Source organism: Bacillus sp. FSL L8-0152 (assembly GCF_038006365.1).
Classification (GTDB): Bacteria; Bacillota; Bacilli; order Bacillales; family Bacillaceae_G; genus Bacillus_A; species Bacillus_A cereus.
Genome location: NZ_JBBOVB010000001.1, coordinates 878,358 through 936,028, shown reverse-complemented (window position 1 = coordinate 936,028; position 57,671 = coordinate 878,358). Strand labels below are relative to the sequence as shown.

The window sequence follows — 57,671 nt, the reverse complement described above, 5'->3', positions numbered from 1 at the left end:
GTGTATGTTCCTGGTTCTAATTTCTGAGAAATTACTTTACCAGTTTTATCTGTTCGTAACGTATCTACTTTCTTGCTGTCTTTATACACTTCGAATTCTGCATCTGATAATACTTTCGTTTTATCTTCCGCATCTACTTTCACGATTTCGAATTGACCCGTTACTTTTTCATTCGTAACTTCTTGTTTTACTACTTCGTTCGCTACAACGTTCACTTCTACTGTCACTTCTAGCGCTTTATAACCTTCTGGCGCTTTCGTTTCCTCTAACGTGTACTTTCCTGGCACTAAGTTTTCGAATTTCACAACACCGTCTTTATTCGTTGTTTTCGCTTCTCCAACTACTTGACCAGCTTCATTTTTTAGTTTAAATTCTGCACCTGCTAGAACTTTTCCACTCTCTGCATCCTTTTTGATTACTTGTAAGCTTCCTAGTTCTTTTGCGTTTTCTATTTGTACTTCTACTACTTTGTCTGCTTCCACAACGACTTCAATTTCTTCTTTTAGCAATTTATATCCTTGTGGTGCTTTCGTTTCTTTTAATGTGTACTTTCCTGGTTCTAATTTCTGTGAAACTACTTTACCAGTTTTATCTGTTCGTAACGTATCTACTTTTTTACCATCTTTATATACTTCGAATTCTGCATCTGATAATACTTTCGTTTTATCTTCCGCATCTACTTTCACAATTTCAAATTGACCTGTTACTTTTTCGGGGATCTTTTTATTCACTACATCTACAGTCACTACTTTATTAGCCTCTACATCAACAGAAACTGAACTAGATGATAATTCATATCCTTTCGGTGCTTCTACTTCTTTTAATGTATAGCTTCCAACTGGAAGTTGTTTCGATAAGGCTTCACCTTTATCATCTGTAACAATTGTTTCCACAACTTTTCCATCTTTATCGATAACATCAAATTTTGCACCTGGTAGAAGTTGACCAGATTCACTATCTTTTTTCAATAATTTAAATTGGCCATTCTCTACTTTTTTCGTATTCTTCATAACAAGTTCAATTACGTTTGTATTATCAATTGTTACTTTGACTGGTGTATCAACTTTTATATATCCTTCTGGTGCATTTATTTCTTTTACAAAATAGTCACCAAGTGGTAAATCTTTAACTTCCGCAATACCCTTTTCGTTTGTTGTAACAGTAGCCACAACGTTATTATCTTTGTCTATAACATCAAATTTTGCGTCTTTTAAAACAATGTTTTTATCATTTTCATCAACTTTTTTAATTTGTAAATGTCCTTTTTCGGCTGCTGGTTTATTCCATTTTGGCCAGTTAAATTTAAAGTTATGAACCTCAAAACCATCTCTTTGGTGTAATCCTCCAACATAGGCTTGTCCATTAATAGAACCACCTTTTGTTTCTACAACTGCATTAGGGGCAAACACACTACCTACTACACCATAACCTTTAGTTGTTATCTTTGTAGCATTAGGAAATACCCAAATTACTTTACTAGCTAACTCAGTAAAAGATGAATTAGGGTCGTATGCTTGAGATGTATTAATTAAATCCGTCGCCATCCCAGTATTTCTTGTATCATACAAAATTGCACCGCCACCAAAACTCACTTCTTCTGCATCTGAATAAATAACAATAAAGTCTTTATTCTCTACATTCGGAAGAAAAACGTCTTTTACATCAAATGCTTTCTTTCCCGTCTGGCCTGAAGAGACATAAATATTAGGGTTGTTTACATCTTCACCGATTCCAAAGCTCATATTAGGTTTTGGCTTATCAGTGTATAGTTTACTTGCATCCCCAATTACACCATCAACGTCTTTTCTAAATTCTTTAAACTTAGCATCAATCTCCGCTTGCTCTTTATAAGAGATACGGTCATATGACGTTTTCATTGCTCCATCTGGGTCACCGTCTTTTGTCATCGCCACTGTTCCATCTTGAATAATTACCTGTCCTGCTCCCGCTTTCGTAAATTGACCGCCTAGTAATAATGATGGATATCCTTCATCTACCCAAGTTGCTCCAGCTAAGTTATTTGCTCCAGTTGCAGCCGCTACGACTGTATAACTTGATGCGTTCATATTTTTCTGAACAGCCATCGCACCTTCAATATCCGCACTCGTTGCACTATGATCTCCAAAAATGATGGCGTTGTAATAAGATACATCACCTAAACCTTTTAATTCTGTTGTAGCTGCCTCTGCTTTTAATGGTAAATGGATTAAAAAATTCATACATATTAGTAATACAACTATTAAACTACTACTTAACTTTTTAATTTTTTGATTAAATGATTTCCTCAAGAAATTCATTCCCCCTTTTAAACTTCCTAAAACCACAAAAAGAAGCACATTTCATATGTACCAGGTCTTACTCACATTAACTTAAAATAATCCATTTAAATAAAACAAAGAAACACTACAACTACTTAATAAGATTGCTACAATTCATTTTTGAAATAATACGTGAACTAAACTGTCATGCGGAAATACTTTTACGTATGGGAGCCCAATAAAATTAATCTGAAGAATATTTCATGTGGTGTAACTGTTTTGGCAACATCATCCACTTTACATTAGTTTTCTAAAGGATTCAAGTGAATTGTATAGATTTCATACACAATTCATTTTTTAAAACGCTTTCACTATTTTTAATAAGATAAACAAAAAAACGTAGCCAAAAAGCTACGTTTTTCTGTCATCGTTTCGGTGTATTTTTATGATTCTTCAAAAACGGAAGCGGGAATTGCTTACGGAAATGCTCTTTAATCATGTATTCTACACCGTTCTCACTATTTGAACGTGTAATCCAATCTGCTGCTTGCTTTAACTCTACAGGCGCGTTCCCCATCGCTACACCAAGTCCCACGTTTTCAATAACCTCTAAATCTTCCATACTATCTCCAATCGCAACCATTTCATTTAGCGAAATATTTAAATGCTCTCCAAGCAATTGTAATCCGCGTAACTTTGATACATTTTGCGGCAAGATTTCTATTCGTTTTGAATCACATTCAACATACTCTACATCTTGGAATGCTTTTCTTAATGTATTTAGCCCGCGTTCTTTTTCACCTTTACTTTGGAAAAGAACATCAATTTTTGGCGCCGCTACCGGATGGTCACGAAGCGCGTCACCTAACGAATCTACAAATTGAACTGGATAAAATAACGGATCTGCGCTTGATAATACAGTGCGCGCAATTAAGTTTGGTGTATTTCTCTCACGATTTCCTATCGAAAACCGTTCATGAGAAATACGTACGTTACAATCAAAGTGCTCTAACACTTGCACAATGTTAAAAGTCTTCTCTTCAGATAATCTTCTTTGAACGTATGGCTTATCTAACGTTGCTGAAACGAAAGCACCACCATGTGTCACTAATATAGAATCTAATTTTAACGCCTTTGCTACTTTATGAGCGGATTGAAAATTACGGCTCGTAAATAACGTAACGTATACATCTTTTCTTTTCACAAATTCAATTGTTTCTCTTAATCCTTTTGCAATTTTTCCATTGTTGTATAGTAGTGTCCCATCTATATTAAGAGCTAGTAAGCGATAAATCATGTCGCACTCCCCCTCTTCGCTGTTGTACTCTATCCATAATTTATGAAATAAATGTAGCAAATAGAACGAGTTAGAATTACTACTGAAAATTTGGTTTACTATATACATATACACTTAGTAAAGGAGATAGTACAATGCAGGCACCTCCTTCTTTTTATGAAGGCGATACGTTAGAAGTCGCAAAAAAATTACTCGGGCAAAAACTTGTTCATATTGTAGACGGAATAAAGCGAAGCGGAATCATTGTAGAAGTAGAAGCATATAAAGGCCCAGATGATAAGGCCGCACATAGTTACGGCGGCAGACGGACAGATCGCACAGAAGTTATGTTTGGCGCACCAGGGCATGCTTACGTATATTTAATTTACGGTATGTACCATTGTTTTAACGTTATTACAGCACCAGTTGGCACCCCGCAAGGTGTTCTCATTCGAGCCCTTGAGCCAGTAGACGGTATTGAAGAAATAAAACTAGCGCGCTACAACAAAACAGACATTACAAAAGCGCAATATAAAAACTTAACAAGCGGTCCTGGCAAACTATGCCGTGCACTCGGAATTACTTTAAAAGAACGAGACTTATCATTACAAAGTGACACATTGCATATTGAACTGGTCCCAAAAGATGAACATATATCATCACAATATAAAATAGCAGCAGGACCTCGTATTAATATCGACTATGCAGAAGAAGCTGTACATTATCCGTGGCGTTTTTATTATGAGGGGCATCCGTTTGTTTCAAAGAAGTAAGCAATATCAACGATTTTTCAAATATATCTATCATAACTTACAATATATCAACGGTTCGACAAGAAATATCGATTTATCGACAAATAATAACATTACGAATAAAAGAAGACTGTTCCAAAATGGAACAGTCTTTCCCTCTTACTCTGCACCTTCCGCAGTTGCAATATTATCCTCTAAGTTTTCTCTTGATAATTCAGCCGCCATAAAATCAGCTGTTTCTGGAAGTGCTAAATGCATATGAGCTTTTTGACAAATTTGGATCGTACAGTTTTCTATAACATAGTCGAAAACATGTCCACCTCCGCTTCTTTCATCATCAATATAATGTAAGTGGAATCCAGCTACACCAATACCTTGCGCATAATCTGGTGTCCAAAATCCAGCAAGCGTACCTTCTGTATTTTCAAATGAAAAGATTGGTTGTGATTTCGTCACTTCAACAAGCGGTGTATACGGTTTTTCTTGTCTTGGAACAGTTCTCGTCCTTACTTCACGGAACGTACCGTCCATTCGAATACCGTAAAATAAGTTTTTACTTGGCATTAATTCATGTAATAATGCTTCAACTTCTTCACGATTCATCGGATGCTCTACCGTATAACTCATTTCTTTTTCAAAAAACGTTACAGTCGCAAATGGCGTTGTTTCTTCTGGCTCTACTTTTTCTGCTGAACCGTCTGAACGTAAATGATAAAATTCATTATCAAATGCAATCATTTCACCATCTAATTGATCAAATGTGCCGATGCCGAAATCACCATGTTTTTTCAAATCTTCAAAGCTAATCACACCATCATATATACCATCTAATAGCGCAAGCATTGTAGATGTTTGATATACTTCATTACTCATTTTCGTTTTTTTTGCATCAATATCAATTAATTGCGCAACAGTCATCTCAAATCTGCCTCCATTAGTTTAATTGGTTTGGTAATAATTTTTCGCTTAATTTAATGTTGTCACGATAGTCAATTGGAATATCAATAATGACAGGACCATCTGCTGCTAATGCTTCTTTTAATACCCCTTCTAATTCATCAGGCGTGTTAACACGAAGACCTAACGCTCCGAAACTTTCCGCATATTTCACAAGATCAACATCACCAAACTCTGTAGCTGATGTTCTACCGTATTTCATCATTTGTTGGAATGCAACCATATCATATGTGCCGTCTCTCCAAACAAGATGGACGATTGGAGAATTTAAACGTACCGCCGTTTCTAACTCCATCGCTGAGAATAAGAAACCACCGTCACCTGATACGGAAACTACTTTTTTACCTGGTTCTACTAAAGTAGCTGCGATTGCCCAAGGAAGTGCAACACCTAACGTTTGCATACCGTTACTAAATAATAATCTACGTGGTTCATAAGAACGGAAACATCTCGCCATCCAAATAGAATGGGAACCGATGTCACATGTAACAGTTGTATCGTCACTAATTAAAGAACGAAGTGTACGAATCACTTGAAGTGGATGCGTAACACCCTCCGAAGCACGGTTCGGAACTTCTGCTTGTTCTGATAATTTCGCGCGTAATCGTTCTAATACCGCTTCTGATTTCGTACTTAATACAAGTTTCGGTAATTTCTCCGCGATGCTATTTACCGTTAAGGCAATATCACCAATTAATTCACGCTCTGGTTGGTAATCATGGTCGATATCTGCTTGATGGTCGTCAAGATGAATAATCGTTCTGTCGCCAAGTTTATTCCAGAATTTTGGATCATACTCGATTGGATCATAACCGATAGAAATAACAAGGTCTGCTTCTTCTAGTAAAATATCACCTGGTTGGTTACGGAATAATCCAACGCGGCCGAAGAAATGATCTTCTAACTCACGTGAAATCGCACCAGCTGCTTGATATGTTTCAACAACAGGAAGTTCTGTATCCGCAATTAATTTACGAACAGCTTTCGTCACTTCATTTGTGCTCGCTCTCATACCAAGTAGAATAACTGGTAATTTCGCTGATTTTATTTTTTCTACTACATATGTAATATCATGTGTGGGAGCGATTCCAAGCTGTGGCTTAGAAAGCGCACCGATAGACTCTACAGTTGTTTCCGCAGTCATAACGTCTTGCGGAAGACTTACTAAAGTAGCTCCCGGATTTGTGGAAGTCGCACTTCGAAATGCATTACTAAGTGCTTCTGGCACATTATCAGGATGCTCTACTTCTACGCTATATTTTGTGATTGGTTCGAATAGTGCAGCATTATCCATAGATTGATGCGTACGTTTTAATCGATCCGTACGCGGTACTGCACCAGCTAAAGCAACAACGGGATCACTCTCCGCATTCGCAGTAACAAGACCTGTCGCTAAATTTGATGTCCCTGGCCCTGAAGTTACAAGACATACGCCCGGTTTCCCTGTTAATCTACCAATAGCAGCTGCCATAAATGCTGCATTTTGTTCATGACGACAAACGATTAACTCTGGTCCTCTTTCTTGCAATACATCAAATACAGAGTCAATCTTTGCTCCTGGAATACCGAAAACATGTGTAACACCTTGTTTAATTAAACAATCAACAACAAGATCTGCTCCTTTTGTTTTTGTCTTCACGTCGTTTGCTTTTACACCTGTACTCAAAACTAATCATCCGATACGATAAACTTAACTAAATCTATACAATTCAATCAAATTTACACGAGTTAGTGCTTCATCGTGTTCTCGCAACCCCGAAGGGACGAGGGGTATAACACTCCACACGAGGCAGTATCGTTACCTCCTATTATCAAGCATTTATTTTACCCATCTTGATAAATTTATCGACGCATTTACATCCCTATCGTGATGGCTATTGCATGAAGCACAACGCCACTCACGTATTTTTAAACTCCACTGTCCTTCTGGTTGAACTGAATGGTCGTATTTTACGCCGCAACATGAACAAATCTTGCTTGAAGCGAACCATTTATCAGCTTTTGCATACGCAATGCCGTACTTCTCACACTTGTATGATAAACATTGAAAGAAGAAGTTTAATTTTTGAAATGAAAATGCTTTCGATAGTTTTTTGTTTTTTAACAGGTTTGAGATAGGTAAGTCTTCCACAACAATCCTCATTGGTTTGGTTTTCACCAATTTAGCTGTTGCTTGATGGATATGGTTATTTCGGATATTCGTAATTTTCCTAGATAATCGCAGGTGCTCCGCTTTCGCTTTTTCATATCCGGTAGATTGAATTTTTACACCTTTTTTAAATCTCCTAGACATATCTCTTTGTGCTGACTTTTTCCTTTTCAAAAGTTTTTTAACCTTGGCATCTTTGTTTATATTTCGTTCTTTCATACCATTAGAAGCTACAAAAAGCTCTTTTAAACCAACATCCACACCAATCGACTCATCGGTTAGTTCTTGTGATTCAAAGTCTTCTTGGAACCCTACACTAATCCACCAGTGACGACCGTCAAAGGTAACTCTTGGGTTGGATGGTTTTTTATTTCTTGGTAGTTGTTGGCTTGTTTTCACTTCTCCAATAGACTGAATATGAACTACTTTCTTTCCTATAACCAGTCTTTCATAATTGGCATAAAATCCTTGAATTAAATCTTTTTTGGATTTATAAGAAGTGTGAGAACCATTTTTGTACTTTTTGAACGAATTTTTTCTCGCCGTATCAAAATCTTTTGAAGCCTGTTTAGGAACTTGTGCATTAATGTCTTTTAACCACTCATATCTCTTTCGCTTCTTAATCTTTGTAAATCGTTTCTGTAAAGCTAACTGTGAAACAGATTTTCCAAATAGCTTATAGTATCTATCACTCATTCTTTTACAATAGTTATAAGCGAATCTTGCAGCTCCAGCATGGTTTCTAAGCACTTTTTCTTGTTCAGGCGTTGGAATCAGTCTGACTTTCTTCGCTAATATCATCAGAATGTAACTCCTTTAATGAAAGATTTGTTCTTCTGAATCGTAGCGTGTTCCACTAGCATTCTCCTGAGACCAATCGGATGCAAACCTGTTAATTCTGATACTTGACTAACTCGTAAAAATTTCATTATTATTCTTACCTCATTGAATCTACCATAGCACATACGTTCGATAGATTCAATGAGGTTTGATAGATTTAATTAAATGTATCTCGTTCAACTAAGGGCGCAATTCCTTAGCCAGTTCTCTTATGAACTTCTCATGTTTTCACATGAGCGCAGACTATATGTTTATCTCTTTAGAGATAGAGGATTTTTCCACCACCATAGGCTTGTGATGTACTCTCGTCAGTTATACGAGATAGTCGTTGAACGTTCATCCTATCCATTTTGACTTAGATGATTCGAGGCGGAAGACCCATTGTTCTAATGTTTAGGATTTAACCTTGCATCATCTGATTGATTTTTTCTGCTTTCGCGACATTCACGCTCGCTATTTCTAGCCACGTTGTAGTTCAATCAGCTTTAGGGATTGCCCGCAGTTAACCCTCACTACTAGCCAATTACTTGACTAGCAGGGCTTACTGATATATTTAATTAACTTTCGTTATAATTAGTTAAATAAATCGTAACAGTTAGTTACCCTTTATTTCATAATGTGTGTAATAAAGATTTTAATTTCACCTAGTTAATTAATGTGGTGAAGTATCATTTATCATTATATTACAAATTCATTATTTTTCCAACAATATGAATTCGACATTATTTTGACAAGATTTAAAGAATACGCTTACAACCTTTTGTTTATCTTAAAATAACATTTTTATATCTCTTCTAAAAATGCACAAAAATACTTCCACCTATTCACATTATTAACAAATTTATAGTACCTTGCAAAGAACAATAGTAAGTGATATATTTGTAAATAATGTAATACCCATTATTTGGAATGTCATTCACAATTAGTATATCTCCTTTCAAAAAGTAGATATAAATTGAGTGTGCTGTTTAGAAAAAAGATAGGATTTTCAGCCATAATTCATCATTTTATAAAGGAAAGTGATTGTTATGAACAAAAATGAATTTTTAGAGCAACTTAGTTCTTCCCTACGGAATATGCCTAATTTAGAAAAGGAGGATATTATCTCGGAGTACGAAACTCATTTTATTAGTGGTAAACAAGATGGAATATCTGAAGAGGAAATTTCTAAAAAGCTAGGAAACCCTAAAACCATTGCTAAAGAACTTACTGTTTCCTATGCAATAAGCAATGCTGACAGTAAACGAAACTTCAAAAATATGATAATTGCACTTTTTTCTGTTATGAGCTTAAGTGTTTTAAACTTTGCCTTTATCTTTATCGCCTTTTTCGTACTACTCTTTTTATTACCGATTCTTCTAGCACTTATCATTGCTACACCATTATTAATTATTTCACCTATCTTATTAATAGGATTAGGATTCTTTAAAGGGTTTCATCAAATCAGTTATTCCGATGTTTATAATGTATTTATAGCTTTTTGCATCGGCTTACTAATATCCGTCATATCTTATCAAATGATAAAACATATATACTCACTTTTAGTTAAGTATTTAAAATGGAATTTAGCTATTTTACAAAGATACTAATCAATGTAAAAGGAGATTACTATGAAAAAGTATATTTTATACCTACTCACGTTACTTACAATTTTATTTCTATCAGCTTGTTCAAACAGTGCACAACCTAAGGAAGAAAACGATGTACAATCTATTAACGATGTTGCTATTAAAGTTCCAGAAAATATATTTAGTTCCTCAAAGAAAAACGAAACTATTAATGAAGACGAAATGAAGCAAAATATAAAAACTTATTTAGATTATAGCGGAGAGTTATACGAAAACATCGTTCCACTTTCGTCAGCCATGTCTGACGAGAAGGTTACTGAGTCCGACCGGGATAAATTACAAAAACTAATAGATTTAGCTCAACAAAACGATGCGAACTTCCATCATTTTATTAGTAACAATACGATTCCTGCTGATTACAAACAGCCTTCGAAGGAAATTCATAATTATATTTCAGCATCTACAGCACTTTCAGTAGAATTAGATCAGGAAATAGAAAAATTCGCTCAAGATGGTAACTTATTCAAAACTGATTTCTCTTTTACAAAGCGCTTTGAGAAAGTTAATGGTAGGAAGCAAAAAGAAATTGAAGAGTTTTTGAAGGAAAAGAACATTAAAACTGAGTATTTCAGTAAGTGATAATACATGTTAGATTATACATCCCTCTTTAAAACAGCCCAACATATGGGAATTTTAAAGACGCTTTATTATGTGTAAGGATGCACTTCATCCGTTTCCCATAAAAAAAGGCCTCCTTAAAGGAGGCCCAAGTAAAAACAACAAACGCAAAATAACAACAAATAATGGACGATAAAATCACTATATTGACAAAGTATAGGATTTTTATCAATTGGAGTAACTCAACCCTAAATTACTCTTTTAACAATGCAATACTAATAACTTATTACAGCAATTTTTTACCGTGTCTTAAAATAATTGACTGTCTTTCAAATAATTCTATTTATATTGATTGTTATTAATTAGTATATACTTGAATACGACTATACATCCTAATAAAAGGAAATATATTAAGCTGTTAGTCCTCGCGAGTTTATTTTGCCTTTAATGTAACTATACTATATTCTTCCATTTATATCACCGAACATTCCTCTCGTATTCACGCATTTTTCTTGCGTGAATACCGCAACTTAATAAAGAGCTACATTAAAAATTTATAGTTGGAATAAACCATAGTTCTTTCGCCTTTTGTACTGCTTCCATTCTTGATGAAACTTGTAACTTATGAAATATGTCGGTCAATTTATATTCTACCGATCTTTGACTTAAGTTTAATATTTCGGCAAGCTCTCTATTTGTTTTTCCTTTACCAACTTCAACTAGAATCATCTTCTCTTCATCATTTAAAGAAATTATATTTTTCATTTCGCCTTCTACATTTATATTAGATGCATTTTCTACTATCCTTAACTGTCTTACAAGTTGATGAGAAAGAACTACTTCTTTTTTCACTGCATGGCGGATTGCGTTTACCACTTCTTTCTCAGAAGAAGTTTTACTTAATACACCAAGTACTCCGTTATCTATTAATAAATTATAATGTGCAAGCACATCAAATCCTGTAAAAATAAGAATAGCTGCTTCTGGTTGCACACTAAGTATATATTTAGAAAGCTCTAAACCATTTATTTTTGGCATTTGTAAATCTATTAAATATACATCATACTGTTTATTATGCATAACTTCTCTTATTTCTTCACTATCATGGAAAACATCAGCCTCTATATCATCATATCTTTCAATTAATGCTTTAGTCCCTAGGCCAACTGCAACGTGATCATCTACAACAAGAACAGAAATCATTTTTTCATCCCTTCCACATCTAAAGATTGAATCAATTAATCAATTTTCATACTAACTTTAATCTTTAATCCATTATTCACCTTTGAATCTATTGACATTTCTCCACCTAAACTATGAATTCTAGCTACAATCCCGGATAAACCTAAACTACTATAAGAATGATTTAACTCGTCTAAATCTATCCCCATTCCTATCCCATCATCATCATAAGTTAAATTCAAATATCCATTTTGCTCATATAATCGAATTGTAACTTTAGAAGCTTTTGAATGCTTTAGTGCATTATTTAATAACTCCTGAATAATTCTATAAATTGCTTGTTCATATTCTACATTAGGTAGAATAATATTATCTTGAATTTCATAATAGAAGAAAAATGTAGCTTTAAGATTTACTTGTTTAAATAAATCTAATAATGCTTTTTTCAAACCTAATTCATATAGAAATGGAGGACGTAAGTTATTACATGTTTCACGAATGACATAAATATGATCTAAGACATCTTCATATACTTCGTTAATTATTTTTTTCATATCGACATCTGGAATATCTTTATGATATTCCTCTAATTTCCTAGACAAGCGTATTTGGTCTTGTAATACACCATCATGAATATCACTCGCCAAATTTGTCCGCTCTTTTTCAGACAAATTAAATAGTAACTTTGAAAGCCAAATTGGAGGCTGTTTCGGTTCATTTATCGTTTGCAACTGATTCACTAATTCTTCCACTTGATATGAGCATTCTAATAATAAATCAGCATAACTACACAATGTCTCTAACCATCCAATTTCTTGAATGTTCAAACCTCTCCTATTATTAGATTTACATAACAATATAATCATTGTTTTTGCTGAAATGGACAAAACAAACACAAAATGATCTTCTAATTGTATAATGGAACCAACAGTATATGTCTCTAACTGATATCCATTCAATTGCTTTAGCACATCTTCAGAAACATTTCCATCCCCAATAATTTGGAGCGAATTATCCCCTTTACTCACTTCAATACAGCATATTTCTTCTATTCTTAATACATCATTGATTTCTCTCTTTACGCTAACAATTAAGTTTGAAAACTTATATTCATTTTTTGCCTGATGTAAAAATCTATGTAAACTAAACTGATAATTTTTCTGAGAATGATATAATTTTTTCCTTAATTTAAAATCCAAATAATCCTTTATAAAGCAAGAAAGCATTAACGAAACAAACAAGATACCAGCAAATCGAATAACATCTAATATGTTATCGCTAGTATTGTGGAAAATTAAAATCCCTAGTATAACGATGAAACCCGTTAGACATATCGACAGTAAAGCATAATATTGAACTCTATGAATAACAAAATTATAATCAAATATTTTCCCTTCAATAATCATATAAAAAATACAAATTGGAACCAATAAAAAAAAGATCGCTGTCGTCTCGACACTTATTATTTCTTTGTAATTTATCAAATTAGGAATTAAAAATAAGAATATAAATGGCATGGCTGATATGATTGTGCTCATAATAATAACTCTTATAAACTTAAAATAATAACTTTTTCTACTTTTAAAATAAAATCTAAACAATACATATACTGTTAATAAAAACAAAACAGAACTTAACAATATAATATAACTCGTCGATAAATCATTATATTTTAAATAAATAAAAATGGTTAAACAAACTAAAATAAACGCTATTATATTTATGTAGATTAATTTTGTTTTTGTTATAAACCTTATCTTCAAGTTTTTCGTAAACATGTCCATAAATTTTATAAAAAAGACAACTGAGTACGTTAAAGAAATAGCAACTACAATATACGCTATTGAATCTTTTCGTAACCCCGCCATAATACTAATGTAACTCATTCCTAAACAATGCAGAAAATAGATTAAATCTTTCGTTCCTGCATTCAAGTATGGAGCACGTATTAAAATATATGTAGCCACAAAAAAACACGTTAGATAAAACACAGTTGGTAAAAAAAGATGATAAACCAATTGCTTATCGTACGGATTATACTCTACTTTATATTCTTCTATTGTTCCCCCTTTCTTCATTGTAATTTTCTTTACCCTTTCAGTAGCACCATATAATGAAATATTAGAGTTATCATCAGGGAGAATCCCATCTATTTTTTCAATAATATCCCCGACTGCTAGATCTTGTTCTGCTGCCCAGCTATTTTTCACAATATTATTAATCACCAAATGATTTTCTTGATGCTCTATCTCAATCCCTATCCTAGGATATAACATAATTTCGATTGCAAAATAACTAAATAAACTAAGCGATAGTAACGTTACAATCAATTGATATTCATACTTAAATACTCGAATCACTTTTGTACAAAACTCCTTTTTAACTACAGCAATAACTCCATTTTCTACATTTTGTCATCATAAATTAAAGCATACACATTTCATTTAACGGTTATAAGCACAAAAAATATAGTTATCCTCTAATATAGAATAACTTTCACATTATCATTCACATTTGTTAGATAGAATTTATCATTCATTCAATAAATCTCTACTTTGTTAGTTGTAATACTAATATTATTTATCCTAATTTCAGACTCATTTATAAGTAAAATTCCTAATAGCTGAGAATTTTGATAAAAAATCACTTTCCATCATCACATGTACCAACTTTTTTAATGATATTTCATATTTAAAGTGATATAACTCGATACAACGCCTCACAGTTCACCTTCCTCCTTGTCCTAATATGTAATTTTAAAGAAAAACCTTAGTTAATACTAATGAAAGTTTATTCATATTTCATCAAAAATTGATTACGCTTTACCGAACATGAATTATTCGGATATATAATATAAAACGTACAGTTCCCCTTATTCCAAATATAAGCCTTTTTCTACAACAAAAAAGACGCTCCTAAACTAGGAGCGTCTTCCACTATTAAGCTTGTTGTTGCGCGCTATATAATTCTTCAAGTGGCTTCATGATAATTTTGTTAACGTCACCGATTACAACGTTTAGGCGTTGCTCAGTTTCCATTAATTTTGTAATTTTAGCATCTTGTTGAATGCGAGCTACAACTTCTTGTGCTTGTTGGTTGTCTTCTTCAGTGATTTCTTGGCCTTGCATCATTTTTTGTTGTAGGCTAAGTTGCATTGTACGGAACTCATCGAATAAATTCTTTGAAGCTGTGTCAGCTTGAACTGCTGCGTAGCTCTCTTTTAAAGTTTTGAAGTCTTCGTTTTCAGCGATTGCTTTTTGTAATTCATATGCAACATCATGAATGTTCTTTGTCATTTTATTTTTCCTCCTTTAGAAGGCTAGCGCTTTTCATACGCACTGCCTTTTCAGTGCATTTACATACGCACCTCTTCTTACCATATCAAACTATGCAAGAGATGTGAAGAAATTTCACTTTTATTTCTATGTACTCACCTTATTATCTAAGAAACAATAGTAACAATCCTTGCATGAGACCGATCATTCCACCTAATAATGCTCCTAAATACGTAATCATTTTCAATTCGTTTTTCGTAATAGACAGAACTAAGTCTTCTAATCTTTCTGTTGAGAATGTAGACACTTCTTGCTGAACAATTTCCGCAAGGTGTAGATTATTTAGTATACTCTCTACGTTTTCTGTTCCCCACTTCAAGCCTTTCTTTACTGCACTCGGAACCACTTTTTCAATAATTGTTTCTCGAACCGGCTCACATACTTGCTGAACAGATTGATTTAAAAACTTACTCACTGTTTCCTCTACTTTAACTGCTGACAGCACGGAGCTTACAATCATTTCTTTCTCTACAAATGCTTCTAATTCTTTTACATCTCTTCCTTTTAACTTTTCCCACTCTTTTTGCAGTACGTCAGTTAAAAGCTGCTTTGTACCATCTTGACCTAAAAACTTAATAACTTCTGGCTGCACACGATCCACTACACTTACATTTCCTAAAAACATTCCGACTAAGTTAAGTAGCGTTCCGCGAGAAGCAAAGAAATCATCAATCATTTTTGAAAGACGTGCTTTCCCTTCTTCACTTTCAAAAAAGCTAATTCCTCGCTCTAAAATAAACGCCGAGACATTCGGAATCGCATTCTCTACTTTTTCATTTACAGAATGAGGTAAAGCCTGTTCCCATGTATATGTATAATACTCTGCTAAAAATGCATGAATTTTTTCTTTAATAACATGTTCGATTTTTCGAGTCGCTTCTTCTTCTACATGCGCTACATTCCATTTTTCTAACATATGTCGCAGTGATTGTTCATTCGTAATTACTTTATCCACTTCCACTTGCGCCCAGTGAATTAAACCTTTTTGAAACTCTTCATTTGTTAGCTTTTTTCCAATTCCTTCTGGTGTTAACAAATGTTCTACAACCATATTTCCTAATTGAACAGCAAGTTCATCACGACGCTTCGGAATTAACCCTGGTGTAAATGGAACTTGAAACTTTCCGATATAAATAGGACGATGAGGACGAAATAACATTTTTATCGCTAAATGATTCGTATATCCCCCAATAATTGCTCCGAGTCCTGTCGTCGTTAACATATTTAACCATATATTCATTACAATCAACCTTTCACTTCTCCAAAACTATAGCATATCATCATACGGACAAAAGTATAATGGTATAAAAACGTATTTGCAATATATAGCTTCGCCTATTATGCAAATAGTAGTAAAGGAGTGATTTCGTTGGTTCTCGGTCTTTTAGCTTCTAAACTTCATTACGAACAAACGTATTACACCGAAATCGCTAAACGCGCTCGGCTTTATCATAATGTCGTTGCCCAGTTTACGCCATTTTGTATTGATTCTAAAACAGACCTTATTTCTGGTCTTATTTACGATACAGATACAGGAAAATGGAAAGAGCAAACATTCCCTATTCCTTCTTATATATATGATCGTTATTCTTTTCACGAGGAAACAGACTTTGAAAAAGCAAAATCAATTATTCACTCTTTGCACAATCGTCCTTCCACTACCTTTTTAAATAACACACTTATTAATTTAAGTGAACTACATGATTTATTTCTCACTAATAAAAAACTGTCTCCTTATATACCAAAATTTGAAATTGCAACGATACAAAACATTTTCAAACTGTTGTTAAAAACTAAAGATATTATTATACGCCCCACTAATATACATTCTAAGGATAACTTATATCGAATTGCTTACAAAAATAAAACGTTTCATATCGATACAGTAAATGAAAAATACCATACTTCTATTACAAACAAACGGACAGACGAATTTATATCTTGGTGTAAATCTAACATACGTTCATCCCGTTACATAGCACACACTATGCTACAACCACCAAATCAATTAACATATCCACTCCACATTCGAACCATTTTGCAAAAAAACAAAGAACAAACTTGGACTGTTATCGGTCAATTTATACAAAAAAGCTCCTTTCCTAATCAACTTTTACCCTCAGCAACGGCCGATGATTCATTACATTCATTTTCAAAAATTAAATACGTACTATCTAGTACGGGTGTGCAACTATTGCAAGATGCTTTACACGACATTGTAAATGAAGTATTCCAAACACTAGATCAGTCTTATTCTTCGTTATTTGAACTAGAACTTTCCACAATTATGGATCAAAAAGGCGCAATTTGGCTTATGTATGTCAACACGATTCCCCCTTACGAACAATACATTCGTCATAGTGATTCATTAGCTGAAAAGATATTTCACGGACCACTTAAATTCAGTCGCTTTACACCATAATGAAAGGAGGTAAACCTATTTTGAAAGAACATATATATACATTAAACATTTCAGATGAACATCCAAATAGTATTACTTTACCTTACGTTTTTTCTATTACGCCACCTATTACATCCCTCTCCTTCGGTATACGTCACATTGCAAGTGAAGAGGTGAAAATTCATTATTCCTTTACTCGCGAAATTATTATCGGAAAACATATTGCCGAAAAACTTTTACTACCTCAATCCACTACTATTCATGCATTCACACAAAACCAAACAATTATTTTCGGACCATTAATCGGCATTTTTACAACTGGCTTTAACGATGATTCTTCTAACCCTTTAGGAAATCGTTCAATTGCTCTCAGTGAGTTGTTAACACCACCATTCTCATTACGACCGTTCGTATTCGTCTTTGGCGTTCAACATATAAACTGGGAAGAAGAAACGATTGAAGGATATTTCTTTCAAGAGAAACAATGGATAAAGAAAAAAGTCCCTTTACCAAATGTCATTTACGATCGATTACCGAATCGACAAGCAGAAAATTACAAACCGATCGTCAGAGCAAAAAGAAAGTTAGAACATGACTACTCTATCCCATGGTTTAACCCAGGTTTTTTTAATAAATGGGAAGTTCATCAACTTCTTATGAAAGACGAATCAATTAGACCCTTATTACCAAACACAGAAGCATTTCAGCATTTTGAACAAGTAGAACGGTTTCTTGGCACGTATAAATCTGTGTACATGAAACCAATACACGGGAGCTTTGGTAGAAATATTCATCAAATATTTTATTCTCAAACAGAGAATTGCTACTACTGTCGTTATCGCGAAAATGAAAAAAATAAACTGAGAAAGTATCAATCATTAGAAACTCTTCTAAACCACGTATTAAAAGGACATGATTTAAAAAAGTTTATCATACAGCAAGGTATTTCATTACTTCGCTTCGATGGGCAACCTGTTGATTTCCGCATTCATACAAATAAAAACCATTTCGGTAATTGGATAGTTAGTGCAATCGTCGCCAAAATCGCCGGCAAAGGCAGTTTAACAACGCACGTAAATAGCGGCGGTGATACAAAATTGCTACAAGAGCTTTTTCCAGATTCAACGAAACAAGTTCAAATTGAAAATAAATTAAAACATACTGCCTTACAAATAAGTTACGCGCTCGATGAACAAGTAACCGGAAATATTGGAGAAATCGGTTTTGATATCGGTTTAGACACAAAGGAAAATCCGTGGCTCTTTGAAGCTAACTCTAAACCTGGGCGAACTGTATTCCAAGATGAAAAATTAAAAGAACAAAGTGAAATGACGCGCCAATTATTTTACGAATATGCCGTCTACTTAACTGAACACTCTTTACGTGATACAAAAGAAAAAATGTCTCAAATAAAATCAGGGACTTCATCAAACACCGAACATATCCCTTCTCCTATGATTCACTCACAAATACAAAAACAAAAACTTCCACCTAGATAATAAGGTGGAAGTTTTCTATTTACACAAGTTTCACTACAACCTCAGTTTCCACGTTACATACTCCGCAATAAAAAATATGATTGCAATATTCATTTGAATTATTATGCGTTAAACCATCTACTTCACTTAATAATTCTTGATCCATATAGGCACTATAATCGTCTATGTAATCTACAGACTTCCCATAATCTTGGAGTATACTTTGGCAATTTTGACAAGAATATGTTTGTGATTCTAATGCGTTGCAAAGCGGGCAAATCCCCATCATGATTCCTCCATACGTTATCGTTTAAAGCCTCTCTTTTTTAGATTGAAGAGAGCACCTACCCATGCATAGGAGCGGTCACTCCATCCCTACTTAAAAATAGAACTATGAAGTCGCTACCGATTTCATTTCAATAAATCATAAATAAGAAGCTAATAATTAGCCTACAAGTAGCAGGCTACAATGAGAAAATTATATTTAATATCCTCCTTAGTTTGGCCTGTTTTCTTAAAAATACAACGATTACTCTTATTTCATAATTTACGAAATCAATACGTTTTTTGACAAAATTTACAAATTATTATTTTGTATATCTTTCTAGGTAACATCCATACTATGAGTACAAACTTAATTACCGATGGATTAGCGCCAACCGGGGCGATAATCTGGTTCAACTCCAGCTAGTCCAACCAAAAAAAATTTTTATAACTCTAAGGAGGATATATTCCTATGGCAAACCAAAATTCTTCAAATCAATTAGTAGTACCAGGTGCAACAGCTGCAATCGATCAAATGAAGTACGAAATCGCTCAAGAATTTGGTGTACAATTAGGAGCAGATTCTACGGCTCGCGCTAACGGTTCAGTTGGTGGAGAAATTACAAAACGTCTAGTTGCAATGGCTGAGCAAAGCCTTGGCGGATTCCACAAATAAATATATATGGCAAAAAGGTCTCAAGGCATATGCCTTGAGACCTTCCTTAATTTATTGCAACATTTGTAAAAACTTCTTCGTACGTTCTTCTTTTGGATTTGTAAATACTTCTTCTGGTGTACCTTGTTCGACAACGACACCACCATCCATGAAAATAACACGGTTGGCAATTTGATGTGCAAAACGCATTTCGTGCGTTACAATAACCATCGTCATGCCTTCTTTAGCAAGTTCTTTCATTACTTTCAAAACTTCTTGAACGAGTTCAGGATCAAGCGCTGAAGTCGGCTCATCAAATAGTAACACTTCTGGCTCCATCGCAAGCGCACGCGCAATTCCAACGCGCTGTTGTTGTCCACCTGATAATTGGAATGGATATAAATCCACTTTATCTGCTAAACCAACTTTTTCAAGGAAATAGTTTGCTTTTTTCTTTGCTTCTTCTTTCCCTACTTTTTTCACTGTAATGAGCCCTTCCATTACATTCTGAAGTGCTGTTAAATGAGGGAATAAGTTATGGTGCTGGAAGACCATACCTGTTTGTGTACGAAGATTTACAATATCTTTCTTCGATACTTTTTGAGCGAAATTAAGCTCTTTATTACCGATGCTAATATTACCAGCATCCGGTGTTTCTAGTACGTTGAGACAACGCAAGAATGTCGTTTTACCAGATCCAGACGGCCCAATAATAACAACAACCTCGCCCTTCTCAACTGATAAATCTATATGCTTTAGTACGGTATTATCTCCGAAACTTTTTTGTAAGTGCTGAATTGAAATCATAAAAACAAAAACTCCTTTTGTAAAAGGATTATTTTAACGTATAGCGTTCTGAACGCTTTTCTAACATCTGTTGTACGATTGATAATAAGAAACAAATAACCCAATAAATAAGACCTGCTTCGAAATAAACAATTAAAAACTCATAGTTCATTGCCGCAATTTCCTGCGCTTTTCGGAACATTTCTGTTACTAAAATTAACGATGCTAATGAAGTATCCTTCACTAAGCTAATAAATGTATTCGAAAGCGGCGGGATTGATACGCGCGTTGCTTGTGGTAAAATAACACGTTTTAACGCTTGCGGGTATGTCATCCCAATTGTGTAAGCTGCTTCCCACTGCCCTTTCGGAATGGAAAGGATAGAAGCACGAATAATTTCCGATGCATATGCACCGACATTTAATGAAAATCCAACAACTGCTGCTGTATATGGCTCAACTTCAATATTAAGAGTTGGAAGTCCATAGAAAATAATAAATAATTGTACAAGAAGTGGCGTTCCGCGAATGATAGATACATAGATACGAGCAATCCATTGTAAAATACGACTACCAGAAATACGTGCGAGCGCTGTTAACGTTGCCAGTATAATCCCGATAATAAATGTAATAAGCGTTAATGGAATTGTTGTAAAAACAGCTTCCTTCAGCATAGGCATGAAGGAAGTCTGCATAATATCTATCCAAGTAGACAATCGATCTGAAACCAATGCACTACTTAGATACATTTTCACCGAACCATTTTTTCGTTATTTTGTCATACGTACCGTCTTTTTTCATATCTTCTAACGCTTTATCTACTTCTTGTACAAGCTTATCGCTACCTTTACGGAATAAGAATCCACTTTCTGAAGCTTCTTTTTCAGTATCTACAATTTTAATTTTCGCATCTTTTTTCGTTTCTAAATAATTTAATACTGATAACTTATCATTAATTGTAAAATCAACGCGTCCTGAAGCTAATAATTCTGCTGCTTGACTAAATCCTTCTACACCAATAATTTCCGCACCATTTTTCTTAGCGATATCTGCATAGTTACTCGTTAAAGATTGTGCTCCTTTTAATCCTTTTACATCAGCAAATGTAGCAGGCTTATCTTTATCTTTTGCAATAACTAATGCCGCTGAAGATGAAACGTATGGCTTAGAGAAATCGTATTTCTTTTGACGATCTTCACGAATACCAACTTCGTTTGCAACCATATCGAAACGTTTTGCATCAAGACCAGCAAGTAAGCTATCCCATTGTGTTTCTTTAAATACAGGCTTTACACCTAAACGTTTTGCAACTTCTTCCGATAATTCAACGTCAAATCCAGTTAATTTATTGCTTGAATCGTGGAACGTAAATGGTGGATATGTACCTTCTGTACCAATTACAAGTTCACCGCTTTGTTTAATCTTTTGTAACGCATCTTGACTAGCTGTATCTTTTTTCTCTTCTTTACCGCAGCCGGCTACAATCCCGATCGCTAATGTAGTTACTGCAAGCACTGAAAATAATTTCTTCATGATTGTAATCCTCCAAGTATTCTGATAGGAATTTAAAAACTATATTGATTGTATGCAATCTTGAACAATTTTTCAATGAAAATGTTCTTATTTAGTTTATCCTTTTTCTTCATAATCAAACAAAAGGGAAAAATAACGCCACATACAAAAAATAAGTAACATTTTTTAATATAGCATTAATTGTAGGAAAGGTAAAATAATACTTCTTATTATGTACCTTTATCGCCGACATTTTGCCAACAAAAAAGAACTTGCAACAATCGCAAGTTCTTCCCCGCATTAAGCGCTCTGGTTTCCTTCCATTTGCGTTTTATACATATCATAATAACGCCCGCGCTTTTTCATGAGTTCATCATGAGAGCCTTTTTCTAAAATGGTTCCTCTATCGAGCACAATAATTTGATCTGCGCTTTTAATCGTTGAAAGACGATGAGCAATAATAAATGTCGTTCTTCCTTTTTTTACAACTTCCAATGCCTGTTGAATCATCGCCTCTGTTTCTGTATCAATACTAGACGTTGCTTCATCTAAAATTAAGATAGCTGGATCAAAAGCAAGCGCCCTAGCAAACGAAATAAGCTGACGTTCTCCAGTGGAAAGCGTACTTCCCTTTTCTGTAATTTCTTCATTTATATTGTTTGCAAATCTTTCAGCACCAACATCATGCAATGCTTTTATGATACGCTCTTTTGAAATTTTTTCGTTCTCTAAGCTTACATTGGAAGCGACCGTCCCGCTAAATAAAAACGGGTCTTGCAATACGATTCCCATATGCTCACGAGTTGCTTGTTTCGGCATTTCTCTTACATCGTGACCATCAATCGTAAGCCTTCCTTTTTCAAACTCATAAAATTGAAAGAGTACATTCATGATAGAACTTTTTCCTGATCCAGTATGACCGACAAGTGCCACTGTCTCGCCTTGTTTCGCTTCAAAAGAAATATTTTTTAACACCTCATCTTTTCCATTATAAGAAAATGATACATTATCAAATTTTACATTTCCTTTTAAACGAGGCATACGTTCTTCTTCTACCGCTTCCCCTTTTTCCTCTAACAATTCAAAGACACGTTCTGATGCAACGCGCGCTTGCTCTAAATTGGCAAGCTGGTTCACCATATTCGTAATTGGCGAGAATAATCGTGTTAAATAATCGACGAACGCATACAGTACCCCAAGTGAAATAATACCTGTAGCACTTAATGACGCACCGCCGAAATACCAAATCACTCCTGTGAAAGCGATATTTCTTAATACGGATACCAAATTGTGTGAAGTTGCTGCATTTAAATTTAAAATTTTATTTTGATACTTAAAATAATCGCCATTTAATTCTTCAAACTCTTTTTTCGTTTCACGCTCTTGACGGAACGCTTGAATAATCGGCATCCCTTGAATGGATTCATTCACCGTTCCATTAATATCAGATAAACGAGAGCGCATTTTATGATTATATACAGACGCATATTTTCTATAAAGAATCGCCCAAACAATTAAAATTGGGATAATTAATAAACATAATGAAGCGAGCTTCACATCTAGTAAAAATAGCGCAGCGAATATCCCAATAATATAGATGATACTAGAAACGAATGTTGCCAGCACCGTTACATATAAATCACGAATGGCCTCTGTATCATTCGTCACGCGCGAAACAATTTTCCCCGCCGGTAAATGATCAAAGTACCGAATCGGCAACGTTTGAATATGAGAAAAAACATCTTCCCTCATAATTTGAATAATTTTGTTCGCTGCCTTCTGCAAAAAGAACTGCTTTCCGTATGCAAATAATGATACGACTACTAATAAAGCGAAATAGCCACCACCAAGTAATAATAGACGGTTTATTTCTGGCTTATAAAATGCAAATACTTCTTCCTTTGTTAATGCTTTCGCTTTATACACTTGCACCGCCTTACCATTTTGAACGGTAATCATATCCCCTTTTACAGTACGTGATCCTTCCGCATTTACTTTATTCGGTACAAAATAATATTGAAAACCGACTTGCATCACGCGTACTTCTTTTCCTTTTTTCTCGCCTTGTTCAAAGCGATCACTTCGCTTATAAAAAGCCCCATTATACGAAACAGCATCTTCACTCTGTTCTGTTTCATACCAAGGTTTCTCTATCCCGACGATATGATCGTCAATCATCGTTTTAGCGACGAAAGGACCAGCAAGCTCTGCAATGACGAAAATTAATAACATCAGCATCGCTGCAAAAATCGTCCCTTTCACTTTCATCGCGTATTGAAACAATCGTTTTGAAACGCTCATATTTTCACCCCACTATCCGCACTTTCACTTTCACCTTGTTGTCTTTCAAACTGTTCAGCATACCAGCCTCCCTTTTGGATAAGCTGAGCATGTGTACCTTCTTCCATTACTTCACCTTCGTCCATAACGAGAATCCAATCCGCATGTTGCACTGCAGATAAACGATGCGTCGTAATAATCGTCGTCTTTCCGCTTCTTTCTGTTCTTATATTTTCAATGATCGCTGCTTCCGTACGAGCATCTACAGCTGATAAAGAATCATCCAAAATTAAAATTTCTGGATTTTGAATAACAGCTCGTGCAATCGAGATCCTTTGTTTTTGCCCTCCTGATAAAGAAACACCTTTCTCTCCAACGAGCGTTTCTAACCCTTCTGGTAAAAACTCTAAATCCTTTTTAAACGCCGCAATTTCAATCGCTTTCTCGAGTTCGTCTTCAGTCGCTTCCCTATTTCCGAATAAAATATTTTCTCGCGCTGTTTTTGAGAACAAAATATGCTCCTGCGGTACATAGCCAATCCACCCGAGTACATTTTCATTCGTTATTTTATCTAATGTCACATCAGAAACTGCAATATCTCCATCTCCAAGCGGATATTGACGAAGAAGTTGACGTATAAGCGTCGTTTTCCCACTTCCTGTTTTTCCGACAACCCCAAGCGTTTCTCCTTGCTTTAATGTGAAAGAAACCTTTTTTAAATTTTCTTCAGTTGATGAAGGATATGAGAAAGACACATCATCAAACTGAATATAATCCGGCTCTTGCACAAGCTTTGGATGTTTCGGATTCTTTACATCTGGCTCATACGCTAACGTTTCATTCACACGGTCAAGCGAAGCATTTCCTCTTTGCATAACATTAATTAATTCACCAATTGCAAACATCGGCCAAATCATCATCCCTAAATACACGTTAAAAGAAACGAGTTCACCAAGCGTCACCTTTGACTGGAACACAAGGTATGCACCGTACACTAAACCGATTAAATAACTAAGACCGACAAGCATTTTCACAGTTGGTTGGAATAATGCATCAATTCTCGCTACCTTCATATTTTTTTCGTAGACGTCATCTCCTAAATGATGAAATCTTTCCTCGTCTGCATTCTCTTGTACGTATGCACGAATAACGCGCACACCAGCGATTGATTCAAGCACTCTATCGTTCATATCACCAAACGCATCTTGCGCAACGGTAAATCTTTCATGCAATTTCTTTCCATATATATTCATCGCATACGCCATAATTGGAAGCGGGATAAGCGCTGCAAATGTAAGCTCCCAACTAATTGTAAATCCCATCATAAAAACGATCGTAAGCATGTATAAACTAGAATCTACAAGCGTTAATATACCAAAACCAGCTGTCATAGCGATTGCTTTTAAATCATTCGTTGCCCTCGCCATTAAGTCGCCAGTACGATTTTTTTGATAAAAAGTCGGCGTCATCTTAAGTAAATGACCCATAAATTTAGAGCGCATCGTTTTCTCAAGTACAAATGCACCGCCAAACAATTGATGTTGCCATACGAAAGTGAGGCCATATCCAACGATCGTAACCCCTATTAAAATGAGAATAGATTGCATAATTGCTTCGTTCGATAACGTTCCTGTTTTTATGTTATCTATCGTAACCCCTAACACTTTCGGGGGAATCACTTCAACTATATTCACAATTAAAAGAGCTCCAATGGCGATACTATATCTCTTCCAGTGCTCTTTAAAAAACCACTTTAACTTTAGTAATACTGATAACAATGTAACCTCTCCCTTCTCGTTCTCGTTTACTTCTCATTTCTTTATCCACTATCCAAACCCATTACATTTACATTTCGTAAACCATACAATCTCATCACATTTTTCCACCTTCCAAAGTTTTATATAGGAATATGGAAAATAAACAAAAAAAAGCATACCGCCGCTTGACGATATGCACAGGAATGCATAAAAAGCGTACGTTACGATATACGCAACGTACGCTTTTTATAAGACAAAGATGCCCTATATATCCGCACGGGTTGCGTAATGATATAAATGTTTTCTGCCATTTAACAGAGCTAAGCTCATTACATTTACGATTACAATCATTACGCACACCCCCTTCATTTATTTTCCATTTATAATCTTACAACTTTATTGAGTATTCTGTCAATTGTTTTTTTACACATAAAGTAAAATACACGAAAATGCAAATGGTTCATGACATAATAAACCAGTTTGAAATAAAAGAATGTTCTGTAAGAAAGGGCATACAAAATAAAAAAAGAATAAGAAATCGTTTTCACAAACATTTCATTTGAAAAATGTTATCAAACCCCCTACAATCACCTTATACTCACTCTTACAAGTTGCTATTTTAGGAGGACTAATCATGACAACTAGCAATACGTACAAATTTTATTTAAACGGAGAATGGAGAGAAAGCTCTTCAGGAGAAACAATCGAAATTCCATCTCCATACTTACACGAAGTAATTGGACAAGTACAAGCAATTACTCGCGGAGAAGTAGATGAAGCAATTGCATCTGCAAAAGAAGCTCAAAAATCATGGGCAGAAGCTTCTCTACAAGATCGCGCAAAATACTTATATAAATGGGCTGATGAGCTCGTAAATATGCAAGATGAAATTGCCGATATCATTATGAAAGAAGTCGGTAAAGGATATAAAGATGCGAAGAAAGAAGTTGTTCGTACAGCTGACTTCATTCGTTACACGATCGAAGAAGCTTTACATATGCACGGAGAAAGCATGATGGGCGATAGCTTCCCGGGCGGTACAAAATCTAAGCTTGCGATTATCCAACGCGCACCACTTGGTGTTGTATTAGCAATCGCACCATTTAACTACCCAGTAAACTTATCTGCTGCAAAACTTGCACCAGCATTAATTATGGGTAACGCTGTTATTTTCAAACCAGCAACTCAAGGTGCAATTAGTGGTATTAAAATGGTTGAAGCACTTCACAAAGCTGGCCTTCCAAAAGGTCTTGTAAACGTAGCTACAGGACGCGGTTCTGTAATTGGTGACTACTTAGTAGAACACGAAGGCATCAATATGGTATCGTTCACAGGTGGTACAAACACAGGTAAACATTTAGCGAAAAAAGCTTCAATGATTCCACTTGTATTAGAACTTGGTGGTAAAGATCCTGGTATCGTTCGTGAAGATGCTGACTTACAAGATGCTGCAAACCATATCGTAAGCGGTGCATTCTCTTACTCTGGTCAACGTTGTACAGCTATTAAACGTGTACTTGTACACGAAAACGTAGCGGACGAGCTTGTTAGCTTATTAAAAGCACAAGTAGCTGAACTATCAGTTGGATCTCCAGAACAAGATAGCACAATCGTTCCATTAATCGACGACAAGTCTGCTGACTTCGTTCAAGGTTTAGTTGACGACGCTGTAGAAAAAGGTGCTACAATCGTTATCGGTAACAAACGTGAGCGTAACTTAATTTACCCAACATTAATCGATCACGTAACAGAAGAGATGAAAGTTGCTTGGGAAGAGCCATTCGGCCCAATCCTTCCAATCATCCGCGTTTCTTCAGATGAACAAGCAATTGAAATTGCTAACAAATCAGAGTTCGGTCTGCAAGCAAGTGTCTTCACTAAAGACATTAACAAAGCATTTGCAATTGCTAACAAAATCGAAACTGGTTCTGTTCAAATTAACGGACGCACAGAGCGCGGCCCTGACCACTTCCCATTCATCGGTGTAAAAGGTTCAGGTATGGGCGCACAAGGTATTCGTAAGAGCCTTGAGTCTATGACACGTGAAAAAGTAACTGTATTAAACTTAGTCTAATCTTATAAAAAGAAGCTGATTTATTTATAGATCAGCTTCTTTTCTATATAAATACTTCCAAAAACGGAGTATTTCATTCTACTTCCGATTTGGTTTTCCAAATCGAACTAAAACATGCCATAATAATTTTAATTCCTGAAGCACTTCTTCATAAGTTCCACGATCACTCCAAGATAATGGATTGCGCTTCAAATCCACTACAGCAGAGCCAATTATATTTGCATCGATACAATTATTCCGTGCAATACGTCTTGCTAAAGATGGCATTTTTGAACCTCTAAAATCCATCGGAACTTCGTCTACCGCAAGTACAAAACCGATGTGCCAATACAAATCAATAGCATACTTCAGGCAAATTCCTTCTAAAACTCTTCCTACATCCGTACCCTTAAATGAAGGATCTGCAACAAGCACCTCTACGTCTTCTTTAAGAGAAATCTCTCCATGAATTTGCGCTTCAATATAATGATTAAGATTACGGGCTGGCTCTTTGCTTACTAAATCTATAAACGGCCTTTTCAGGTTAGCCAGTAAATGATTAATTAATATTGTTGGAGTCAAATTCCCTTCACCAATTGCAAAATCTCTTACGAATGTCTCTTCTAAAAGAGCAGCTAAAATCATATCAAACTCCTCATAAGTCCCCTTTTCTTTCGGATCTTGATGCGAATCTAAATACGTATATGTAGAGCGCGAAGAAACTTTTGGAGATAAAAGAAAATAACATGAACCAAAACGCGGAGCCGGCCCATCTGGATGTAACATTAAATTTAGCGCTCCGTATTTTGGCCGTTGCTCATTCGTTACGCCTTCTAATTGATATGCCCCTCCAAATATTCTCTTTTCCCAAAGGTCACGTTCACCACCAGGGTAAGCAGATACGCTTCCATTAGATAGTAATGTTTCAAATTGACTTTTATATACTCCTTGCTCAAACAGTGCTTCAGCAACACTTTTCTTACTTGAATCTAGTCTGTCTGGATGAAAGTGTAAAGCAATCCTTGCGTGAGATTTTAAATTAGCGACAGCCTCTTCAAATATCTCATCTGTAATATTAGACATTTTAAGTATATGATTAATCGTTGCTTTAGCCTCACGTTTTTCGTTCTCTGCATATTTTGAAATATACTCTAAAGCAAATAATTGAGATCTTGATAATTCCATAATCCAATCTCCCCTTTAATTGAAATGACCTTAATCCTTTCAATTAAAAGTGCATTTTTTCCTTCTTATGCAACTAACCTAATTTATTGAACAAAAAGTACTTTAATACAGTCTAATTACAGATACGAGCATTCTTTACGGGTAAATCCACACATTCTACAGAAATGTGATATCCTAGCCATCGCTCAGCAATATGTTCAAATGATAAAACAGATCCCGTCGTAAAAAAACGATGCTTCGGATTCAGATTGTCAGACAAAATTCCTTTGTGCTGTAAAATGGTACTTAACTCTATCGCTGTTTCTTCTGCAGAACTAATAATCGTTACATCTTCTCCTAACCCCCTTTTTAATCACAAACTCTTCTCTATAATCTGATTATTACTATATCCATTGACGTATAAAAATACATTTGTTACTCTTAAAGACGTTAATTTAATATTTAAATCCTCATTCGTATCTCGGTGAGGTAGAGGTTGCAATCATTAAGAGTATCATTTCAGGAGATGTAGTGGCATTGATGAAGGAATGAGAAAGGAATGGTTGCCGAAGTAAGTCGTGTCCACCATGCACGCTTGCTGGGTCTGCATTTAATAAGTGCAGAACTGTCACAAACGTTTCGTTTGTGGAGAGCTATCGAGAGGTATGTCGTGGGTTTCTTATAAGATAGAAAGCATGTAGCGGCAGATTACGTGCTTTTTTTGTTTTGTTTGGGACTTCTCTTCCTGACTCAGGAAGACATACATATCTCCTCGCTTGACTTGGTTATACTAACTTTGGAGGTATTTTCTATGCAACAAAAAAAATGGGGCTTTTGGGTACTAACAGCTTTCGTTGTCGGTAACATGGTTGGCGCTGGTATTTTCATGGTGCCAAGTACGTTGGCACAAACAGCAAGCCCACTCGGTGTCACTTTAGCTTGGTTAACAACAGGATTTGGTGTTTTAATGCTAGCTCTTGTTTTCGGTAATTTAGCAATTCGTCGTCCTGATTTAACGACAGGACCACAAAGTCATGCATATGCTTTATTCTCAACACCAAAAAAGAAAAAAATGGCTGGTTTCAGTATGGTATGGGGATATTGGGTTGCAAACTGGGCAAGTAACGTTGCCATCATTACATCATTTGCGGGATATTTATCACTCTTCTTCCCAATTATGAAAGATACGCGACTGCTATTTTCAATCGGTTCTTTTAACATAGAAGTCGGAAAACTAATTACATTTACGATTTGTTCCATCTTACTTTGGGGAACTCATATTATATTAACAAATGGTGTAAGCGGAGCTGGAAAACTAAACTTCTTAGCAACAACAACGAAAGTAACTGGATTCCTTTTATTCATCGTCGTTACGTTATTTGCATTCGAAGCTTCTAAATTTGGACAATGGTACACACCGATGATCGATAAATCAGGTGCATCACACGGTCTTCTTTCACAAGTAAATTTAGCGGCTCTTACAACGCTTTGGGCGTTTATCGGAATTGAATCAGCCGTTCTTTTATCAAACCGTGCTGTTTCTCCAAAAACGGTAAAACGTGCAACAGTTGCGGGATTACTTATTACAGTTGCGATTTACTTAGGAATTACAATTTTAACAATGGGTGTACTTCACGTTGATAAATTACAAGCTTCTGAACGTCCATTAGCAGATGCATTAAACGCTGCAATGGGTCATGGCGGTGGGAAACTGATGGCATTACTTGCTCTTACTTCCCTGTTCGGTTCTATCTTAGGCTGGATTTTATTAAGCTCAGAAGTACCATATCAAGCAGCAAAAGAAGGTTTCTTCCCTTCCTTCTTCACGAAAACAAATAAAAAAGGAAGTCCAATTTACTCATTACGATTAACAAACATTATGTCGCAAGTGTTCCTATTCTCAACATTATCAGGAACCATTGCGGAAGCTTATACATTCGTTATTACCGTATCGACACTGGCCTACCTCATTCCATATCTCGTTTCACCAATCTTCCAGTTAAAACTAGTCGCAACTGGTGAAACATATAAAAATGAAATGCGGGCAAGAATTACAGATGGCATAGTCGCAGTTATCGCACTTTGCTACGCACTATGGGTTATTAAAACCGGCGCATCCGATATAAAAACGTTCCTTCTCGGAATTGGTTTATTCGTAATCGGATTTGCTTTCTATCCATTAATGAATCGTGATCAGAAAAAAAATAACGAAAAGAAAAACGGGCAAGTTGCATAACGCAATTTGCTCGTTTTTTCTTTTGTAAAACATATATAATAGAACAAAGAGGTGAAAAACATGTCAATCGAATCGCTATGGAGCAGTCGCTTCCAACAACATATTCAAAATATCATTACATACTTTGCACGTATGATTAACGGTTTACTATATAGCTTTATCTTTATTTCATGCGTTGGTGCATATTATTATGCTCAGTTTCTAAAAGCATCTCCTTCTAAAGGAATATCTTTAATAATTATAACGATTGTACTTACATTCATTATAACGAGATGCCCTATCCGTACATTTATTCAAAAACCTGATGCTGTCTATTTACTAGCACTAGAAGAGAAATTAACATCTTATTTCAAAAAATCTCTTCTATACAATTACATCATTCAGCTTTTCCCATTGTTATTTACGTTCCTTATTCTCGTTCCACTTGCTATGCAATCATTGCAATTAACGGTTCCTTTTTTATGTACAATCTTTATCATGTTAATGATTACGAAAGCCTGGAACATGTACATACATTGGATGTGGCGTGATAGTCACGAAAAAAACATATGGCTAATCATTCGTATTACTTGTAACGCCCTAATCATTTTCATGCTGTTTTATTCCGCAAATGTTCTCATATTGGGCGGACTACTCTTACTACTTGCTTTCCTACTTCTATATACGAAAAAACAGCCTACAAAACGAATACCTTGGGATTACATAATCGAGCAAGAAGAAAAAATGAACGTTCGTTTTTATCAATTTGCTAGCATTTTCACAGATGTTCCGCAACTGAATAAACAAGTAAATAAAAGAAAATGGCTTACAAATTGGATTGAACCTTTATTACATAAAAAACGAGCAACTTTCTTCTACTTACATACACTAGCATTTTTACGTGGAAATGATTATTTCGGCATATATATTCGCTTAGGATTGATCGGTGCTTTCGCCTTATATTTCATACCAAATATATACGTAAAAGGCGCTATCGCTTACATCGTTCTATATATGATTTCTATGCAGCTCCGTTCACTGTGGAAATATTTTTCAGGAAATATTATTGTAGCATTATATCCAATCCATACTGAAGAAAGGATGAAGCAATTTCTTAGCTTAATCTTTATATTGCTAAGTATTCAACTCATTGTATTTTCAATTGTTATACTCATTGCTACAGGTCAATTTTTACATAGCCTTATCATTATGATTGTCGGGTTACTCTGGATCAAATTTATTATTGTACCAAAAACAAAGCAACGCGTTTCTTCGTTTTAACGAAAAGAAATATCTTAAAAGCCAAGGAGCAAATAAATTATCTCCTTGGCTTTTTTATTTTGCTTCCTCAAACAAGAATCACTGAAACAACCGATATTTTATGATTTTTACATACAAAAACGATAATACATGTTTACGACCTAATAAAAAGGGTATCTATTAATTAACAGAGTAAAGGAGGGGCCTATATTGTGAATAAAAAAACGGAACAATTGAAGCATCACGTTACTGACAATCAATGCAAACATGCTTTAACAACAAATCAAGGGGTAAAAATAGCTGAAGATGAATTTTCTTTAAAGATGGGCTTAAGAGGCCCAACCTTAATGGAGGATTTTCACTTTCGTGAGAAAATGACCCATTTTGATCACGAACGAATTCCCGAAAGGATTGTTCATGCACGCGGGGTTGGCGCTCATGGTTATTTTCAGCTTTATGAATCTTTAGAAACATATACGAAAGCAGATTTTCTTACTAATCCTTCAAAGAAAACACCTGTATTTGTACGGTTCTCAACCGTTCAAGGTTCTAAAGGATCCAACGACACAGTAAGAGATGTACGCGGATTCGCCACAAAATTTTATACAGATGAAGGAAACTATGATTTAGTGGGTAATAATATGCCAGTATTCTTTATCCAAGATGCTATTAAATTTCCTGATTTTGTCCATGCAGTTAAACCAGAACCACATAATGATATTCCTCAAGGAGCTAGCGCTCATGATACCTTTTGGGACTTTGTTGCGCATAATCCTGAGTCCACTCATATGGTCATGTGGCAAATGAGCGACCGAGCTATTCCGCGTAGTTTACGAATGATGGAAGGTTTTGGAGTTCACACATTTCGACTCATTAACGCAGAAGGAAAAGCCCATTTCGTAAAGTTTCACTGGAAACCTACCCTCGGGGTTCATTCATTAGTATGGGATGAAGCTCAAAAGATTGCTGGGAAAAATCCTGATTTTCATCGTCAAGATTTATACGAAGCAATTGAAAAAGGGCATTATCCTGAATGGGAGCTTGGATTACAGTTAATTCCAGAAGAAGATGAACATAAATTTGATTTTGATATTTTAGATCCAACGAAATTATGGCCAGAAGAAGAAGTTCCCGTAAAATTAGTTGGTAAAATGACACTGAACAAAAATGTTGATAACTTCTTTGCTGAAACAGAGCAGGTAGCTTTTCACCCTGGTCATGTCGTACCAGGTATTGATTTTTCAAATGACCCTCTTCTGCAAGGAAGATTATTCTCCTATACAGATACACAATTATCTCGTTTAGGGGGCCCTAATTTCCATCAAATTCCTATTAATCAGCCTGTATGTCCTTTTCATAATAATCAACGTGATGGTATGCATCAAATGCAGATTCATCGCGGTCAAACAAGCTATCATCCTAATGGATTAAATAACAATCAACCTGCAACCGTCCAAGCCGAACAAGGAGGATATGAACATTATCAAGAAAAGATTGATGGGCATAAAATTAGAGGTCGCAGTAAAAGCTTTCTTAACTTCTATTCTCAGGCTAAACTTTTCTACAATAGTATGAGCCCTATTGAAAAGCAGCACATAAAAGAAGCTTTTTGCTTTGAAGTTGGGAAGTGTAAATCAGACATGGTGAAGGCAAATGTAATTGCTCTTCTAAACCACGTCGATCGTCAATTAGCACAAGAAGTCGCTAACATTATTGGAGCTCCTTTACCTAAGGTAAATCACGAAGTAAATTCAGATGCAAATTCACCTGCACTAAGTATGTCCAATACTATTTTTAAATCTGATTCCAAAAATGTTGCAATTCTATTAAATGGTGACCCAAGCGTCTCACTTCTGTCCGAATGGATTCAAGCTTTTGTACAACACCGAATTAACTATAGCATCATAGATAATAAAATTTATCAGTTCAATGATTCCATTAAAGTAACTGATACTTATACAACAACAGACTCCTCCCTTTTTGATGCAGTATTAGTGTTTAGTAGTGAGTCTGTCATTCAACCCCCTGTTTTAGAATTTGCAGAAACTACTTTTAAACATTTTAAACCGATAGCTCATGTCCTTAGTAATCCTCATGCTTTGGACCATAGTAAGATTAAATTGGATGGAGCAGGAGTTTACAACTTAACAAATACTTCAATTGAATCATTTATAGAAGGCATTGCCCAAGGAAGATTCTGGAGCCGATAATATAATATAAGGAGCGGATTAGAATGAGTAAAAAAATTGCTATTTTAATAACGGATTATTTCGAGGACACAGAATACACAGAGCCAGCAGAAGCTTTTAAACAAAAGGGATATGAATTAACAACTATTGAAGCAGAAAAAGATAAAACGGTACACGGTAAGCAAGGAAAAAGTGAAGTCGTGATTGATAAAAGTATTGATGATGTTTCTCCAGAGAACTTTGATGCCCTCTTCATACCGGGTGGATTTTCTCCAGATATACTTCGTGCCGATGAACGTTTTGTTCGCTTTAGTAAAGCATTTATGGATGCGGAAAAACCTGTTTTCGCTATTTGTCACGGACCTCAGCTACTCATCACTGCACAAACACTTGAAGGACGCGATGTAACTGGATATAAATCTATTGAAGTCGATTTGAAAAATGCCGGCGGGAACTTTCATGACAAAGAGGTTGTCGTATGTCAAAATCAGCTAGTAACAAGTAGACAGCCAGAGGACATCCCAGCGTTTATTGAAGAATCGTTGCGTATATTAGGATAACTACTTCGGTTAACTAACCTCCTTTTATTTACATGAAAATAATGAATCAGTGGGGTTTTATTCATCCCCCACTGATTCATTAGCCCTCATCAACTGGTCGTTTACAGGAAATCCGACCACCACAAATAGCAAGATAAATAAAAAGAGGGGAATCCAAAAGTTCAGTTTTAATAATCTTTTGGATTCCCCCCTTTTCTCGCCCCAAAATTCCTTATCACTTTTCATAGGCAGTTCTCATATAGTGAAAATGACTATATAATTCCTATCCATAAGTTAAATAATGATTTCGCACATATATAAATACAAAAGATGGGAGCCTTATTTATGAATAACAATCCACCTTCAACGCCCCAAGACAACTCCGAAAACAATAGCCGTGATATTACACTGCAAACATTAAGGGTCATCGGACTCGTCGTCCTTATTAGTGGTTATATCCTCGTTGCGCTCTCTGAAGTAGGTGAGCTGAAAACCTTATTAACAAATCCGAATGCTAACCCTGATTTGGCTGAAGTTGATCCGTTTTAAAAAGAATAACATATCACCCTTCCTAAAAAAACGTAACAACTGATTCATTCAGCTGGGCAAATTTTGCGAAGTTATGGATAGAGTCATCCCCGCATTAAATACGGGGATGACTCTAATTATTGAATAACTTCTTCTAAATGATTCTTCAAGTTCCCTAAATACTTCTCTATATCCGGATTCTTCACCACATCATAACAAGCAAAACTCTTTAACGGACTCATACCGAGAAACTTTTGCACTCGGTGTAAATGACTAAGCGCTGATTCTAAACTTTCTCCTTCAAAGAACTTCGTCTTATCTCCAAATGCTTTTTCAGGTGCATTCCAAGTTGTAGAGAACATATACTCTTTCTCTTTTAATAAACCACCTGTTCCATATTCATCTGCACCTTTAAAGAACAAACCGTATTCATATACTTCATCCATATACGTTTTAAATAAGCCTGGAACACTAAACCAGTAAATTGGTGTTTGATAAATCACAACATCAGACCATAAAAACTTCTCTTGTTCTTCTTTAATATTGTAACCATCTTGAATCGTTGTTGTTTTCACATGATGATTCTCGCCTAATACAGTAACCATATAATCTACTAACGTTTTATTTAATCGCCCTTCCTTTGTACCGTATTTTTCATGTCCATTTATAATAAATATATTTTTCATCGTTTTTCTCTCCCCTATATGATCTACTCTTCAGCTATTAAGCCGAGTTGCTGCTGTAGTGTAAGATTATCTTCTAAATGCCAATCTTCTGTTATCTTTCCGTCTTTCACATGTAAAATATCAATTGCAAAAAAATTAATTTTCTTACCATTATGCGTTCCTGTAAAAGAAAGACGGGCCGTTACTTTATCACCAACAACTAATAAGTCTTCAATCTCGCAATGTATATCAGGCACAACTTTACGAAAATTTTGCGCTGCAAACTTTAATCCTTCAATGCCTTGTGGTCGCCCTTTCGGCAATGTATTATCGAAGAAATCTTTAGTAACAGTCTGCGGAATAAGTTCCTCCTTACCTGTATCCCAAAATGCATAAAAACGCTGCGCCGCATGAACCATTTCTGTCGCTTCTTTTTTACTTAGTGAGGGATCAATTGTCATTGCTTTTGGCTTTGGCATTTCTTTTAATAACTGAACTTCAGTTTTTTGTTCCACACCACATGCTACAAGCACAATACAAATAACAAATAAACTAAGAAATCTAAATAACTTTTTTATCCCCATGGAAATCACCACCTCCTTATATAAATCCTTTTTGTTTCGTATTGCTATTGTATATGCACTAACTTCCTTTATGGAAGTAGTGATATTTTTTTCATATAGTTACCAAAAGTATAGTTTTGTGATACTATAAAGCAAATTCATCCAAAAAAATTTTATGGAGGCTAGTTCCATGAACGATATAAATCCAGTTGAATTAACGAAAGGTTTACCTGGCATACCTTGTCCCATCGCTAAAACGCTTGATGTAATTAGTACAAAATGGACGTTTTTAATCATTCGTGATCTTCTTATCGAAGGAACATTACGCTTTAGTGATTTACAAAAATCAATGGATGGTATTAGTCCAAAAACATTATCGCTTCGACTAAAAGAATTAGAGTCTCAAGGCATTATAACGAGAAAAGTATATCCAGAAGTTCCGCCTCGTGTAGAGTACACATTAACGGATAAAGGAAAGCAATTAGAGGGGATTTTTATTGAATTAAAACGGTTTGGGTTAAGTTTATAAAATGAAACTTTAATCAGGATAAAACAAAAACCCCTTACCGTCGTAAGGGGTTTTATTACTTCGCAAAACTTTCAGCCAACTGTTTCTCTCTCCACATAAATGTAATGCCGAGACCAACTATTAAAACAACGCCTGAAAATGCATATGGATAATGAATATTCATATCAAATAATATTCCGCCCATCGCTGGTCCTGCGATATTTCCTAAACTCGTATAAGTCGAGTTCATACCAGCGACGAATCCTTGCTCTTTTCCGGCTGCTTTTGATAAAAATGTCGTTAAAGCTGGACGAAGTAAATCAAATGCTAAGAAAATGAAGCAAGTAACGAGAAGTACAATCCAATAATTAAAGACTACAGTTGAGACGAATGCTAATACTGCACCTACAATTAAACATATTTGAATTAACACTTTCTCACCGAACATGTCTACCAATTTGCCAAACATAAATACTTGCACAACTACCCCAAAGATTGAACTAATTGTAATAATTGCCGCAATATCTTTCGGCGAGAAACCAAATTTATGATCAGAGAATAAGCTAAACACTGTTTCATACGCTGATAATCCGAATGCGAGTACAAATACGATAATAAATGCAATTGCATACATTGGATGTAATGATTTCTTTAAATCCCCAATAAAACTTGATTCTTTCGTATTAGAAGAAATCTCTGCAAGTTCTTCTTTCGTTAACGGTTCTTTTAAAATAAAGATCGAAATCACACATGCTATAAAAGCAATTACTGCTGCAACGAAAAACGGCACACGTATACCGTATTCTGCAATAAATCCGCCGATTCCAGGCCCTATAATGAATCCAGTACTAATAGCCGCAGATAAGTATCCCATCGCCTTTGGACGTTCCTGAATAGATGTAATATCCGCAACATATGCCGTAACACCAGGCATAATAAAAGCAGCACTAATTCCGCCTAATACCCTTGCTACATAAAGCATCCATACATCTTTTCCTAATCCAAAAAGAAGCTCTGAAACACCAAAAATAAATAATCCAATGATTATCATTTTCTTTCTACCGTAAAGATCAACCCACCGGCCTGTAATAGGTGAAGTAATGAGCTGTGCCATTGCAAACACTGCAACGAGATATCCCATCGTCTTCCCTGTTAAACCCATATCATTCATAAAGGACGGCATAACCGGAATGATTAATCCAATCCCTAAAAAAGCGATAAATATATTACTCAAAAGAATGACCAATACCATCTTTTGTTCTTTTATCGGTTTCTTCACTTTTTAACACCTCTTCCCGTAAGTTCCTCTCAAAAAATAATGCCCAAGAAGCTTTTTCTCTATCCTTCTATTTGTGGGCTAGTCATGAGTAGAGATGCCCCCTACTCGTTAGAATTTCACACTATCCTTCCACACATACATACGCATTAGGTGAATGACTATCATTCAGTTTTCCTCAAAAATGAACCTACCTTTTCAGACAGGTTCATCTCACTACTTCTTTATATGTAGTGCATGTGTTAAAAAATCTAGTACTTCTGCCTTTTGTAGCTCGACTTGCTCATCATCTTTATGATCATATAGATACACTTGTTCCGCTGCTGATTCAACTAGAGCGATAAATAACTTCGCTGTTCGCTCTGCGTGAACCGAATCACGAATTTCACCAGCTTCTTTTGCCTCATTTAAAAATTCACTTAGCCACATATAAAGGGGCTCATACACAGCTTCCCATTCTTTTATATGTTCTGTAGATGCAAGACCAGCATACATTAAAGCTTGTATTTCACGATATTCAGCTATAAAGTGAAACACCGCATCTATTACTTGCGTCACTTTACTTGAGAAAGGCGCATCGTTTTGCACTTTTTCTTTCACTGCAAGTATCATCTTTTCAACCATCACTTCTGCTATTGCAGGCATAACAGATAACTTAGAAGGAAAATATAAATAGAAAGTTCCTTGCGCAATGCCAGCTAATTTCACGATATCAGAAATCTTCGTTTTTTCGACGCCCTTTTCCTGAAACACTTCAATAGCTGCATAGACAATTTTCTCTTTTTTATTCATCATCTAAACCCTTTCACACTCATATTGAATGACTGTCACTCATTTTATAAGATAATCGATTGTACTGTCAATGATAGTGAACTCTAAGAGGAAATCATTTTTTTATAATAAAATCTCCTAATAAACAATTAGGAGATAAAAATACAATATACCTTTAAGAAAGTGCCTTTAATCCTGTCACTCCACATACAATAAGAAACACACTAATAATACGCGCTTTACTTTTCGACTCACCAAACAAGAACATGTTTAACAAAACTGCACCTGCTGTTCCGATACCAATCCAAACCGCATACGCGACACTTACTTGTAAAAATAAGAAGGAAGTATACAAAAATGCGAAGGATGTAGCAAACCCACCTATATAAATCGCACCATTGGCTAATGTCTTATCTTTACTATACATTTTAAGTCCTATCACACCGACTATTTCACTAATTGCAGCACAAAATACGAAAAACCAACCCATTTTTAAGCAGCTCCTTCCACAGTTTCTTCTTTATTGTCAGCTAACTTTAAACCGATAACGCCGGCTACTACCATAAGAATGAAGAATAGTTTGCCTGCGCTGAAACTTCCACCGAAAAGAAATACATCCATTAAGAAAGTACCTACCGTACCAGCTCCAGCGAAAACAGCATATACAGTTCCTGTTGCAAGATGTTCACACGCTTTAGAAAGGAGGTGAAAATCAACAGCGATAACTCCTAAAATAATAATCCAATGCCACCAAGTATTAGCCGTATTAAAACCAAACACCCAAAAAATTTCAAAGATACATGTTAATATGACATATAACCAAGCTCTATTTTTCATACCTCTCACCTCTTATGACTGACTATCAGTCATTTTTATTTTAAAAAAATATACTCTTTCATCAATACTATATAAAAACAAATATCATCCTCATTTACCATTTATATTTGTTCCGTTTCCAAGTAAACTGCATCCTGTCATACAAAGTGACTGAATGTCATTCATATATATTGTACATGAACATTTTAAAAACTGTCAATGCCGAAAGTTTATTTAAAATTTCTTTCATCTGATTTGTATATTTCCTAATAATCTGTCAATAATGCTAGTAACATAATATTTTCTCCACTCCCCCTTGGAGAGATCCCTTGAATGGAGCAGTTAGCTTTTGCTAGCTGCTCTTTTTTATTTATCCGCACACTATGATGAAATACTCATAGATCAAATCCATTTTTCATCACATAACAACATCTATTTATTTTCCAATGAGCTTTTGTATGTACGAATTTTATTCTCAAGCATCTTCTCTGTAACCTCTAAGTTTTCTCTTTGAATCTGAATAGATTTCCTATGATCTTCTAGGAGCTGTAAACGAGCTTCTGTTGTATGCACCCCTTCTGTATATAATCTAGCGTATTCTCTTATTTTCGCTATTGGCATTTGCGTTTGTTTTAATTTCATTACAAACTGCAACCACTTTTTATGTGACTCTTCGTAAAGTCGATTTCCATTTGTATCACGATTTGCAATTAATATATTTTCCTTTTCATAATAACGTAGTGTATGTGTGCTCACGCCTAATAATTTTGCTACCTCACTAATTGTGTACATACTAAAGCTCCCTCCACATGCTTACCCTCATATATTTTATGACCGTATCAAATTTATAAAAAACATTTGACTTAGAGTATACTCTAACAAATACAATCTAACCATAAATGAATTTGAATTTAGGGGGATTTTATATGAAATACACGGTTATTACTGGTGCAAGTTCCGGAATTGGTTATGAAGCAGCTTTAGCATTTGCATCTCGCGGAAAAAATTTAGTACTTGTAGCTCGAAGACAAGAAGAATTAAACGGATTAAAATTAAAAATTAACGAAATGCATCCGGAGTTGGATGTTGTCATTCGAAGAACTGATTTATCTGTTACTGAAGATGTTTATAAACTTTATGAAAGCCTACAAGCTTTTCAAATTGAAACGTGGATTAACAACGCAGGTTTTGGTAATTTCGCCTCAATTGCTGAACAAAATTTAAATAAAATCGAAACGATGTTACATGTAAATATAGAAGCACTAACAATACTCTCTTCTCTTTTCGTTCGAGATTATTCAATGGTTGATGGAACACAGCTTATTAACGTTTCATCGGGCGGCGGATACACAATTGTTGCTGATGCTGTTACGTATTGCGCTACGAAATTCTATGTAAGTGCATTTACAGAAGGGTTGTCTCACGAACTGAAAGAACAAGGCGCAAAACTGCAAGCAAAAGTTTTAGCTCCTGCTGCAACTGAAACAGAATTTGCGAAGCGTTCATTTGATATTGATGAATTCCAATACGATAATGTTGTACCAAAATTCCACACTGCAAAACAAATGGCACAATTTATGCTCGACCTTTATGATAATGATAAAGTTGTAGGAATTGTCGACGGTTTAACGTATAACTATGAACTTAAAGATCCACTTTATAATTTTGCCGTGAGACAAAAGAATTCAAATTCTTAATAACCTGTCCATTTCTTATTGAAATATATATTCCCACTATATATGTAAATAATAGTGGGAACTTTTTCCCTATAAATTTTTCATCCAACATACCGAACCATCGCCACTTCATCACAATAATCCACCTTTGGGCAATGTCTACAATCAATCCATACTTTCTCTGGCAACGTTTCTTTATTTACAAAATCAAATCCACACTTTTGAAAAAATACTGTTTCATATGTTAAGGAAATTACTCTTCTTACATTTATTTTCGTAGCTTCCTCCATTACATGATTTACGAGCATACGCCCTATCCCTTTCCCTGCATATGTATGCGAAACTACTAACGATCGTATTTCTGCAAGATCTTCCCCTAATACATGTAATCCAGCAACTCCAACAATTCTCTCGTCTTCTTTCATAACATATAAACATTGCAAATATTGATAAAGAGACAAAAGGGAACGTGGTAAAACCACTCCCTCTTTTGCATAAACCTCAATAAGACTATAAATTTCTTTCACATCACTCGTCACCGCATTACAGATTTTCATATTACATCCCCTTGCCCTCGATATTAATATTTATAACTTTAAATGAATTTTAATACATAATTTTATATAATAATACAGCTCTCTTTTCTCCTCGTCAATCACTTTATGCAAACAAAAAACCAAGCAATCTAATTGATGCTCGGTTCCTCATCTCGTATCGGCAATACCGTCGAATATTTAATTTCACGAAGTGCTAAACTTGTCTGTATCCTTGTAATACCAAGCTTATTCAGCTTTCTAATAAACTGCTCCAGTTCTTTACGATCACGATTTGCAACCTTTAATAAATAATCGTATTCTCCTGTTAAACAGTGACATTCTAACACTTCCGGCATCGATTCTAATTCTTTCTCCAACACTTCCAACTTGTCAAATTGATGAATATTCGTACTCATAAAAATAAAACATAATAAATCAAACCCAAGCTTTTCTTGATTTAAAATCGCAACTTGCTTATCGATGAAACCTTCCCCATCTAACCTTTTTATTCTTGCATGCATCGCAGCCGGTGATAAATTAACGCGACGTGCCAGCTCTGCATTACTTACTTGTGACTCCTTCTGCAATATATCTAAAATTTGTACATCCAAATCATCCAACACTTTAATAACAGACGACTCCATTACAATTCCCCCTTTTTTCTTACCGATGATTATTCGAAAAAACACCTTATAATTTATCCAAAACTGAATATCATTCCGCAAATATCATTCACAGATAAATATTTTATCGAGTTTTTACCATTATACAAAAGAATATATTATACAATAAAGAAAAATGCTAAAATTATTTACAATTCGTATTGATTACAAAAAGGGGATTTTAGCATGCCTTATTTTTACGTCTTTTTACTATTACTAACGAGCTTATTATGGGGAGGAAATTTTGTCGTTGGAAAATCACTCGTCGATCATGCATCGCCGATGACACTGACAAATTTAAGATGGATGATTGCGATTGTTTGTTTATTACCAATGGTATGGTTTAAAGAAAAGAAAATCCTTCCACCACGTACCGCAATACTTCCGTTAATATTGATGGGAATTTCAGGGGTCGCTCTTTTTAACATCTTTCAATTTTTAGCATTAGAAAAAACATCCGCTACGAATGTAGGTCTTATCTCTACTTTGAATGCAATTTCAATCACATTATTTTCAGTATTATTTCTAAAAGAAAAAGTAAATACACTTCAAATCCTATCCATGATTCTTTCATTCTTCGGGGTTATCCTCGTCCTATTAAAAGGTGATTTCTCGCTTTTATTTTCACTACATTTTAATAGCGGTGATTTATGGATGATTGCAGCAGTTTGTATTTGGGGAATCTATTCTGTTTGCAGTAAATGGGCAACAAAAACAACTACACCACTTATGGCAACGTTGTACTCTGGTATTTTCGGCGTTATTTTATTACTACCGTTTAACATAGGTAGCTTCACTGTTTCAAATATAAATACTTCTTTCATCACATCACTTTTATATACTGGGCTTATTTCGACAGTTCTTTGTATGGTATTTTGGAATATTGGTGTACAAAAATTAGGCGCAACTACATCAGGTATTTTTCTAAACTTCAATCCAATCTTCACAGCCATTTTAGCATTCATATTCCTCGGAGAAGAATTAACGTGGATACAAATTTTAGGGACAATTGTCGTTGTAACAGGATGTTATTTATTTTCTCATTTCAAAACTGTTGCCGTTCAGCCTGTTAGACCTTTAATGCGAAAACATTCTTAATAAAAAAACATCGTCATCTAGGTTGGCGATGTTTTTATTTACTCTTCATTTCTTTTATATACTGCTTTTCCTCTTCTGGCGATAAACGTTCCGTCGCCTTGCCGGTATCTCCACCTTGAAGGCTCCATAAAAAGTTATGCTCCTCAACAGTTTGAGAAAAATCTCCTTTTTCCCATCTATTTATAATAGAAAATAACTTCATTTTATATTGAAAACCTGTACTATTTTCAATATCTCTTTTTACATTAGAAATTTCCTTTTTTGTCATCTCTACAAATCCCCATTTTTCAGAGGATTTTACCTTTTGATGCACCATTTTATGCATAGTAGAAATAATTTCACCTTCACTAATTTGCGGGGCTTCTTCTGCAGCTTTTTTCTCTTTTTCGTTTGCCGCTTGCTCGGTTTGAATATTTGTATTTTCTTTTTCCACATATGCAAGCAATTTCTTTCCGCCAACTATAGAAGAGATGATTACCATAATGGTAATACATATACCTACAATCCATTTAAAAAGCATTAGCTCTTCATCGCTTCCCTAACAATATGACTATCTACATACTGCTTAAACTTCACGATTTTTCCATTTTCAAGCTGCCATATATGAACAAATTCTGCTTCAAATGATTTTCCTGTTTCTTTATAAACTCCAGAATACATACCTTCAGCAATAATTACATCTTTTCCGTTTACTTCATGATATGTATTTACACTTGCTTTATAATCATCCCATTCTGATCCTAAACGGCTAAATACATTTTCCATTATAGCTTCTACGCCTGTATATGTTCCGCCATACGGGAAACCTTCTGCCTCTGTCCATTCCACTTTTTCAGAGAGGGCTTCTGCTAAATGCTTTGCATTCGAAGAAGCTGATCCTTCATACGTGCTTTGAATAATTTCTAAATTTGATTTAGGCATATTACTTCCTCCCGTTTATTTATTTTCACACAAGACGTAACCAATGAAGTTACATCTTGTATAAAAAAATATTTAAATTATTTCATTCGTAATCCATCAGTTGTAATCATTATAGTTACAATAATTCTTCAAGTCAACAATTTATAAATAAAATTTACTTCGTTTTCATTACTTTCTCTTTTAAGAAACGATCTACATATCCTTCTGCTTTTACTACGAATAAATACGCACCCATTGATAATAATGCAAGATCTAATTCATATCCTGGATTCTTTCCATCTCCTAATAAACCTGCTGCTCCATTTACCTTTACGATAGCTCCAGCTAAAATAAGAGCGAATAACAATCCTACATATCGTACACCTAAACCGATAATTAATAATATACCACCAACTAATTCTACAGTTGCTACGCCGTATGCAAGGCCACCTGGTAAACCGATGCTCGTAAACCATCCTGCTACATTATCGATACCTGATTGAAACTTTGCTAAACCGTGTGCAAAGAACGTAACTCCTAACACGATACGAATAATTAAATTCCCAATATATTGATTCATTTTGAACTCTCCTTTTTGTTTTGTTATGGTGAACTTTTATTTACAAGTCAAAACAATACGGTATTTTATTTCATTCGTCAAATACTTTTTTAAAGAAAACAAAAAACATTATCCGTTTTACGGATAATGTTTTCCTACAAAATAGCGCTAATTCAAGCTTTTATTCTATCGCATAGAAAAAGTTGAAACATTTTTCCAGCGCCAATATAAGGCAGTAAAGAAACGTCCTCTTCCACAACTATTCCAACAACATTCACTTTCTCATCTACAGGTAAATCATGTGTAGCAACTTGCATCTCCCCTGCATATCTACCGTACAATTCATTATCAATTGTAATGCTGCCTTTCTTTCTTACAATTGTATGCATCGGCTGTAAAACCACTCTATTTCCTTCCCTTGATTCTACAGATCGAATAACATCACGAGCCGGATCTAGTCTATTTGTATGCACTTGCTCCACCACTTTTAATACTTCTTTATCAGTTATAAATGATTTGTAACGCAATGGAATAATCCCTCTACTCGCACTAGCTACTTCTTGCATACTTTCCAAACTTGCGCTTATATCTCCAATCAATACTTTATCAACACCACAATCTTGAACAAGTTCTAAGCACGCTTCAAGCGGGCGCATATTGCGATGTTTTTCTAACGTTGGTAACCCTTCATATAACGGACCACGTTTTTCCGCATCTCCTGGAATAAATGCCATCGTTTTTATTCCGCACTCCTGTAAATATTGATTTTGTTTTTGTAAGAAGGACTTTGCTAGTCCCGTCTCTGGACGTGGATAAAAATTATGCCACGCTTCTACATTCTCTACTCGTATATGTTCTGTAAGTAATTCTTTCCAAAATGGCTTTGTAATCGTACTCGCATTTAAAGCTACTTTCATCTTATGAGATACGCTTGCAATTTCTTTTGGCGCAATGCCGTAATCCATTCTTAAACCGGTAATGCCCCAGTCCAATAGCTCTTCCACATTTTCATATGTTAGCCCTAAATGGTGTAACGATTTTGGAGAAACATCAACCATTAACTCCATTTCATGTGCAAGAGCTTGTTTCCCTAATATTTGAATTAACTCTTTATACGTATTTGGATCATCTTCTGGAATGTGCAGTGATGTAAAAATAGATGTAAACCCATTTTCCTTCGCTATTTTTAGCCACTCTTCTTGTTTCTCTACTCGTTCTTTTGAAAGATAAATGGAAACTCCGATCATATAAATCTCCCTTTCTATTAATAGAAAAAGAGAAAGGAATCCCTTTCTCTATATGTTTTCTGCCATTTCTTCTTTAAATCCGAAGAAGTACGTAAAGATAAATCCGAAAGCATATGCAATTACTAAACCTAAGAAATAGAGTAAATATTTATTTTCAGCAATTAACGGAATTAAAGATAGCCCTGATACGCCAATTCCAAGAGAAGCTGTTTGCATAACTGCTTGGAATGCACCACCGACAGCCGCTCCTAAACAAGCAGTAATAAACGGTTTCCCAAGTGGTAATGTCACCCCGTATAATAACGGCTCACCAATTCCTAAAAAGCCAACTGGCAATCCACCTTTAATTACGTTACGAAGTCGTTTGTTTTTTGTTTTCACATAAATCGCAATCGCTGCGCCCACTTGGCCAGCACCAGCCATTGCAAGCACTGGTAATAAAGGTGTTACGTGTGTTTGATTAATAAATTCCATATGAATTGGTGTTAAACCGTGGTGTAATCCGACCATAACAAGTGGTAAAAATGTTCCAGCTAGCACTGCCCCAGCAAATGCCCCACCAACATTTAAAATTGCGTTAATACCGCTCGTAATACCATCAGATAAGAATCCCGCTGCTGGCTGAATCGCTAACATCGTAACTATACTTACAGCTAATACAGTAATAAGCGGTGTTACAATAATATCAACTGCATTTGGCACTGCTTTTCGTACTTGTCTTTCCACTACAACCATAAGCCATGCTGCAAAAATAACTGCAAACAATCCGCCCCGTCCGGGCACTAATGCTTCACCAAACAATTTTACGTTTGCCATCGCCGGGTTGAAAATTAAAATACCAGCAATTGCCCCAAGAACCGGTGTCCCGCCAAATTCTTTCGCTGTATTCCAGCCGACTAAAATTCCTAAGAATGTAAAGATACCGCCGCCAATGAGTAGTAACATTTGTAACCACGTTGCATTTGGATCAGCACCAGCATTTTTCGCAAAGTTAGCAACCCCGTTTATAATTCCTGACGCAACAAGCCCCGGAATTAATGGGATGAAAATACTTCCTATTTTTCGTAAAAAGTTTTTCACCGGTGTATTATTTTTCTTCTTAATCTCTGATTTCATCTCTTGCCCAATATCTTCAAGGTAATGATCTGCTACCTCACCAATTCGTAGTCCTGTCAAACCTTCCATTTCAGCTGCTACTTTATTTACTGTTCCTGGACCAACGACAACTTGAAGCGTCTCATCTTCTATAACACCCATAACGCCTTCAACTTTTTTCAAAAGGTCCATATTTACTTTACTTTCATCATGAAGCGTTAAACGTAGTCTCGTCATACAATGAGCAATACTACGAATATTTTTTATTCCCCCAAGTTGCTCCGAAATTTCCTTGGCCATTCTCTCTTCTTTCTTCATAATAGAATCCCCCTCCCTATTACTTTATAGTGCTTTCTTCACAAACCCTTTTGCGTATTTTAGTTTCTCCAGTGCTTCCCCATACTCACACTGCAACAACACCATAACAATGGCAGCTTTTACGTTACGTTCTGCCTTTTCATAATACTCTGTTGCTACTTCATAACTAGCGCCTGTTGCTTCCACAATAATTCGTTTTGACCGTTCTACTAACTTTTCATTTGTGGATTGAACATCTACCATTAAGTTTTTATATACTTTTCCTACACCAATCATCGAAGCTGTTGAAATCATATTCAGCACTAATTTTTGTGCTGTACCAGCTTTTAAACGCGTTGATCCTGTTAATATTTCTGCACCTGTCTCTACTTCCACATTTAACTTTGCATATTTACTTATTTCAGCATTTTTATTACAAGAAATACTTGCTGTACTCGCTCCTACGCTCTGTGCGTATTTCAAGCCGCCAATTACGTAAGGAGTTCTACCACTTGCAGCAATTCCAATCACTGTATCTTTCTCATTTAATCCAATACTTTTTAAATCTTCTTCCGCTAACTCTTCGCGATCTTCGGCACCTTCCACCGCCTTAGTAAACGCTTTCAATCCACCTGCTATAAATCCTTGCACCATTTTATCATCCGTGCCAAATGTCGGCGGACATTCCACTGCATCTAGAATACCTAAACGACCACTCGTACCAGCACCAATGTAAATTAAGCGTCCCTCTTCTTCAAAAGATTTAATAACAGTCTGTACAACCTTTTCAATTTGTTCTATCTCTTTTTCAACTGCTAACGCAACAGTTCGATCTTCTTCATTCATACTTTGCAACACTTCTTTTATGCTCATTTCATCCAGATTCATTGTTTTCTCATTACGATGTTCTGTCGATAAATTTTCTAACATATTTCCACCCTCTTTGAAATTATATTTCACACTTTTATTATAACTTTAAGAAACTAAAAATCAATAAATCTTTCTTATTTTATGAAATAAAATTTCACAACATGACATATTTGTGTCAAAGATAATAAAAAAGATGAGTCTCCTCATCTTTTCTTCTACTTTAACTTCCGTAACCGCAACGCTTCTTCTCGCGTCTCCATAAATTGATCCAATACTTTATTACCAATTCGATTGAAAGTAATAACATATAAAGCATCGATCATATTCAATTGTGTCATTCTCGAAGCAATACTCGCAATACGATGATCTTGTTCTACATCTGGCATACAAAGGCGAATATCCGCTTCTTTATATAGGGGTGATGATTGATCTAATTTCGTAATTCCAATAACAGTTGCACCTTGTCTCTTTGCATACTGCGCCATTTCAAGCACATCTTTCGTTCGACCAGATGTTGAAATCGCAACAAATATATCGCCTTCTTTTAAATTCGTCACAAGTGGCAACATCATATGAAAATCAGATAGCATCATCGCTGTAAATCCAAGCCGCGTAAATTTATAAGCCCCGTCCATTGCTGGCGTAGCTGATCCGCCTACTCCGTAAAATATAATTTTGCCCGCATTGACAATACGATCCGCTGCTTTCTCAAGTTCCCTCTTATCTATTGCAGTAACACTCGCCTCAATTGCAGCTTTATTCACATAAGTAACTTTATTAAATAAATCATACGGTCCATCTTCCGTATTCATCACTGAAAAATCGTTAATATTATAATCAGCAATCGTTAATTCACGAACGAGTGCTATCTTAAATGCTTTAAAACTTCCGATTCCAATCGATTTACAAAAGCGAACGACACTCGCTTCACTTGCGCCTGCATTCGTTGACACTTCTTTCGTCGTTAAATTCGGTACAATCTCTGCATTCTCCATTATGTACATGGCAACCTTCTTTTCAGCTGGTGAAAATTGATCCATATTACTTTCAATTTTAAATAGTAATGTTGAAGCTTTCACTATTTAACCTCCACTTCTTACGGTTGCGTTCACTTATTTTCTCTTGCTTCAAGAAGGTAAAAACCATCATCACCAGGAGGATGAAACACATTTACAATGCGATTCCCTTTTTGATAAACAGTTCTTTCCCCTTCTGTCCACTTCTTTTCCCAACCGTTCATCCAAATCGCAACATCAGGTAAAAAAGCAGTATATTTCAGCTTCTGATTGTACTCACCATCTGCTTCTTTCGAAAAAATAGAAACCGGAAAATCGTTCACTTTTGATTCTTTCCATGCAGTAAATGGTATACATACTGCAATAAGTACGATTACACCGATAACCTTCTCCTTCGTAATCTTCACACTTCCCTCTCCTTGTCATATCACATACATAGATTTTACCATAATTACAAACCCTTCATACTATATGATCATTGCTTTTTGGAATAAAAAAAGAGCTTACCTACATCAGATAAGCCCTTCCTCTCTATACAAAATATTTCTTCAAAAGTGGCGGTGTAATAATCGTCGTCAATATAACAACAATAACAATCGCTGTGAAATTTTCTTTCGCTAATAAATTCGCCGTAAGTCCATTTGCTGCGATGATAAGCGCTACTTCACCACGTGATACCATCCCCGCGCCAATACTAATAGAAGATTGGAGATTAAAACCTGTCAATTTCGCTCCTAAACCTGATCCAATTAACTTTGTGAAAATTGCAATGAGGGTCATAATAATAATGAACCAAAGCTGGCTTCCAATGCCTTGAAATGTAATTTCCATTCCGATACTTACGAAGAATACTGGAACAAATATTGCATAAGCAATCGGTTCAATTTTATGTTCCACTTCATGCTTATACTCTGTTTGAGAAATAGCAATTCCTGCTGCAAATGCTCCAATAATGCCTGCAATTCCCATCATTTCACTGTAATAAGAAAAAGAGAAGCAAATAATAAGAGCCGCGCTAATTAACGCTTCTGTTACACGAAGCGGGACAAGCATCTTCATAATCCAAGGAACGACTTTCCAAGCAATAAAAACAATACTTACAAAGAAAATAATTTTCTTTGCAATGACAAGTGTTATATTTACATCTTGTGTTCCTAAAAAACTCATTACAAATGCCAATAAAATAACGACAATGACATCATCAAATACGGCAGCACCTAAAATTGTTGTACTTTCTCTCGTATTCATTTTCCCTAAATCACGTAGCGTCTGCACCGTAATACTAACCGATGTTGCGCAAAGTAATAATCCTAAAAAAATGGCATGGGACTGCATTAATCCAAACAGCAATCCTGTTACATAACCACCGATGAAAGGAAAAATAATTCCACCAGCCGCTACTGCAAATGACGATTTCAAATTCCGATTTAACTCTTCTAAATCTGTTTCAAGTCCCGCCATAAACATAAGTAACAAAACACCAATCTCACTCAGTTCATCAATTAGTTCAGAACTATTAATAATACCGAGTACAGCTGGACCGATAATAATACCGACAATTAACTTACCAAGTACAGAAGGCTGACCAAGTCTCACACTAATGTCACCAGCTAATTTCGTACAAAGTAAAATGACGACAAGTTCAAAATAAAATAACATAGCATCTGCTCCTACTTTAACTTTAATCAGTGGGTCGTTAACCCCCGTCCATTTCTGCAAGTAGTTTCCCCTATTGATCCGCATTTTATTTGTCATATTTTTATTTGACAAAATATTCTGAATTATATTAAGATTAATCCAGCAATTTTAAAAAACTACATACCATAACTGCACCTCCACTTACTTACTCTTTTTTAATGGGCTCATACTATAGTCGCAGTTATGGAAATGAAAAAACGGGGGGAGAGTCCAAAGTGAAGTCATTATTACGAAAAAAAGCGCTTAGTACTGAATCACCAAAGCAGCTAGATAGAACATTAACTGCACTCGATTTAACGTTTTTAGGGATCGGCGCCGTAATTGGGACAGGGATCTTTGTATTAACAGGTATTGTTGCAGCAAAACATTCTGGTCCTGGTATTATGCTATCATTCCTTATCGCTGCATTTACTTGTGCTTGTGTAGCCTTTTGTTATGCTGAATTTGCTTCTTCTATTCCTGTCTCAGGAAGTGTGTATACTTACGCATATATGACAGTCGGAGAAGTCGTCGCCTTCATCGTCGGATGGTGTTTAATGCTCGAATATTTACTTGCAGTCGCGGCAGTAGCTGTCGGTTGGTCTGGTTATTTGCAATCATTACTACAAGGATTCAATATACACCTGCCCGCCATAATCGCCTCGGCCCCCGGCGTAGGAAAAGGTGGTCTCATCGATTTACCAGCTGTCTGCATTTTACTTCTTATTACTGGCCTTTTAAGTTTTGGTATACGTGAAAGTGCACGCATTAATAATATTATGGTTCTTATTAAACTAGCTGTTATCATTGCCTTTATCGTAGCAGGTGCAAAATATGTAAAACCTGAAAATTGGACACCGTTCATCCCATTCGGATACGACGGTATTATTACTGGGGCTGCCACTGTGTTCTTCGCCTTTTTAGGTTTTGATGCAATCGCAACCGCTGCAGAAGAAACGAAAAAACCGCAGCGTGACTTACCAATTGGTATTATCGGTTCTCTTCTTATTTGTACTGTTTTATATATGATTGTATCTTTCGTTTTAACAGGTATGGTTCCTTATACGCAATTAGACGTCTCTGATCCAGTTGCATTTGCATTGCATTTCGTTGGTGAGGATACAATTGCAGGACTACTCGCTGTCGGAGCGATGACTGGAATGACAACCGTTCTCTTAGTCGTTATGTATGGACAAGTTCGCGTTTCGTATGCAATGAGCCGTGACGGTCTACTTCCAAAAGCGTTAGCACGTGTAAATAAAAGAGTAAAAATCCCTTTATTAAATACGTGGATTACTGGCGTTGTTGCCGCTTTATTAGCAGGACTTTTAGATTTACATTTGCTAGCGAATTTAGTAAACATCGGCACGTTAACAGCCTTTACATTCGTTTGCTGCGCAGTACTTATTTTACGAAAAACACATCCTGATTTAAAACGTGGATTCCGTACACCTTTCGTACCTGTATTACCAGTTGTCGCGATTCTTTGCTGCTTATATTTAATGATCAATTTGTCTAAAACAACATGGATTAGCTTTGCAGTTTGGCTTATAGTCGGCTTATGCTTCTATTTCTTCTACTCTAGGAAACATAGTCATTTAGCTACCGAAAAAACGAATGATGAAAAGAAAAAAGCATAACAAAATAGCTCGCCGTTTTAGCGGCGAGCTATTTTTCTGTACTATTATATTTTTTCGTTAACGACTGTAAAATGAAAAATATGCCGATGCAAGCTGTAAACCATGCCCAATTTCCTATTGGCGTTGCGTATTTAATAATTCCAATACCTACAAGTAATAGGAAAATAATCACCTGATATATGAGCTTCCACTTTTGCATATATTCCCTCCTTTACTTCGTTCCCTTCTTTTTATTCTTCCAGGCATTCAAACTATCAAAGAAAAAGTTAATAAATAACGTTCCTAGTCCTGCTAATAAGAAAGTCATTAAAAATAAAACCCAAATACTTTTCTCTTTTAAGAAATAATATCCTACAAGGAGCACAACCGCAATCCATACATATTCAAGAATTCTTTTTAGCTTTTTCTGTTCCAAATTATTCGCTCCTTCATTCTATACTACTTTTAGTATAACAAAAAAGAAGCCTATCATGATAAGCTTCTTTTCTTCTCTCTTATTTGTTTATGCTTTTTTCAACAAGTGAAATCGTATACTCTAATGTACGATTCATCGTTTCTACCTGTGCATCTTTTACTTTTACATCTTTCACTACAGCTTCGGCCACTGTAATTTTTTGAATCAGTGCTTTCATTGAACCGTCCGTTACATTTGCATCTTGCGCTTTTTTCACTACTACTTTTGCAGATTCAATATTGATTTGTAATTTTTCTTTCGGTGTTTTCGGTTGTTCTACTACTTTAGATTGTACAAATGTTACATTAGCTGTTTTTAATTCGTTATATGTTTGAATAATTTGTTCCCCAGTACTTCCTACATTTTCAAATGCTTGCTTTGCAATGTTATAGCTTTTCTCTAGTTCTTGAAATGCTTCCTTTGAATATTGACCTGGCTTATCACCAAACTCATACGTACCAGCTAACACTTCTTTCACTTTTCCAAGCTCTTCATATAACGCGTTCACTTGCTCTAACTTCGTACGGTTAGAGAACTCATTGTACGCCGCTAATACTTCTGAAGAACTTAACGCTTTACTATATAATTTCGCAAGCGCGATTTGTCCATTTAACGGAATACCACCATTTCCGTTACTATCAGGATCCGCTCCAAATGCAAATGGTACGTTTGGATGATACACTTTCCCAGTAGCTGGCTGACTATTTACTTTTTTACCATCTACGTAAATTGCCACTTCACTTCCGTTATACGTTCCTGTTAAATGATACGTTTTGTTCGCTTCTAATTGAACTCCAACACGTTTATAGCTGCCACCAATGTGAGCCCATAATTCAACATATCCACTTCCTGTAGACTCAAATCCAATTCCGCCGCTCTCTGTATTTTGCAAAATACCTTGGCCACGGATTTGATTCATTGAAAATACCGTTTCTAGCGTAAATGTATTTGCTACTTTCTCTTTTTGTGCTGCTGAAAATGGAAGGTATCCAAATGTATTAGATTGTCCGTTTAACTTCATCACATTCTTTTTCAATGCTTTATCATATTCAATAGTCACATTGCCTTTCACATCACCTTTTGTACCAAATGGTGAATTGTCTTTAAATGTACCATCTGCAAAGTTTACATCGAAAACATCAGCTTTTGGTACTTTCACATTCGGGTCAATATTATCTTTTTTCGTAGTAATTTCCGCAGTTAACGGCTGTGCGGTTTCATTGCCAAATGAATCAATTGCAACGACTTCAAGTGTATATGTTTTCCCGCCATCTAATCCTGCAAGTGTAAATGTAAGGTCTTTTGGCACTGGATCACGATAAAACTCTGAGAATGCTAACAATTTATTCTTTATTTCTCCCGTTTGCTTATCTCTAGCTTGTACACGATAAGAATGAACAAGAAGGTTGTCCAATGCTTGTGGGAATGTTACTGTTGCCGCATTTTCTGTTACATTTGATACAGCAAGCTTTGCATCCTTAGCAAAGTAAGGCTTTTCTTTATCACGATCTTCTACATGTGTAAATGTTTCTTTCTTTGCTGGTAATTTAATTTTCCAAGGCTCGCCTGTCCAAGAATTCGTATGGAAATCACGACGATTAATCGTTACTTCTTTATCATCTACTTCTACTAATAAACCTTGGCTTAACGTACTAGCTCCTGGCGGGATATTCCCTTGTACTTTACCACCTTCAACTTCCATATAACTTACTGAAGAAGTACCAACTGATGTAAAGTCTTTTTGATGAATCGATCTTGGATCGTCTAACGGATAATGCGAATGACCCGAAAATGTAATAACTTGTGGATATTCCTTTAATACTGTATTAATTTTTGCACTATCTTGTGTTCCCCATTCATGACTACCGTACACTGTATCTTTAATATGTTGATGTAAAAATACGAAAATTGGTTTTGTTGGATCATCTTTTTGCGCTTTCGCCATTTCTTCTTTTAACCAATTAATTTGCTTGTCTGAATAATATCCGTGAGTTGTTCCATTCTCTGGAGACATAACAAGGAAGTGATAACCTTTTACCACTTTATGATAATAAATTGATTCCATACCTGTTTTTTCTAAAAACCTCTTTTGTGCTCCAGCTTCTGATAAGCCGTTCCAATAATCATGATTCCCTAGGGAGTTCATTCGTACCGCATCTTTATTTGCATTTTCATTATATACTTGCATGAAACGATCATACTGTTGTACCGATCCTGAATCAGTAAAATCTCCCACAATTACGAACGCATCTTGCTTCGGTGCTAATGTATTAAACTGTTCAATCGCTCTTTTCCAGCGAAACGTATCATCCGTTCCACTATTTTTAATATGCACATCACTTACAACTGGAAAAACTATCTTCTTCTCACTTGATGCCTTTTCTTGCTTTTTCTCTTCTGCCTTGACTGATGTACTCCACGGAAATGATACGAACGCTAATACAAAAACCATTAATAATCCAATAAGGCCTTTTACTTTTCTTAAAGCATTTCTGTCCACGTGAATCCTCCTCATAATAATTGATTCATTACAAGGGCTATTTTATCTAATACATGTTAATGTCGTTTAAATAACAAATGAACTTTATTAGATTTTTGTAAATATACAGTTAATTAGAAATTAAGTCCAACATTCCTCATACTATTGTATACAACCACCTTTTGTCTAAAAGAGTCTGATCATTCTTTTCCTATGACTATTCACATATAATCTTTTCTATAACGCTAATGATAAGTTAAGGTTTAAGCCTATTAGACAATCTTAATTTTTAATATTTCCTTCTTTTTTAACACATCGGCCATGCTTTTACATTTAATAGTAGTAAAAGACAACTTAAAAGGAGGGGTTGTATTGAAGAATAAAAAAAATATCGGCTGTTTCGCTCCTTTATCTATCATTTGTCCAGACCCTTGTCCACCGCCCCCTCCTCCAAATCCAGATTGCGAGCGAGTAACAAATGAATTTGCAGGGAATTTCCTCATAACGAATAACACCATCCCATCTGCCAAAGATGCATCACAATCAATGATACTATGGCAAAGTGATGGGATACTACTTATATCAGGTACTGTCTCGGTTTACAATAGTACTAGCAGCACCGAAGCAATTACAATTCAAATCGTTGGAACAGTAACCAATATTTTCACTGTGTTTCCTGGTAATACAATATCGTACACAGGAAAAGACCTACAGTCGGTCAATATTATCAATATAACAAGTAATCCTTCACTATATTTAGAAGGCAAGTACTGTTGCGAATTTACATGTTGCTTATAGAATACCAATTTCATTATTTCCTTAATATAAAAAGCATACCGTTCACGGTATGC

The 57,671-nt window shown here is 35.4% G+C and carries 56 protein-coding genes, 1 pseudogene and 1 riboswitch (1 of these 58 only partly in view); of the genes and pseudogenes, 17 read left to right on the top strand and 40 right to left on the bottom strand.

The window, feature by feature from the left end:
* Positions 1 to 2,297 carry the 5' portion of a SpaA isopeptide-forming pilin-related protein gene (locus MHH27_RS04870; RefSeq protein WP_340941780.1) on the bottom strand. Its footprint begins 2,200 nt before the window's first position, so 2,297 of the gene's 4,497 nt are visible here — the first part of the coding sequence; its start codon is at positions 2,295 to 2,297; its stop codon lies off the left edge, out of view.
* 385 nt (positions 2,298 to 2,682) lie between these two features.
* The gene (locus MHH27_RS04865) at positions 2,683 to 3,555 is read right to left on the bottom strand and encodes a Cof-type HAD-IIB family hydrolase (RefSeq protein WP_000640419.1); all 873 of its coding nucleotides are present in this window, start codon (positions 3,553 to 3,555) and stop codon (positions 2,683 to 2,685) included.
* 134 nt (positions 3,556 to 3,689) lie between these two features.
* Here MHH27_RS04865 and MHH27_RS04860 point away from each other — a divergent pair, with 134 nt between their 5' ends.
* Entirely contained in the window at positions 3,690 to 4,307 is a 618-nt protein-coding gene (locus tag MHH27_RS04860) for a DNA-3-methyladenine glycosylase (RefSeq protein ID WP_340941778.1), read from the top strand.
* A 138-nt stretch (positions 4,308 to 4,445) separates the two neighbouring features.
* On the opposite strand, the gene alsD is transcribed toward MHH27_RS04860, so the two are convergent.
* The 4 genes from alsD to MHH27_RS04840 form a co-directional block, all read right to left on the bottom strand.
* Entirely contained in the window at positions 4,446 to 5,204 is a 759-nt protein-coding gene (gene alsD / locus MHH27_RS04855) for an alpha-acetolactate decarboxylase (protein ID WP_000215004.1), read from the bottom strand.
* Between the two features lie 16 nt (positions 5,205 to 5,220).
* The gene (gene alsS, locus MHH27_RS04850; protein ID WP_000103523.1) at positions 5,221 to 6,909 is read right to left on the bottom strand and encodes an acetolactate synthase AlsS; all 1,689 of its coding nucleotides are present in this window, start codon (positions 6,907 to 6,909) and stop codon (positions 5,221 to 5,223) included.
* 153 nt (positions 6,910 to 7,062) lie between these two features.
* Positions 7,063 to 8,193, bottom strand: coding sequence for an RNA-guided endonuclease InsQ/TnpB family protein (locus MHH27_RS04845; protein WP_100909926.1), 1,131 nt, complete (start codon positions 8,191 to 8,193; stop codon positions 7,063 to 7,065).
* Entirely contained in the window at positions 8,193 to 8,321 is a 129-nt protein-coding gene (locus MHH27_RS04840) for a hypothetical protein (protein WP_255288317.1), read from the bottom strand. The genes MHH27_RS04845 and MHH27_RS04840 overlap by 1 nt, the downstream gene beginning before the upstream one ends.
* 939 nt (positions 8,322 to 9,260) lie before the next feature.
* On the opposite strand from MHH27_RS04840, the gene MHH27_RS04835 reads away from it, so the two are divergent.
* Both MHH27_RS04835 and MHH27_RS04830 read left to right on the top strand, forming a co-directional pair.
* The gene (locus MHH27_RS04835) at positions 9,261 to 9,821 is read left to right on the top strand and encodes an HAAS signaling domain-containing protein (RefSeq protein WP_340941773.1); all 561 of its coding nucleotides are present in this window, start codon (positions 9,261 to 9,263) and stop codon (positions 9,819 to 9,821) included.
* 21 nt (positions 9,822 to 9,842) lie between these two features.
* Positions 9,843 to 10,439, top strand: a complete 597-nt coding sequence (locus MHH27_RS04830) for an NDxxF motif lipoprotein (protein ID WP_340941771.1) — start codon at positions 9,843 to 9,845, stop codon at positions 10,437 to 10,439.
* 525 nt (positions 10,440 to 10,964) lie between these two features.
* Here MHH27_RS04830 and MHH27_RS04825 read toward each other — a convergent pair.
* The 4 genes from MHH27_RS04825 to MHH27_RS04810 all read right to left on the bottom strand — a co-directional run bounded on the left by MHH27_RS04825 (position 10,965) and on the right by MHH27_RS04810 (position 16,175).
* A complete protein-coding gene (locus tag MHH27_RS04825) occupies positions 10,965 to 11,621 on the bottom strand; it encodes a response regulator transcription factor (RefSeq protein ID WP_000626498.1) in 657 nt (218 codons plus the stop codon).
* Positions 11,622 to 11,656: 35 nt separating this feature from the next.
* Positions 11,657 to 13,960 (bottom strand): ATP-binding protein, encoded by a 2,304-nt coding sequence (locus MHH27_RS04820; protein ID WP_340941769.1) that lies wholly within the window; start codon positions 13,958 to 13,960, stop codon positions 11,657 to 11,659.
* A 579-nt stretch (positions 13,961 to 14,539) separates the two neighbouring features.
* Positions 14,540 to 14,896, bottom strand: a complete 357-nt coding sequence (locus tag MHH27_RS04815) for a YlbF/YmcA family competence regulator (RefSeq protein WP_000164614.1) — start codon at positions 14,894 to 14,896, stop codon at positions 14,540 to 14,542.
* Between the two features lie 142 nt (positions 14,897 to 15,038).
* Positions 15,039 to 16,175 (bottom strand): DUF445 domain-containing protein, encoded by a 1,137-nt coding sequence (locus MHH27_RS04810; RefSeq protein ID WP_340941768.1) that lies wholly within the window; start codon positions 16,173 to 16,175, stop codon positions 15,039 to 15,041.
* Between the two features lie 129 nt (positions 16,176 to 16,304).
* Between MHH27_RS04810 and MHH27_RS04805 the strand changes: the two genes are divergently transcribed.
* Both MHH27_RS04805 and MHH27_RS04800 read left to right on the top strand, forming a co-directional pair.
* Positions 16,305 to 17,357: a YheC/YheD family endospore coat-associated protein gene (locus tag MHH27_RS04805; RefSeq protein ID WP_097925127.1), complete on the top strand. Its 1,053-nt coding sequence runs from the start codon at positions 16,305 to 16,307 to the stop codon at positions 17,355 to 17,357.
* A gap of 20 nt (positions 17,358 to 17,377) precedes the next feature.
* The gene (locus MHH27_RS04800; RefSeq protein WP_097925129.1) at positions 17,378 to 18,835 is read left to right on the top strand and encodes a YheC/YheD family endospore coat-associated protein; all 1,458 of its coding nucleotides are present in this window, start codon (positions 17,378 to 17,380) and stop codon (positions 18,833 to 18,835) included.
* Between the two features lie 19 nt (positions 18,836 to 18,854).
* Here MHH27_RS04800 and MHH27_RS04795 read toward each other — a convergent pair whose 3' ends face one another.
* Positions 18,855 to 19,100 (bottom strand): hypothetical protein, encoded by a 246-nt coding sequence (locus MHH27_RS04795; RefSeq protein ID WP_000510478.1) that lies wholly within the window; start codon positions 19,098 to 19,100, stop codon positions 18,855 to 18,857.
* Between the two features lie 450 nt (positions 19,101 to 19,550).
* On the opposite strand from MHH27_RS04795, the gene sasP reads away from it, so the two are divergent.
* Positions 19,551 to 19,754, top strand: a complete 204-nt coding sequence (gene sasP / locus MHH27_RS04790; RefSeq protein WP_000013338.1) for a small acid-soluble spore protein, SasP family — start codon at positions 19,551 to 19,553, stop codon at positions 19,752 to 19,754.
* 51 nt (positions 19,755 to 19,805) lie between these two features.
* Here the strand turns inward: sasP and MHH27_RS04785 are convergent, their stop codons facing one another.
* From MHH27_RS04785 to MHH27_RS04765, 5 genes are all read right to left on the bottom strand, one after another.
* A complete protein-coding gene (locus tag MHH27_RS04785; protein WP_000623591.1) occupies positions 19,806 to 20,540 on the bottom strand; it encodes an amino acid ABC transporter ATP-binding protein in 735 nt (244 codons plus the stop codon).
* Positions 20,541 to 20,568: 28 nt separating this feature from the next.
* Positions 20,569 to 21,267: an amino acid ABC transporter permease gene (locus MHH27_RS04780; RefSeq protein WP_000281499.1), complete on the bottom strand. Its 699-nt coding sequence runs from the start codon at positions 21,265 to 21,267 to the stop codon at positions 20,569 to 20,571.
* Positions 21,254 to 22,051: an amino acid ABC transporter substrate-binding protein gene (locus MHH27_RS04775; RefSeq protein ID WP_000732856.1), complete on the bottom strand. Its 798-nt coding sequence runs from the start codon at positions 22,049 to 22,051 to the stop codon at positions 21,254 to 21,256. The genes MHH27_RS04780 and MHH27_RS04775 overlap by 14 nt, the downstream gene beginning before the upstream one ends.
* A 279-nt stretch (positions 22,052 to 22,330) precedes the next feature.
* Positions 22,331 to 24,331, bottom strand: coding sequence for an ABC transporter ATP-binding protein (locus tag MHH27_RS04770; RefSeq protein WP_340941764.1), 2,001 nt, complete (start codon positions 24,329 to 24,331; stop codon positions 22,331 to 22,333).
* Complete coding sequence (locus tag MHH27_RS04765) at positions 24,328 to 26,088, bottom strand: ABC transporter ATP-binding protein (RefSeq protein WP_340941762.1); 1,761 nt, start codon at positions 26,086 to 26,088, stop codon at positions 24,328 to 24,330. The genes MHH27_RS04770 and MHH27_RS04765 overlap by 4 nt, the downstream gene beginning before the upstream one ends.
* A gap of 613 nt (positions 26,089 to 26,701) precedes the next feature.
* On the opposite strand from MHH27_RS04765, the gene gapN reads away from it, so the two are divergent.
* A complete protein-coding gene (gene gapN / locus MHH27_RS04760) occupies positions 26,702 to 28,141 on the top strand; it encodes an NADP-dependent glyceraldehyde-3-phosphate dehydrogenase (RefSeq protein ID WP_000213634.1) in 1,440 nt (479 codons plus the stop codon).
* Between the two features lie 78 nt (positions 28,142 to 28,219).
* Here gapN and MHH27_RS04755 read toward each other — a convergent pair whose 3' ends face one another.
* The gene (locus tag MHH27_RS04755) at positions 28,220 to 29,305 is read right to left on the bottom strand and encodes a DUF3626 domain-containing protein (protein WP_340941759.1); all 1,086 of its coding nucleotides are present in this window, start codon (positions 29,303 to 29,305) and stop codon (positions 28,220 to 28,222) included.
* 112 nt (positions 29,306 to 29,417) lie between these two features.
* Positions 29,418 to 29,657 (bottom strand): annotated as a pseudogene (locus MHH27_RS04750) (glutamate racemase); the annotation flags it as partial.
* A gap of 109 nt (positions 29,658 to 29,766) precedes the next feature.
* Positions 29,767 to 29,948: riboswitch (Lysine riboswitch) on the top strand.
* A gap of 147 nt (positions 29,949 to 30,095) precedes the next feature.
* Between MHH27_RS04750 and MHH27_RS04745 the strand changes: the two are divergent.
* The 4 genes from MHH27_RS04745 to MHH27_RS04730 all read left to right on the top strand — a co-directional run bounded on the left by MHH27_RS04745 (position 30,096) and on the right by MHH27_RS04730 (position 35,508).
* A complete protein-coding gene (locus MHH27_RS04745) occupies positions 30,096 to 31,520 on the top strand; it encodes an amino acid permease (RefSeq protein ID WP_023521252.1) in 1,425 nt (474 codons plus the stop codon).
* Positions 31,521 to 31,580: 60 nt separating this feature from the next.
* Entirely contained in the window at positions 31,581 to 32,780 is a 1,200-nt protein-coding gene (locus MHH27_RS04740; protein WP_340941756.1) for an ABC transporter permease, read from the top strand.
* A gap of 191 nt (positions 32,781 to 32,971) precedes the next feature.
* A complete protein-coding gene (locus tag MHH27_RS04735; RefSeq protein WP_097925136.1) occupies positions 32,972 to 34,969 on the top strand; it encodes a catalase in 1,998 nt (665 codons plus the stop codon).
* 23 nt (positions 34,970 to 34,992) lie between these two features.
* A complete protein-coding gene (locus MHH27_RS04730; RefSeq protein WP_090978496.1) occupies positions 34,993 to 35,508 on the top strand; it encodes a type 1 glutamine amidotransferase domain-containing protein in 516 nt (171 codons plus the stop codon).
* Between the two features lie 57 nt (positions 35,509 to 35,565).
* Here MHH27_RS04730 and MHH27_RS04725 read toward each other — a convergent pair whose 3' ends face one another.
* On the bottom strand, positions 35,566 to 35,733 hold the full coding sequence (locus MHH27_RS04725) for a hypothetical protein (protein ID WP_175495700.1): 168 nt from the start codon (positions 35,731 to 35,733) through the stop codon (positions 35,566 to 35,568).
* A 99-nt stretch (positions 35,734 to 35,832) separates the two neighbouring features.
* Here MHH27_RS04725 and MHH27_RS04720 point away from each other — a divergent pair, with 99 nt between their 5' ends.
* The gene (locus tag MHH27_RS04720; RefSeq protein ID WP_016078064.1) at positions 35,833 to 36,036 is read left to right on the top strand and encodes a hypothetical protein; all 204 of its coding nucleotides are present in this window, start codon (positions 35,833 to 35,835) and stop codon (positions 36,034 to 36,036) included.
* 116 nt (positions 36,037 to 36,152) lie between these two features.
* Here the strand turns inward: MHH27_RS04720 and MHH27_RS04715 are convergent, their stop codons facing one another.
* Positions 36,153 to 36,701, bottom strand: a complete 549-nt coding sequence (locus tag MHH27_RS04715) for an NAD(P)H-dependent oxidoreductase (protein ID WP_090978495.1) — start codon at positions 36,699 to 36,701, stop codon at positions 36,153 to 36,155.
* 23 nt (positions 36,702 to 36,724) lie between these two features.
* Positions 36,725 to 37,264, bottom strand: coding sequence for an ester cyclase (locus MHH27_RS04710; protein ID WP_086387960.1), 540 nt, complete (start codon positions 37,262 to 37,264; stop codon positions 36,725 to 36,727).
* 169 nt (positions 37,265 to 37,433) lie between these two features.
* On the opposite strand from MHH27_RS04710, the gene MHH27_RS04705 reads away from it, so the two are divergent.
* Positions 37,434 to 37,772, top strand: coding sequence for a winged helix-turn-helix transcriptional regulator (locus tag MHH27_RS04705; RefSeq protein WP_000997917.1), 339 nt, complete (start codon positions 37,434 to 37,436; stop codon positions 37,770 to 37,772).
* A 55-nt stretch (positions 37,773 to 37,827) separates the two neighbouring features.
* Here MHH27_RS04705 and MHH27_RS04700 read toward each other — a convergent pair whose 3' ends face one another.
* From MHH27_RS04700 to MHH27_RS04680, 5 genes are all read right to left on the bottom strand, one after another.
* Entirely contained in the window at positions 37,828 to 39,030 is a 1,203-nt protein-coding gene (locus MHH27_RS04700) for an MFS transporter (RefSeq protein WP_000742945.1), read from the bottom strand.
* Between the two features lie 213 nt (positions 39,031 to 39,243).
* Positions 39,244 to 39,822 carry a TetR family transcriptional regulator gene (locus MHH27_RS04695; protein WP_001996782.1) on the bottom strand — a complete coding sequence of 193 codons (579 nt, stop codon included), beginning with the start codon at positions 39,820 to 39,822 and terminating at the stop codon, positions 39,244 to 39,246.
* 151 nt (positions 39,823 to 39,973) lie between these two features.
* On the bottom strand, positions 39,974 to 40,288 hold the full coding sequence (locus MHH27_RS04690; RefSeq protein ID WP_000539671.1) for a DMT family transporter: 315 nt from the start codon (positions 40,286 to 40,288) through the stop codon (positions 39,974 to 39,976).
* 2 nt (positions 40,289 to 40,290) lie between these two features.
* Positions 40,291 to 40,635, bottom strand: a complete 345-nt coding sequence (locus MHH27_RS04685; protein ID WP_340941752.1) for a DMT family transporter — start codon at positions 40,633 to 40,635, stop codon at positions 40,291 to 40,293.
* 411 nt (positions 40,636 to 41,046) lie between these two features.
* Positions 41,047 to 41,406 (bottom strand): MerR family transcriptional regulator, encoded by a 360-nt coding sequence (locus tag MHH27_RS04680; protein WP_340941750.1) that lies wholly within the window; start codon positions 41,404 to 41,406, stop codon positions 41,047 to 41,049.
* A gap of 134 nt (positions 41,407 to 41,540) precedes the next feature.
* Between MHH27_RS04680 and MHH27_RS04675 the strand changes: the two genes are divergently transcribed.
* On the top strand, positions 41,541 to 42,311 hold the full coding sequence (locus MHH27_RS04675) for an SDR family NAD(P)-dependent oxidoreductase (protein WP_000878082.1): 771 nt from the start codon (positions 41,541 to 41,543) through the stop codon (positions 42,309 to 42,311).
* Positions 42,312 to 42,391: 80 nt separating this feature from the next.
* Here MHH27_RS04675 and MHH27_RS04670 read toward each other — a convergent pair whose 3' ends face one another.
* Entirely contained in the window at positions 42,392 to 42,847 is a 456-nt protein-coding gene (locus tag MHH27_RS04670) for an N-acetyltransferase (RefSeq protein WP_000686667.1), read from the bottom strand.
* A gap of 128 nt (positions 42,848 to 42,975) precedes the next feature.
* Positions 42,976 to 43,470: an Lrp/AsnC family transcriptional regulator gene (locus tag MHH27_RS04665; protein WP_000446096.1), complete on the bottom strand. Its 495-nt coding sequence runs from the start codon at positions 43,468 to 43,470 to the stop codon at positions 42,976 to 42,978.
* A gap of 204 nt (positions 43,471 to 43,674) precedes the next feature.
* Here MHH27_RS04665 and MHH27_RS04660 point away from each other — a divergent pair, with 204 nt between their 5' ends.
* A complete protein-coding gene (locus tag MHH27_RS04660) occupies positions 43,675 to 44,586 on the top strand; it encodes a DMT family transporter (RefSeq protein ID WP_097913530.1) in 912 nt (303 codons plus the stop codon).
* Positions 44,587 to 44,620: 34 nt separating this feature from the next.
* Here the strand turns inward: MHH27_RS04660 and MHH27_RS04655 are convergent, their stop codons facing one another.
* The 9 genes from MHH27_RS04655 to MHH27_RS04615 form a co-directional block, all read right to left on the bottom strand.
* Complete coding sequence (locus tag MHH27_RS04655; RefSeq protein ID WP_072939896.1) at positions 44,621 to 45,106, bottom strand: PRK06770 family protein; 486 nt, start codon at positions 45,104 to 45,106, stop codon at positions 44,621 to 44,623.
* A complete protein-coding gene (locus MHH27_RS04650) occupies positions 45,106 to 45,507 on the bottom strand; it encodes a nuclear transport factor 2 family protein (RefSeq protein WP_001126708.1) in 402 nt (133 codons plus the stop codon). The genes MHH27_RS04655 and MHH27_RS04650 overlap by 1 nt, the downstream gene beginning before the upstream one ends.
* 154 nt (positions 45,508 to 45,661) lie before the next feature.
* Entirely contained in the window at positions 45,662 to 46,066 is a 405-nt protein-coding gene (locus MHH27_RS04645; protein ID WP_001077751.1) for a DoxX family protein, read from the bottom strand.
* 152 nt (positions 46,067 to 46,218) lie between these two features.
* A complete protein-coding gene (locus MHH27_RS04640; RefSeq protein WP_098508001.1) occupies positions 46,219 to 47,292 on the bottom strand; it encodes a DUF871 domain-containing protein in 1,074 nt (357 codons plus the stop codon).
* Positions 47,293 to 47,340: 48 nt separating this feature from the next.
* On the bottom strand, positions 47,341 to 48,705 hold the full coding sequence (locus MHH27_RS04635) for a PTS transporter subunit EIIC (protein ID WP_340941748.1): 1,365 nt from the start codon (positions 48,703 to 48,705) through the stop codon (positions 47,341 to 47,343).
* A 24-nt stretch (positions 48,706 to 48,729) separates the two neighbouring features.
* A complete protein-coding gene (gene murQ / locus MHH27_RS04630; RefSeq protein WP_000892348.1) occupies positions 48,730 to 49,614 on the bottom strand; it encodes an N-acetylmuramic acid 6-phosphate etherase in 885 nt (294 codons plus the stop codon).
* 155 nt (positions 49,615 to 49,769) lie between these two features.
* Positions 49,770 to 50,633 carry a MurR/RpiR family transcriptional regulator gene (locus MHH27_RS04625; RefSeq protein WP_000648173.1) on the bottom strand — a complete coding sequence of 288 codons (864 nt, stop codon included), beginning with the start codon at positions 50,631 to 50,633 and terminating at the stop codon, positions 49,770 to 49,772.
* Between the two features lie 29 nt (positions 50,634 to 50,662).
* The gene (locus MHH27_RS04620; RefSeq protein WP_098329685.1) at positions 50,663 to 50,977 is read right to left on the bottom strand and encodes an outer surface protein; all 315 of its coding nucleotides are present in this window, start codon (positions 50,975 to 50,977) and stop codon (positions 50,663 to 50,665) included.
* Between the two features lie 124 nt (positions 50,978 to 51,101).
* Entirely contained in the window at positions 51,102 to 52,325 is a 1,224-nt protein-coding gene (locus tag MHH27_RS04615; protein WP_445687377.1) for a cation:proton antiporter, read from the bottom strand.
* A gap of 101 nt (positions 52,326 to 52,426) precedes the next feature.
* Between MHH27_RS04615 and MHH27_RS04610 the strand changes: the two genes are divergently transcribed.
* The gene (locus MHH27_RS04610) at positions 52,427 to 53,887 is read left to right on the top strand and encodes an amino acid permease (RefSeq protein WP_153592908.1); all 1,461 of its coding nucleotides are present in this window, start codon (positions 52,427 to 52,429) and stop codon (positions 53,885 to 53,887) included.
* A 28-nt stretch (positions 53,888 to 53,915) separates the two neighbouring features.
* On the opposite strand, the gene MHH27_RS04605 is transcribed toward MHH27_RS04610, so the two are convergent.
* The 3 genes from MHH27_RS04605 to MHH27_RS04595 form a co-directional block, all read right to left on the bottom strand.
* The gene (locus tag MHH27_RS04605; RefSeq protein WP_001174835.1) at positions 53,916 to 54,086 is read right to left on the bottom strand and encodes a hypothetical protein; all 171 of its coding nucleotides are present in this window, start codon (positions 54,084 to 54,086) and stop codon (positions 53,916 to 53,918) included.
* Positions 54,087 to 54,098: 12 nt separating this feature from the next.
* A complete protein-coding gene (locus MHH27_RS04600; RefSeq protein ID WP_000435797.1) occupies positions 54,099 to 54,302 on the bottom strand; it encodes a hypothetical protein in 204 nt (67 codons plus the stop codon).
* 79 nt (positions 54,303 to 54,381) lie between these two features.
* Positions 54,382 to 56,841 (bottom strand): FN3 and LamG domain-containing metallophosphoesterase family protein, encoded by a 2,460-nt coding sequence (locus MHH27_RS04595; protein WP_340941743.1) that lies wholly within the window; start codon positions 56,839 to 56,841, stop codon positions 54,382 to 54,384.
* Positions 56,842 to 57,192: 351 nt separating this feature from the next.
* Here MHH27_RS04595 and MHH27_RS04585 point away from each other — a divergent pair, with 351 nt between their 5' ends.
* Entirely contained in the window at positions 57,193 to 57,618 is a 426-nt protein-coding gene (locus MHH27_RS04585; protein ID WP_098251166.1) for an S-Ena type endospore appendage, read from the top strand.
* Positions 57,619 to 57,671 lie beyond the last annotated feature (53 nt).

Bases quoted from the DNA above. Each gene is read 5' to 3' on its own strand.
- MHH27_RS04865 (WP_000640419.1), bottom strand. From the start codon at position 3,555: ATGATTTATCGCTTACTAGCTCTTAATATAGATGGGACACTACTATAC.
- MHH27_RS04860 (WP_340941778.1), top strand. From the start codon at position 3,690: ATGCAGGCACCTCCTTCTTTTTATGAAGGCGATACGTTAGAAGTCGCA.
- alsD (WP_000215004.1), bottom strand. From the start codon at position 5,204: ATGACTGTTGCGCAATTAATTGATATTGATGCAAAAAAAACGAAAATG.
- MHH27_RS04845 (WP_100909926.1), bottom strand. From the start codon at position 8,193: ATGATATTAGCGAAGAAAGTCAGACTGATTCCAACGCCTGAACAAGAA.
- MHH27_RS04840 (WP_255288317.1), bottom strand. From the start codon at position 8,321: ATGAAATTTTTACGAGTTAGTCAAGTATCAGAATTAACAGGTTTGCAT.
- MHH27_RS04835 (WP_340941773.1), top strand. From the start codon at position 9,261: ATGAACAAAAATGAATTTTTAGAGCAACTTAGTTCTTCCCTACGGAAT.
- MHH27_RS04830 (WP_340941771.1), top strand. From the start codon at position 9,843: ATGAAAAAGTATATTTTATACCTACTCACGTTACTTACAATTTTATTT.
- MHH27_RS04825 (WP_000626498.1), bottom strand. From the start codon at position 11,621: ATGATTTCTGTTCTTGTTGTAGATGATCACGTTGCAGTTGGCCTAGGG.
- MHH27_RS04815 (WP_000164614.1), bottom strand. From the start codon at position 14,896: ATGACAAAGAACATTCATGATGTTGCATATGAATTACAAAAAGCAATC.
- MHH27_RS04810 (WP_340941768.1), bottom strand. From the start codon at position 16,175: ATGAATATATGGTTAAATATGTTAACGACGACAGGACTCGGAGCAATT.
- MHH27_RS04795 (WP_000510478.1), bottom strand. From the start codon at position 19,100: ATGGGGATTTGCCCGCTTTGCAACGCATTAGAATCACAAACATATTCT.
- sasP (WP_000013338.1), top strand. From the start codon at position 19,551: ATGGCAAACCAAAATTCTTCAAATCAATTAGTAGTACCAGGTGCAACA.
- MHH27_RS04785 (WP_000623591.1), bottom strand. From the start codon at position 20,540: ATGATTTCAATTCAGCACTTACAAAAAAGTTTCGGAGATAATACCGTA.
- MHH27_RS04780 (WP_000281499.1), bottom strand. From the start codon at position 21,267: ATGTATCTAAGTAGTGCATTGGTTTCAGATCGATTGTCTACTTGGATA.
- MHH27_RS04775 (WP_000732856.1), bottom strand. From the start codon at position 22,051: ATGAAGAAATTATTTTCAGTGCTTGCAGTAACTACATTAGCGATCGGG.
- MHH27_RS04770 (WP_340941764.1), bottom strand. From the start codon at position 24,331: ATGAGCGTTTCAAAACGATTGTTTCAATACGCGATGAAAGTGAAAGGG.
- gapN (WP_000213634.1), top strand. From the start codon at position 26,702: ATGACAACTAGCAATACGTACAAATTTTATTTAAACGGAGAATGGAGA.
- MHH27_RS04755 (WP_340941759.1), bottom strand. From the start codon at position 29,305: ATGGAATTATCAAGATCTCAATTATTTGCTTTAGAGTATATTTCAAAA.
- MHH27_RS04745 (WP_023521252.1), top strand. From the start codon at position 30,096: ATGCAACAAAAAAAATGGGGCTTTTGGGTACTAACAGCTTTCGTTGTC.
- MHH27_RS04740 (WP_340941756.1), top strand. From the start codon at position 31,581: ATGTCAATCGAATCGCTATGGAGCAGTCGCTTCCAACAACATATTCAA.
- MHH27_RS04730 (WP_090978496.1), top strand. From the start codon at position 34,993: ATGAGTAAAAAAATTGCTATTTTAATAACGGATTATTTCGAGGACACA.
- MHH27_RS04725 (WP_175495700.1), bottom strand. From the start codon at position 35,733: ATGAAAAGTGATAAGGAATTTTGGGGCGAGAAAAGGGGGGAATCCAAA.
- MHH27_RS04720 (WP_016078064.1), top strand. From the start codon at position 35,833: ATGAATAACAATCCACCTTCAACGCCCCAAGACAACTCCGAAAACAAT.
- MHH27_RS04715 (WP_090978495.1), bottom strand. From the start codon at position 36,701: ATGAAAAATATATTTATTATAAATGGACATGAAAAATACGGTACAAAG.
- MHH27_RS04710 (WP_086387960.1), bottom strand. From the start codon at position 37,264: ATGGGGATAAAAAAGTTATTTAGATTTCTTAGTTTATTTGTTATTTGT.
- MHH27_RS04705 (WP_000997917.1), top strand. From the start codon at position 37,434: ATGAACGATATAAATCCAGTTGAATTAACGAAAGGTTTACCTGGCATA.
- MHH27_RS04695 (WP_001996782.1), bottom strand. From the start codon at position 39,822: ATGATGAATAAAAAAGAGAAAATTGTCTATGCAGCTATTGAAGTGTTT.
- MHH27_RS04690 (WP_000539671.1), bottom strand. From the start codon at position 40,288: ATGGGTTGGTTTTTCGTATTTTGTGCTGCAATTAGTGAAATAGTCGGT.
- MHH27_RS04685 (WP_340941752.1), bottom strand. From the start codon at position 40,635: ATGAAAAATAGAGCTTGGTTATATGTCATATTAACATGTATCTTTGAA.
- MHH27_RS04680 (WP_340941750.1), bottom strand. From the start codon at position 41,406: ATGTACACAATTAGTGAGGTAGCAAAATTATTAGGCGTGAGCACACAT.
- MHH27_RS04675 (WP_000878082.1), top strand. From the start codon at position 41,541: ATGAAATACACGGTTATTACTGGTGCAAGTTCCGGAATTGGTTATGAA.
- MHH27_RS04670 (WP_000686667.1), bottom strand. From the start codon at position 42,847: ATGAAAATCTGTAATGCGGTGACGAGTGATGTGAAAGAAATTTATAGT.
- MHH27_RS04665 (WP_000446096.1), bottom strand. From the start codon at position 43,470: ATGGAGTCGTCTGTTATTAAAGTGTTGGATGATTTGGATGTACAAATT.
- MHH27_RS04660 (WP_097913530.1), top strand. From the start codon at position 43,675: ATGCCTTATTTTTACGTCTTTTTACTATTACTAACGAGCTTATTATGG.
- MHH27_RS04655 (WP_072939896.1), bottom strand. From the start codon at position 45,106: ATGCTTTTTAAATGGATTGTAGGTATATGTATTACCATTATGGTAATC.
- MHH27_RS04650 (WP_001126708.1), bottom strand. From the start codon at position 45,507: ATGCCTAAATCAAATTTAGAAATTATTCAAAGCACGTATGAAGGATCA.
- MHH27_RS04645 (WP_001077751.1), bottom strand. From the start codon at position 46,066: ATGAATCAATATATTGGGAATTTAATTATTCGTATCGTGTTAGGAGTT.
- MHH27_RS04640 (WP_098508001.1), bottom strand. From the start codon at position 47,292: ATGATCGGAGTTTCCATTTATCTTTCAAAAGAACGAGTAGAGAAACAA.
- MHH27_RS04635 (WP_340941748.1), bottom strand. From the start codon at position 48,705: ATGAAGAAAGAAGAGAGAATGGCCAAGGAAATTTCGGAGCAACTTGGG.
- murQ (WP_000892348.1), bottom strand. From the start codon at position 49,614: ATGTTAGAAAATTTATCGACAGAACATCGTAATGAGAAAACAATGAAT.
- MHH27_RS04615 (WP_445687377.1), bottom strand. From the start codon at position 52,325: ATGACAAATAAAATGCGGATCAATAGGGGAAACTACTTGCAGAAATGG.
- MHH27_RS04610 (WP_153592908.1), top strand. From the start codon at position 52,427: ATGGGCTCATACTATAGTCGCAGTTATGGAAATGAAAAAACGGGGGGA.
- MHH27_RS04605 (WP_001174835.1), bottom strand. From the start codon at position 54,086: ATGCAAAAGTGGAAGCTCATATATCAGGTGATTATTTTCCTATTACTT.